Below are 57,369 nucleotides of genomic sequence, written 5' to 3' on the forward strand. Positions count from 1 at the left end.
GCGTGCGCGAATCTCGTCGTCCGGCAGGCGGACCAGTTGCACGAGCGGCGTGTTGCCGATCGTGTCTTCGATAGTTTTGTAAGCCATGGAGATACCGTGAGTGCGAGGCTGATCAATCGATTGATTGTAAACCAGCGCCGGGGCTCGCGCCGGCAACCCCCATTGCGACGGTGGAATAGGCGTGCCCGCGATTCACGATCGTGCGCGTGCGGCATGCACGCAAAAAACCCGCGGCATGCCGCGGGAAGCCGTCGCAACGACGGCGACTGAAGGAGCCCTTCGCCTCGCGTGCGTTACTTCTGCGCAGTGCGGGCGGGCGCCGCGGCAGGTTTCACTGCCGCAGGCTTGCCCGCGGCGGGTGCCTGCGCACCCGAGCCTGCTGCGCCGATCGTCAACCCCTCCTGCTGAAGGCGCTCGACCGTATGGCCGCCCATGCCTTTCACGCGCGATGCAAGGTCGTCTGCATTCCTGAACGGGCCGCGTGCGCCGCGCTCGTCGAGAATCGCCTTTGCCCGCGCGGGACCGATGCCCTTGATGCCGACGAGTGCATCCTCGTTCGCGGTGTTGACGTCGACGGCCGCCCAGGCCGACGCGATCGCGCCGAACATCGCGGCGGCGGCAAACCATTTCCTGATCATGTGCTGGATCTCCGATGAAAAACGGTCGGCGGCTGCCGACCGTGAGACCCAGTCTAGCGATGCGACGCGCGGACTTAAACCTGGCCGGACAGCCAACGCACGTAACGGTCGACACCTTCCTGCACCGTCAGGAACGGCGCATCGTAGCCGGCGGCACGCAGCTTCGTCTGGTCGGCCTGCGTGAAGCACTGGTACTTGCCGCGCAGCGCATCCGGGAACGGCACGTATTCGATCAGCCCCTGCTCGACCTGCTGCGCGAGCGTCAGCGGCGGCAGGCCGTCGAGCGCGCGCAGCGTGTTTACGACCGTCGACGCGATGTCGTTGAACGGTTGTGCGCGGCCGGTGCCGAGGTTGAAGATGCCCGACTTCTCCGGATGATCGAAGAAGAACAGGTTCACCTTCGCGACATCCTCGATCGAGACGAAGTCGCGCGTCTGCTCGCCCGGCGCATAACCGTTGTACTCGCCGAACAGCTTGACCTTGCCTTCCGCGCGGAACTGGTTGAAGTTGTGGAACGCGACCGACGCCATGCGGCCCTTGTGCGTCTCGCGCGGGCCGTACACGTTGAAGTAGCGGAACCCGGCGATCTGGCTCTTCGCGCTCGGCAGCACGCGCCGGATCACCTGGTCGAACAGGAACTTCGAATAGCCGTAGACGTTCAGCGGCGCCTCGACCTCGCGCTCCTCGACGAAGCGCGTCGAGCCGCCGTAGGTCGCCGCCGACGACGCGTACAGGAACTGCGCGCCCTGCGCGAGGCACGCATCGAGCACCGCGCGGCTGTAGCGGAAGTTGTTGTCCATCATGTAGCGGCCGTCGGTTTCCATCGTGTCCGAACAGGCGCCTTCGTGGAACACCGCGCGTACCTTGCCGAAATCGCCGCGTGCGAAGCGTTCGACGAATTCCGTCTTGTCGAGATAGTCGTCGATCTCGCAATCGACGAGATTGCGGAACTTTTCCGCGCGCGTCAGATTGTCGACCGCGATGATGCGCGACTCGCCACGCTCGTTGAGCGCCTTGACGAGGTTCGCGCCGATAAAACCGGCTGCGCCGGTGACGATGATGGTCATGGTCGTCCTGCCTGAAAAATGGGAGCCGTCCGGCCGGCGCGTGCGCCGCCCGATGCGCTCAGTGAAACAGTTCGTCGTAGCCGACGGTCGCCGTGCCGAGCTTGCCGACCACGATACCCGCGGCACGGTTCGCCAGCACGACGGCGTCGACGAGCGGCACGCCTGCGCCGAGCATCGTCGCGACGGTCGCGATCACGGTATCGCCGGCCCCCGACACGTCGTACACCTCGCGCGCGAGCGCCGGCGCGTGCAGTTCGCCCGCGGCCGAAAAGAGCGTCATCCCCTCTTCCGAACGCGTGAGCAGCAACGCATCGAGATCGAGTTCGGCGCGCAGCTTCGCGACGCGCGCGCGAAGGTCGTCTTCCGAATGCCACTGACCGACGACTTCGCGCAACTCCGCGCGGTTCGGCGTGATCAGCGAGGCGCCGCGATAGCGCGCCCAGTCGCCGCCCTTCGGATCGACGAGCACCGGCTTTCCGGCCGCGCGCGCCTTCTCGATCATCGTCGTCACGTGCGTCAGCCCGCCTTTCGCGTAATCCGACATCAGCACGATGTCGTGCTGCGGCAGCAGCGCGTCGAACCGCGCGAGCCCGGCGAGCAGCACCTCGTGCGTCGGCATCGCCTCGAAATCGACGCGCAGCAGCTGCTGCTGGCGCGCAAGCACGCGCAGCTTGATGGTCGTCGGCAGCGCCGCGTCGCGCTCGAGATGGGGCGTGACGCCACTGCTGCCGAGCAGCTCGACGATCCGCTCACCGGGTTCGTCGCAGCCGACCACGCACAGCAGCCCGGCCTGGGCGCCGAGCGTCACGGCGTTGCGCGCGACGTTGGCCGCGCCGCCGAGCCGCTCTTCCTGGCGCTGCACGTGCACGACGGGCACCGGCGCTTCCGGCGAAATACGGTCGACGTTGCCGAACCAGTAGCGGTCGAGCATCACGTCGCCGACCACGAGCACACGCGAACGCGCGAGCTGCGCGCGCGGGACCGGCACCACTTCGCGAAGGGTCGTCATCGTGCGCTCATCCACGGGAGGAGGACTGCGGATCGACATGCGGACGCCCGATCGCATGGTAGTCGAAGCCGAGTTCGGCCATCGCGTCCGGTTCGTACAGGTTGCGTCCGTCGAAGATCACCGGCGCCTTCAGTTCGGCCTTCAGGCGCGTGAAATCCGGGCTCCGGAATTCCTTCCACTCGGTGACGATCACGAGCGCATCCGCGGCGCTCACGGCCGCGTCCTGGGTATCGACGAAATGCAGACGCGCAAGCGCGTCGGAAGCCTCGCCGAGATCGAGCGCGAACACGCGGCGCGCCTCGTCGATCGCGACCGGATCGTACGCGCGCACAATCGCGCCGCGCCCGAGCAGCGCGCCGATCAGCCGACGGCTCGGCGCCTCGCGCATGTCGTCCGTATTCGGCTTGAACGCGAGGCCCCAGACCGCGAATTCGCGACCAGTCAGGTCCGCGCCGAAGCGCTGCTCGATCTTGCCGATCAGCACGTCCTTCTGCGCGGAGTTGGCCGCTTCGACGGCCTCCAGGATGCGCAGCGGCTGGCCGTTCTCGCCGGCGGTGCGGATCAGCGCCTGCACGTCCTTCGGGAAGCACGAGCCGCCGTAGCCGACGCCCGCGTACAGGAAGTGATAGCCGATGCGCGGATCGGAACCGATCCCGCGGCGCACGGCTTCGATGTCGGCACCGACCTTGTCGGCGAGATTCGACATCTCGTTCATGAACGAGATGCGGGTCGCGAGCATCGCATTCGCCGCATATTTCGCGAATTCCGCCGAACGCACGTCCATGTAGATCGTGCGCTCGTGATTGCGGTTGAACGGCGCGTACAGCTTCTTCATCCTCTCGCGCGCCACCGTGCCCGTCTCGTCGTCGTCGACGCCGATGACGATCCGGTCCGGGCGCATGAAGTCCTCGACTGCCGCGCCTTCCTTCAGGAACTCCGGATTCGATACGACCGAGAAACGGTGCGCAACGCTGCCCGCGAGCCCGCGGGCGCCGAGCGCCTCGTCGACCACCGCGCGCACGCGCTGCGCGGTGCCGACCGGCACCGTCGACTTGTCGACGATCACCTTGAAACCGGTCATGTAACGACCGATGTTGCGCGCGGCCTCGAGCACGTATTGCAGGTCGGCCGAACCGTCCTCGTCGGGCGGCGTGCCGACGGCGATGAACTGGATCTCGCCGTGCGCGACGCTCGCCTCGATGTCCGTCGAGAAGCGCAGACGCCCTGCCGCGCGATTGCGCGCGATGATGTCCAGCAGGCCCGGTTCGTGAATCGGCATCCCGCCGTTGTTCAGGATCTCGATCTTGCGCGGATCGACGTCCAGACAGAAGACGTCGTGGCCGATCTCGGCGAGGCAGGAGCCTGTGACAAGACCGACATAGCCGGTGCCGATGATGGTGATTTTCATAGATGTTCCGGTACGTCCCGGTAATTGACTAACTTGCCCGCCGGGCCGGACCCGGCGGGAACCGCAGTGCGTCGGCGCCGCGCGCCGGGATCAACCCGGCATCGCAGGTTCGACGCGGCGCGGCGCATAGGTTTCCCAGCCGCTGCATCCGGGGCACTGCCAGTAGAAGAGCCGTGCCCGGAAACCGCAATTCTGGCACGTATAGCGTGGCAGATTTTTGGTGCGCTGCTTGATCAGCGCGCGCATCATTTCAAGTTCATTACGGCGCGGCTCGTCGGCGGCCGCGATCTGCGCATCGAGCAGGTGCAGCATGCCCGACAGGTTCGGCGACTTCTCCATCTGCGTGCGCGCGAGCGTATGCGCCGCTTCCTGGCCGCGCAACCCGGCGATGTGCTGATACGCAGTATCGAGCAGGTCGTTCGACGGATAGCGATCGACGTAGCCCATCAGCAGCTCGGCGCCCTCGACCGGCTTGTCGAGCGCGACATAGGCCTTCATCAGCTTGTCGGCGACGAGCGGCAGATAAGCGGGATTTTGCGCCTCGACGCGCTTCCAGTGCTCGATCGCGGCCGCGTGATCTCCCGCCGCCTGCGCGGCATCACCCGACAAGATCGTCGCGCGGACGTTCTGCGGGTTCGCGGCAAGCGCGAGCTTCAACTGCTCGGCCGCGGCCGTGGCGTTCTTGCGTTGCAGCGCGTCCTGCGCGAGTTCGCAGTGGAACTGCGCGATTTCGGTGCGGAGCGGCTTGTCGCTCATCGATTCGATGCGCTTCGCGGTGTCGATCGACTTGTTCCAGTCCTTCTCGATCTCGTAGATCGTCAGCAGCGCCCGCTGCGCGCCCAGCGCGTAGTCGCCGTCGGCGAGCCGGTGGAAGGCCTCCTCGGCACGATCGAGCAGGCCGGCCTTCAGGAAATCCTGGCCGAGTTCGTACAGCGCATGGTCGCGCTCGTTGACCGGCAGGTCCGTACGGCTCAGCAGATTCTGGTGCACGCGGATCGCACGGTCCGTTTCGCCGCGACGGCGGAACAGGTTGCCGAGCGCGAAGTGCAGCTCGACCGTCTCGGGGTCGAGTTTCGCGACCTCGATGAACGCGTCGATCGCCTTGTCCGGTTGTTCGTTCAACAGAAAGTTCAGGCCGCGGAAATACGATCGCGGCAGGTTGGCGCTCTCCGACAGGAGGTTCTTCAGGTCATAGCGTGACGCCGCCCAGCCGAGCGCGAACGCCACCGGAATCGCGAGCAACCACCAGAAATCCAGATCCATGCGAAATATCGAAGCAGAGACGAAAACCGCGCGGGAGTCGCGCGGCGTCCGTGTTAAATGACGGGCGGCATCGGCGGCTGGTCGACGATGGCCGGGGTTTCGCGCGCCGCACGCAGATCGCGCTTCAGGCGCCCGTTCTCGAGGCGCAGGCGGAACATCGCCGGCAGTGCCGACAGCAGGCCGGCCAGCAGCCCGACGACGAAGAACGCGAGGCCGATCAGGATCAGCGGCGCTTGCCATGCGTAGCCGGCAACGAAATTCAGCGTCGCGGTTTGCGTATTGGCCAGTGCGAGCACCAGCAGCAGCACGAACACCAATACCCGGATCAGCCAGACGATAAACTTCATGTAGCCCTCTCTTTGTTGAGGTTTGCCGCGGCGCGCGACTCCCCTTCGCGGCGCCGAATCGACCCGTATTGTAAAGGAAGCGTTTCCGCGTCACCGCACATCCTGCGGATGCGCATTGCCGCACGGCGGCCGGAAATGAAAAAAGCGCCCGCAAGGGGCGCTTTTTTCTTCAGCCTTCGCCGGACGGATTCCGGGCAAGCCGAACGACGTTCAACGTTCGTCGTCCGGATCATCAGCTTTCAGCGGCTCGCCGGCGCGGCCGTCGACGCGTTCACGCAATTCCTTGCCGGGCTTGAAGTGAGGCACGAACTTCTCGGGCACCTGCACTTTCTCTCCCGACTTCGGGTTGCGTCCGACGCGTGCCGGGCGACGGTTGAGGCCGAAGCTGCCGAAACCCCGAATTTCGATACGGTGCCCTTTCGCCAGGGCGTCGGACATCGCATCGAGCATCGTTTTCACCGCGAAATCCGCATCCTTGAGGACAAGTTGCGGAAATCGCAGTGCCAGCTGCGCGACCAACTCGGATTTGGTCATACTTCAGCAGACCTCGTGAGGCTTACTGGTTCTGGCCGTCGAGCTTCGCCTTCAGCAGCGCGCCGAGGTTGGTCGTACCGGTCGCAGCAGCGCTGGTGTCCGACTGCAGGCCGCGGATCGCTTCCTGTTGTTCAGCCGAATCCTTCGCCTTGATCGACAGGTTGATGCCACGCGACTTGCGATCGATGTTGATCACCATCGCGTTGACCTTGTCGCCTTCCTTCAGCACGTTGCGTGCGTCTTCGACGCGATCCTGCGAGATTTCCGAAGCACGCAGGTAGCCTTCGATGTCGCCCGTCAGCGTGATGACAGCGCCCTTCGCATCGACCGACTTCACCACGCCGTCGACGATCGAACCCTTGTCGTTCATTGCAACGTAGTTGCTGAACGGGTCGCCTTCGAGCTGCTTGATGCCGAGCGAAATGCGCTCCTTCTCGACGTCGATACCGAGCACGATCGCTTCGACTTCGTCGCCCTTCTTGTACTTGCGAACGGCTTCTTCGCCGGCTTCGCTCCACGACAGGTCCGACAGGTGGACCAGGCCGTCGATGCCGCCCGGCAGACCGATGAACACGCCGAAGTCGGTGATCGACTTGATTGCGCCCGTGATCTTGTCGCCCTTCTTGAAGTTGCGGCTGAAGTCATCCCACGGATTCGGCTTGCACTGCTTCATGCCGAGGCTGATACGACGACGGTCTTCGTCGATCTCGAGGACCATGACTTCGACTTCGTCGCCCAGCTGGACAACCTTCGACGGTGCAACGTTCTTGTTGGTCCAGTCCATTTCCGACACGTGGACGAGGCCTTCGATGCCCGATTCCACTTCGACGAATGCGCCGTAGTCGGTGATGTTCGTGACCTTGCCGAACAGGCGCGTGCCCGACGGGTAACGGCGCGAGATGCCTTCCCACGGATCGTCGCCCAGTTGCTTGATGCCCAGCGAGACGCGGTTCTTCTCTTGGTCGAACTTGAGGATCTTCGCGGTGACTTCCTGGCCAACCGACAGGACTTCGCTCGGGTGACGCACACGACGCCATGCGATGTCGGTGATGTGCAGCAGGCCGTCGATGCCGCCGAGGTCGACGAACGCGCCGTAGTCGGTGATGTTCTTGACCACGCCGTTGACGATCGCGCCTTCCTTCAGCGTCTCGAGCAGCTTCGCGCGCTCTTCGCCTTGCGTTGCTTCGATCACTGCACGACGCGACAGCACGACGTTGTTACGCTTGCGATCGAGCTTGATCACGCGGAACTCGAGCGTCTTGCCTTCGTACGGGGTCGTGTCCTTGACCGGACGCGTGTCGACCAGCGAACCCGGCAGGAACGCGCGGATGCCGTTGACCATCACGGTCATGCCGCCCTTCACCTTGCCGGTGATCGTGCCGGTGACGAGTTCGTTGTTGTCGAGGGCCTTTTCCAGCGACAGCCACGATGCCAGGCGCTTCGCCTTGTCGCGCGACAGGATCGTGTCGCCGTAGCCGTTTTCGAGTGCGTCGATCGCGACGGACACGAAATCGCCCGACTGCACCTCAACCTCGCCCTGATCGTTCAGGAATTCCTCGATCGGAATGTAAGCCTCGGACTTCAGGCCTGCATTGACGACCACGAAGTTGTGGTCGACGCGCACGACTTCGGCGGAAATCACTTCGCCGGCGCGCATGTCTTGACGGGTCAGCGACTCTTCGAACAGAGCCGCAAAGGATTCGGTATTCGGGGTGGAGGTTTGCAGGTCGGACATAAAAATCTGATTGTGCATGGCTCGCTGTGCCACGCCGGCCGGAATGGCAGGCTGAAAGGGCCAGATCGAGGTCCATACGGGGTTAAGGGTTCGAAACACGCTCCGCGCTGCTCGCGCGAAGCACCTACTGCTGCCCGCCTTCTCAGGCGGGCTGGCCGAGCGCCCGGTACCACTGCAGCACCTGGTCGACCGCTTCATCGACCGAAAGCGCCGACGTATCGAGCAGCTTGGCATCTGCCGCGGGCTTCAGCGGCGCGGCGGCGCGATTGCTGTCGCGCGCGTCACGTTCACGAAGATCCCGGAGCAAGTCATCTATATTAGCAGAAAAACCTTTTTGCATCAATTGCTTATGCCGTCTGGCCGCGCGCGCCTCGGCGCTGGCCGTCAGAAACACCTTCAGCACGGCGTCCGGGAAGATTACGGTGCCCATGTCGCGCCCGTCGGCGACGAGGCCCGGCGTCTTGCGGAATGCGCGCTGGCGCGCGACCAGCGCGGTACGCACCGGCCCGTGCACGGCAATCGCCGACGCGCGGTTGCCGACCGCTTCGGCGCGGATGTCGTTCGACACGTCGACGCCGTCGAGCTGCGCGCAGCCTTCGCGAAACGTGATGTGAAGATCGTCGATCAGCTTCACGAGCGCGTCGATGTCCTCCGCCGCGATGCCGTAGCGTACGCTCGCGAGCGCGGCGAGACGATACAGCGCGCCGCTGTCGAGCAGGTGGAAGCCGAGATGCGCGGCGACGAGCGCGGCGACGGTCCCCTTGCCGGAAGCGGTCGGACCGTCGATCGTGATGACGGGGGTCGGGTGAAAGGGTCGGGTCGATTTCATCGGTACGGTGGGTCAGGCCTTGGCGAGCGCGGCGAAGCGGTCGAAATAGTCGGGGAACGTCTTGCCGACGCACTTCGGATCGTTGATTCGCACGGGCACGCCGCCCAGACTGACGAGCGAGAAGCACATCGCCATCCGGTGATCGTCGTACGTGTCGATCGCGGCGTTCGGCGTGAGTTGTTGCGGCGGCGTGACGACCAGATAGTCGGGGCCTTCCTCGACGATCGCGCCGACCTTGCGCAACTCGGTCGCCATCGCGGCGATGCGGTCGGTTTCCTTCACGCGCCAGCTCGCGATGTTGCGCAGCGTGCTCGTGCCGCTCGCGAACAGCGCCGCGACCGCGATGGTCATCGCCGCGTCGGGAATCAGGTTGAAGTCCATGTCGATCGGCTCGAGCTTGCCATGGTCGTGGCCGATGCCGCGCACCTCGATCCAGTCGTCGCCCATCGATACGTTCGCGCCCATCTGCATCAGCGCATTCGCAAAGCCGACGTCGCCCTGGATGCTCGCGCGCCCTACGCCCTCGACGCGCAGCGGGCCGCCGCCGAGCGCGCCGGCCGCGAGGAAATACGAGGCCGACGACGCATCGCCCTCGACCATGATGCGCCCCGGCGAACGGTAGCGGACGCCGGCCGGCACGACGAAGCGCTGCCAGCCGTCGCGCTCGATGGTCACGCCGAAGCGCTCCATCAGCCGGATCGTGATGTCGATGTACGGCTTCGAGATCAGTTCGCCGTCGACTTCGACGACGATCCTGCCGTCCTTCGCCTTCACGAGCGGCAGCGTCATCAGCAGCGCGGTGAGGAACTGGCTCGACACGTCGCCGCGCACGCGGATCGGCGCGTCGACCGTGATCGCCGCAGGCTTGATCCGCAGCGGCGGAAAACCGTCGTTCTGCTCGTAGTCGATCTGCGCGCCGATCTGCCGCAGGCCGTCGACGAGATCGCCGATCGGCCGCTCGTGCATGCGCGGCACGCCATGCACGCGATAGTCGCCGCCATTGACCGCGAGCGCCGCCGTCAACGGTCGCACCGCGGTGCCCGCGTTGCCGAGGAACAGGTCGGCGGTCTTCGCGGTGAACGCGCCGCGCGTGCCGGTGACGACACAGGTGTCGCCGTCGCGCGCGAGCTTCACGCCGAGCTTGCCGAGCGCATCGAGCATCACGCGCGTGTCGTCGGAATCCAGCAGGTTGGTGATCGTCGTATCACCTTCGGCAAGCGCCGCAAGCAGCAGCACGCGGTTCGAGATGCTCTTCGAGCCGGGCAGGCGCACGGTGCCCGACGCACTGGAATACGGGCCGAGATCGAGATAGTCCATGGGAATCGTCCTGTTTCCTGTTATTTCTTGACCGGTTCGGCAGCGGGCTGCGCGCCGCGTTCCTGCCATGCCTTGCGGGCCGCGCGCGAGCGCGTGAACACGGCTTCGAGCGCCGCGCCGTCGCCGGCGTCGATCGCCGCACGCAGCCGGGCGAGCACGCGCGTGTAGCCGTCGAGCTCGTCGAGCAGCGCCGCGCGATTCGCGACACACACGTCGCGCCACATCTCCGGGCTCGACGCCGCGATCCGCGTGAAGTCGCGGAAGCCGCCCGCCGCATACGAGAATTTCAGTTCGGCATCCGTCTCGCCGAGGATCTGCTCGACGAGCGCGAACGACAGCACGTGCGGCAGATGGCTGATCGACGCGAACACGCGATCGTGCTGCGCCGTGCTCATCGTGCGCACGTCGGCGCCGGTCGCCCGCCACATCGCGTCGATCCGCGCGACCGCGTCGGGTGCGTTCTCCGGCAGCGGGCACAGCACGACGTTGCGGCCGACGTACAGATCCGGCAGCGCGGCCTCGACACCGCTCGACTCGCGCCCGGCGATCGGGTGGCCGGGCACGAATTGCGCGATCCGCTCACCGAGCACGTCGCGCGCCGCCGCGACGACATCGGACTTGGTGCTGCCCGCGTCGGTGACGAGCGTCGCGGCGTCGAGCCACGGCGCGATGCGCGCGAGCAACGGGCCCGTTTGCGCGACGGGTGCGGCCAGCAGCACGAGATCGGCGCCGGCAAGCGCGTCGCGCAGTTGCGCATCGTCGTCGAGCGCCGCCGCGCGATCGATCACGCCGAGCGCGAGCGCGCGCTCGACCGACGCACGGGAACGGCCGACGCCGACGACTTCGCCCGCGCCGCCCGGCGCGCGCTCGCGCAGCGCGCGCGCCAGCGATCCGCCGATCAGGCCGACGCCGAAGATGACCAGTTTGTTGAATGCAAAGCCTGACACGACAAGAGCCAAGTGACGCGCGCGGAACGACGCCCCGCGCGCGGAAGTCCAGATTCCGGGCAACGGGCCCGCACCCGGCACGACCTGCACCGGATACCGCCCGAGCCCGCCTTGGGCAGCGCCGCCCGGCCTGCCCTGCCCGCTTCGCCGCGCCGCCTGCGCGGTGCAGGCGACGGGCCGCTGCGCGTCAGCGCGCGCGCGGATACGAACCGAGTACCTTCAGGAACGCGGCCTTCTGGCCGAGCTCCGCGAGCGCGGCGGCCACGGCCGGCTCGTCCCGGTGCCCTTCGATGTCGATGTAGAAGTAATACTCCCACGTGCCGACGCGCGCCGGCCGCGACTCGAAGCGGGTCATCGACACCCCGTGCCGCGCGAGCGGCTCGAGCAGCTTGAACACCGCGCCCGGCTCGTTCTTCACCGACACGATCAGCGAGGTCTGGTCGTGACCGCTCGGTCCGGCCGGCTGCTTGCCGATGATCACGAAGCGCGTGCGGTTGTGCGGATCGTCCTGAATCAGCGAGAACGCGATCTGCAGCCCGTAGTGCGCGGCCGCGCGGTCGCCCGCGATCGCCGCGACGCTCGGGTCGGCCGCCGCGAGACGCGCGGCCTCCGCGTTGCTCGACACCGCTTGCCGCTCGAGCTGCGGTGCGTTCGCGGCGAGCCACTGCTGGCATTGCGCGAGTGCCTGCGCATGCGCGCAGACGCGCTTCACGCCGTCGAGCGTGCCGCTCTGCGTGAGCAGGTTGTGATGGATCGGCAGCGCGAGTTCGCCGCTGATCAGCAACTGCGTCTGCAGCAGCAGGTCGAGCGTGCGCGACACCGCGCCTTCGGTCGAATTCTCGACCGGCGCGATGCCGAATGCGGACGCGCCCGCCTCGACCGAGCGGAACACCTCGTCGATCGACGGACACGGCAGCCCCTCGATCGACTGGCCGAAATACTCGAACATCGCCTGTTCGCTGTACGTGCCGACCGGCCCGAGGAACGCGACGTGGATCGTCTGCTCGAGCGCGCGGCTCGCGGCCATGATCTCGCGCCAGATGGCGCTGATGTGCTCGCTCGCGAGCGGCCCCGCGCTCATGTCCTGCAGGCGCGCGATCACTTGCAGCTCGCGTTCCGGCCGGAACACCGGCGCATTGAAGTGCTTCTTGACCTCGCCCACCTCGAGCGCCACCGCGGCGCGCTGGTTGAGGAGCGCGATCAGCTGCGCGTCGATCGCATCGATGCGGTCGCGCAGCGGTTTCAGGCGGGAATTCAGTTCGTCGTCCATGCGTTTTGCCGTGCTGTTTGAACAGCGCCGCCGTCAGGCGCCGCGCCGTTCGAAGTCCTTCATGTACTCGACGAGCGCTTGCACGCCCTCGAGCGGCACCGCGTTGTAGATCGACGCCCGCATGCCGCCGACGGACTTGTGGCCCTTCAGCTGCAGCAACCCGCGCGCCTTTGCGCCGGCAAGGAAGTCTTCATTGCGCGTTTCGTCGGCCAGGAAAAAGGGCACGTTCATTCGCGAACGCACCGCCGGCTCGACCTTGTTCAGATAGAAGCTGCTCGCATCGATCGTGTCGTAGAGCAGCTTCGCCTTCTCGATATTGCGGGCCTCGATCGCCTCGAGGCCGCCCTGCCGCTTCAGCCACTGGAACACGAGGCCCGCGACGTAGATCGCATAGGTGGGCGGCGTGTTGTACAGCGAGTTGTTCTCGGCGACGGTTTGCCATTCGAATGCGGACGGGCAGATCGACAGCGCGCGATCGAGCAGATCCTCGCGCACGATCACGACCGTCACGCCGGCCATCCCGATGTTCTTCTGCGCGCCGCCGAACAGCACGCCGTACTTCGCGACGTCCATCGGGCGCGACAGGATGTGCGACGAGACATCGGCGACGAGCGGCACGTCGCCGAGGTCGGGAATCTCGAACGTCTCGACGCCGTCGATCGTCTCGTTCGTGCACAGATGCACGTAGGCCGGATCGTCCGACAGCTGCCATTCGGCACGGGCAGGCGCGCGCGTGAAACCGTCGGCCGTCTTGCCGGAGGCGGCCAGATGCGGCGTGCCGTATTTCTTCGCTTCGTTGAACGACTTCTGCGACCACGAGCCCGTCACGACGAAGTCGGCGGTCTTGCGCGCGCCGAGCAGGTTCATCGGCACGATCGCGTTCTCGGCGATGCCGCCGCCCTGCAGGAACAGGATCCGGTGGCTGGCCGGCACATCGAGCAGGTCGCGCAGGTCGGTCAGCGCCGCCTCGTGGATCGACATGAATTCCTTGCCGCGATGGCTCATCTCCATCACGCTCATGCCGCTGCCGTGCCAGTCGAGCATTTCGTCGGCGGCCTGCCGCAGCACTTCCTCGGGGAGCGCCGCAGGACCGGCGGAGAAATTAAAGACGCGCATCGTGAAAACCTCGGGAGGGACGCGACCGGCTTGCGACCGGCTTGCCGCCGGCAGAAAGAACCGCGCCTGAAAAGAAATGGCCGCTTGCGCTCGCGCGCAAACGGCCATTATCGCACTGTCATCAGGCTCCCGCCAAACCCGGCCGAACGGCCGGGCGGCGTGCCCGGACGGCTTACTTGCCCGGCTTGACTGCCGCGACTTCCTTGTCAGCCTGCGCGCGCGTCGCCTGGATCGCTTGCGGCATGTACTTCTGCATCAGGCCGTTGACCACGTCGCGGCCGACCTGATCCTGAACCTGGATGAACTTGCGGCCCGTCGGGCTCTTGTAGAACGTCGTCAGATCCTTGATCTCCGACGTGCTGTAGTACTTCGCGTAAGCGTCGTACTGAGCCGACATCGCATCGTTCTGGAACTGCTGCGAGCCGAACACCTTGCCCGCGCCGTCAACCAGCTTCGGCACCGCGTTCTTCTGCAGCGTCGGCACGGCAGCTTGCTTCTGCTTGTCGTTCAGCGACTTGTTTTCCGACAGCGCGTCCGACAGGATCGCCGGCACGAGCTGCTTTGCCTGCATCTCGGCGCTGTTGCCGATAGCCGACACGAGCTTCGGCGCGTCGATCGCGTCGAGCAGATCCTTGATCGCTGCCTTCTTGTCGGCGTCGATCGGCGCAGCTGCCGCGGTCGCAGCCGGTGCGGAATTCGACAGCGCTTGCGCCATCGCGAACGTCGGCACCAGTGCAGCCAGCAGAACCAGTTGCTTGAATTGCTTTTGCATCATCACTCCCTTTTGGAAATATGAATGGTTGCTCGCCGACCGCGGCGCTTTTCGCCCGCGGCGGCTCGAGTCTCATCCGTTCTTCAGGCTTCGCCGTCCGACGCCTCGTCGGCCTCGCCATCGCCCTCTTCGGCTTCCGCGATCTGCTGCAGGCCGGAGAGCTTGGTACCCTCATCGAGACTGATGAGTGTAACACCTTGCGTGGCGCGCCCCATTTCGCGAATCTCGGACACACGCGTCCGGATCAACACGCCGGCGGTCGTGATCAGCATGATCTGATCCTCGGCGTCGACGAGCGTCGCGGCGACGACCTTGCCGTTGCGCTCGGACGTCTGGATCGCGATCATCCCCTTCGTGCCGCGGCCGTGACGCGTGTACTCGGTGATCGGCGTGCGCTTGCCGTAGCCGTTTTCGGTCGCGGTGAGCACGGTCTGCTCCTCGCTGCCGGCAACCAGCAGCGCGATGACCTGCTGCCCGTCCTCGAGCTGCATGCCGCGCACGCCGCGCGCTTCCCGGCCCATCGGGCGCACGTCGTTCTCGTCGAAGCGCACGGCCTTGCCGGCGTCGGAGAACAGCATCACGTCGTGCGCGCCGTCGGTGATCGACGCGCCGATCAGGTAATCGCCCTCGTCGAGGCCGACCGCGATGATGCCCTTCTTCATCGGGCGGCTGAATGCTTCGAGCGGCGTCTTCTTCACGGTGCCGAGCGACGTCGCCATGAACACGAACTTGTCGGCCGAGAACTCCTTGACCGGCAGCACGACGTTGATCTTCTCGCCTTCCTGCAGCGGGAACATGTTGACGATCGGACGGCCGCGCGAGTTGCGCGAGCCTTGCGGCACTTCATAGACCTTGACCCAGTACACGCGGCCGCGGTTCGAGAAGCACAGGATGTAGTCGTGCGTGTTCGCGATGAACAGCGTCTCGATCCAGTCGTCTTCCTTCATCTGCGTCGCCTGCTTGCCGCGACCGCCGCGCTTCTGCGCGCGATACTCGGACAGCGGCTGCGACTTCACGTAGCCCGCGTGCGACATCGTGACGACCATGTCCTGCGGCGTGATCAGGTCTTCGGTATTCAGCTCGGTCGCGTTCAGCTCGATCTTCGAGCGGCGCGCGTCGCCGAATTCGGCCTTCACCGACGTCAGCTCTTCGCCGATCATCGTCGTGATCCGCTCCGGGCGCGCGAGGATGTCCAGCAGGTCGGCGATCTGCGCCATCACTTCGCGGTACTCGCCGATGATCTTGTCCTGCTCGAGACCGGTCAGGCGCTGCAGACGCATCTGCAGGATTTCCTGCGCCTGCGTGTCGGACAGACGGTACAGCCCGTCGGTCTGCATCCCGAACGCCGGGTTCAGGCCTTCCGGACGGTACGCGGAGCGGCCGCCCGCGGATGCGTTCTCGGTCTCGGCGCGCGTCAGCATCTCGCGCACGAGCGACGAATCCCACGGCTTCGCCATCAGTTCCTGCTTCGCGATCGGCGGCGTCGGCGCGGCCTTGATGATCGCGATGAACTCGTCGATGTTCGCGAGCGCGACCGCGAGACCCTCGAGCACGTGGCCGCGTTCGCGGGCCTTGCGCAGTTCGTAGATCGTGCGGCGCGTCAGCACTTCGCGTCGATGCGACAGGAAGCACTGCAGGATTTCCTTCAGGTTCAGCAGCTTCGGCTGGCCGTCGACCAGCGCGACCATGTTCATGCCGAACGTGTCCTGCAGCTGCGTCGCCTTGTACAGGTTGTTCAGCACCACTTCGGGCACTTCGCCGCGCTTCAGCTCGATCACGACGCGCATGCCGCTCTTGTCGGACTCGTCGCGGATGTCGGAGATGCCCTCGAGCTTCTTCTCGTTGACGAGCTCGGCGATGCGCTCGAGCAGCGAGCGCTTGTTCACCTGGTACGGCAGCTCGTCGACGATGATCGCCATCCGCTGGCCGCGGTCGATCTCCTCGAAGTGCGTGGCCGCGCGCATCACGACGCGGCCGCGCCCGGTGCGGTAGCCGTCGCGCACGCCGGCGACGCCATAGATGATGCCGGCCGTCGGGAAGTCCGGCGCCGGGATGATCTCGATCAGCTCGTCGATCGTCGCTTCCGGGTTGCCCAGCAGGTGCTGGCACGCGTCGACGACTTCGTTCAGGTTGTGCGGCGGGATGTTGGTCGCCATGCCGACCGCGATGCCCGACGAGCCGTTGATCAGCAGGTTCGGGATGCGCGACGGCAGGACCGACGGCTGCATCTCGTTGCCGTCGTAGTTCGGCTCGAAGTCGACCGTTTCCTTGTCGATGTCGGCGAGCAGCTCGTGACCGATCTTCGCCATGCGAATTTCGGTGTAACGCATCGCCGCGGCGTTGTCGCCGTCGATCGAGCCGAAGTTGCCCTGCCCGTCGATCAGCATGTAGCGCAGCGAGAAGTCCTGCGCCATCCGCACGATCGTGTCGTACACCGCGGTATCGCCGTGAGGGTGATACTTACCGATCACGTCACCGACGATACGCGCCGATTTCTTGTACGCGCGGTTCCAGTCGTTGTTCAGTTCGTGCATCGCGAACAATACGCGCCGGTGCACGGGTTTCAGGCCATCGCGGACATCCGGAAGGGCACGTCCGACGATCACGCTCATCGCGTAATCGAGATACGAACGGCGCATTTCCTCCTCTAGGGAGGTGGGCAGGGTCTCTTTGGCGAATTGATCCATGTATCCGTATCGTTTCGGAGCGAAGACGGCGAACGCCTTTCGCGTGGGCGCTGCATGCGCAACGCAACGCGAGATTCTAACATGCGCCCATCAGCCGCCGATTCGCCACCCCCTCTATATGTAAACAGCAAAAATCGCGACCACCGCAGCGGCACCGCGAACCGGCCGCGATCGTGCCCCTTCAGGCGGCTCGAGGGCCGCGCGGATCCAAGTCGCGCACGCGGGTAAACATTTGCGGCCTTTCGCGCAATTTCGCGGACCCACTCTTGACAATCTCTAAAAGTTACGGCAGGCCGGTGTTGCGCATGCACCACAAAGTTGAAGCGATCTTAGGGTGGGGAGGATTTTTTTTCGTAGGAAGGGAACGATATGGCAAAATGCCAACGCACTGAAAGTTAGACGCTGCTCGAAGTCTACACAGAGCGGTGCCGCGTTTTTTGTGCCGCACCAATGTTATACTTCGAGCAATGTATGACTTGTCACCGTCAACAGGCTCGCAGTAAACCTGCGGTAATCTCAATTTCGAGAGGAGAAATATGAATAAACTTTCAAAGCTCGCGTTCATTGCAGCTACCGCAGTTATGGCTGCATCCGCTTCGGCACAGTCGGTGCCGGCGTCGCGTCAAGCCGTCAACGACAACTGGGTGAACGGCACGGGCGAATGGGTGTGGATGAACGGCACGAACGAGCTCTGCTGGCGTGACGCGTTCTGGACGCCGGCCACCGCCAACGCGAAGTGCGATGGCGCACTGGTCGCCCAGGCACCGGCACCGGCACCGGTCGCACCGGTCGCTCCGGCAATCACGAGCCAGAAGATCACGTATCAAGCCGACGCACTGTTCGACTTCGACAAGGCAACGCTCAAGCCGCTGGGCAAGCAAAAGCTGGACGAACTGGCTTCGAAGATCCAGGGCATGAACACGGAAGTGGTCGTCGCTACGGGCTACACGGACCGCATCGGTTCGGACAAGTACAACGACCGCCTGTCGCTGCGCCGTGCGCAAGCCGTCAAGTCGTACCTGGTCAGCAAGGGTGTCCCGGCCAACAAGATCTACACGGAAGGCAAGGGCAAGCGCAACCCGGTCACGACGGGCTGCAACCAGAAGAACCGCAAGCAACTGATCGCCTGCCTCGCACCGGACCGCCGCGTGGAAGTCGAAGTGGTCGGTACGCAAGAAGTCCAGAAGACGACCGTTCCGGCACAGTAAGCCGCGGTTTTCGACTGCTTCAAAGCCCCGCTCCGGCGGGGCTTTTTCTTTGACGCCCGCCCAGGCGCTCGCTGGCCTCGTTGTGCGCCCCCTTATATACTCGGGGCTGACGTACCGACGCATCGCCCTCCTTCCGTAGCCCGTTTGCCGACATGACCAACGCCGATCCGCACGAACTCCAGAAATTCAGCGACCTCGCCCATCGGTGGTGGGATCCGAATGCCGAATTCAAGCCCCTGCACGACCTGAACCCGGTCCGGCTCGGCTGGATCGATTCGCATGCGCACCTCGCCGGCAAGCGCGCGCTCGATATCGGCTGCGGCGGCGGCATCCTGTCCGAATCGATGGCCGGACTTGGCGCGCAGGTAAAAGGCATCGACCTGTCGACCGAAGCGCTCGGCGTGGCCGACCTGCACAGCCTCGAAAGCGGCATCACGGTCGATTACGAGGCGATCGCCGCCGAAGCGATTGCCGAACGCGAGCCGGGCACCTACGACGTCGTCACGTGCATGGAAATGCTCGAGCACGTCCCGTCGCCGGCCGGCATCGTCGCAGCGTGCGCGACGCTCGTGAAGCCGGGCGGCTGGGTGTTCTTCTCCACGCTGAACCGCAACCTGAAGTCCTACCTGTTCGCAGTGATCGGCGCGGAGTACATCGCGCAGATGCTGCCGAAGGGCACCCACGACTACGCGCGCTTCATCCGCCCGTCGGAACTGGCGAGCTTCGTGCGCGGGACCGATCTGCATATCGTGGAGATCAAGGGCATCACCTATCACCCGATCGGCAAGCGCTTCGCGCTGTCGAACGATACCGACATCAACTATCTCGTCGCGTGCCGCCGCGGCGCGTGACCTTCCGACCGGCATGACGACTCCCCTTTCGACCGGGCGGCCCGCACTCGACGAGCCGCGCCTGCTGCACTGCGATGCCGTGCTGTTCGACCTCGACGGCACGCTCGCCGACACGGCGCCCGATCTCGCCGCCGCCGTCAACAAGATGCAGCGCGTGCGCGGCCTGCCCGAAACATCGCTCGACGTGCTGCGGCCGCTGGCATCGGCCGGCGCGCGCGGCCTGCTCGGCGGCGCATTCGGCATCGACCCGCAATCGGCCGGCTACGAAGCGATGCGCGACGAGTTCCTGACCAATTACGCGACGGACATCTGCGTGCACACCGTGCTGTTCCCCGGCATCGGCGACGTGCTCGACGAACTCGATGCGCGCGGCGTGCGCTGGGGCATCGTCACGAACAAGGCGATGCGCCTCACCGCGCCGCTCGCCGACCTGCTCGGCCTTGCGCCGCGCGCGGCCTGCATCGTCGGGGGCGACACAACGCCGCACTCGAAACCGCATCCAGCCCCGCTGCTGCACGCGGCCGGACAGATGACGCTCGCGCCCGAGCGCATCGTCTATGTCGGCGACGACCTTCGCGACATCCAGGCCGGCAGCGCGGCAGGGATGGCAACCGTCGCGGCTGCCTATGGCTACTGCGGCGACGGTGCCGCGCCGGCCGACTGGCAGGCACAGCATCTCGTCGGCTCGACGCGGGAACTGCGCGAACTGCTGCGCGATGTTGGGCTATAATGTTTGATCTTATCCGCGGGGGCGACCTGGTTTCGACAGGGGTTGTGAAGCGGCTAGGGCATGTCGAGGACCCGTCACCTCGTTAATCAATGGGAAAATCGTAACTGCAAACGACGATACGTTCGCACTGGCAGCCTAACGGCCGCCGTCCTCTGCCTAGTTCACTGACGGGCTAGTGTCGCAAGACCGGTAGCAATACCGCCAGAGGTCATTTACGTCAGTTAAGCCCTGTCGGCGTCGCGACGCCAGGGTCGAAAACCTAGCGAATCGCCGTAGTGCAGCGTGTTCGTCCGCGTCGCTGCGGTTAAATCAAATGACTGAACTAAACATGTAGAACTAGTCGTGGAGCGCTTCTGGACGCGGGTTCGATTCCCGCCGCCTCCACCAAATTCCGCGCTTGACGCACGAACCCCGCACGACGCGAGTCTGCGGGGTTTTTTGTTGCCGGTGCGCCCCACCTCCCGCGCCCTCCGAAAAAGCGCCCGGCCCGGGCGGGCCAGGCGGAATGCCACCGATACGCCGGCGACAGGAGGTGACGGAGGTTCGGCGTCGTCCGCGTAGCGTTTGAGCGCAGTGGACGGCACCTGCCCGGCACCGCGACCGGACGCGATGCATCGTCGCACCGGCCGCGCGGCCCCGCCAGGCAATGCGCAGCTTAGCTGCCGCGATACAGCGACTTCATTTCTTCCGCGCTGGCCGGACGCACGCCGATCGCACGCGAGCCCGCTGCCGATGCGCCCTGCACCTGCGCGCCGTAGCCGCTGGCGTCGGCGCCTTGCGCCTGGGCCAACGCGCTGCGCTGCTGTTCTGCAACACGCGCGGTTGCGGCCTGGATCGCTTCCGGATAGTGCGGATCTTCGCCGCGGGCGGTGTTGTAACCGGCCTGCTGGAGCTGAACCAGTTCGGCGCGAACCTGTGCGCGGGTGAGTGCCGAACCGGACTGTGCAAACGAAACGACCGGAGCAACGAGAGCGGCAGCAACGACAACGGCTTGAACGAGCGACTTCATGATGACCTACCTCCAGATTTGTCTGATTTCGCGGTGAACACCCGTTCATCGCTGACAAACCGAAGTTTATGTAGGCGGATGCTTAAGAATAAGGCAGGTTTCAGGAAGACATCCTTCCTGGATTACGGGTTAACCCTAGAATCCCGACAGGCGCCCGATCCGGCATCGCACGATCGCACTGGACTGCGACCGGCCATAAAGCACGAGCCCCGCAAGGCAGCATGCCCTGCGGGGCTCGAAAAGAACCGCGCGGCATCGGCGCGGCCGGACAGACGCGTCGACGACAACCCGCGCGCCTGCGTTGGTTTATTGAGTGTCCAGCGGGCACTTCAGGTTGCAGCCGTTCGGATCCCCCATATCGCCCTTGCGGCGCAATGCCGACTTCTTGCCGCTCTGATATTTCTGCGACGGCGCAGACGCCGCGAACGGCATCTGCGGATGCTCGTTCAGGCGGAACTGTTCGCTCAGGATGCCGCCAGGCACGCCCGGGGAATTCTGCGCAAGCGCAAACGGCGAAACAGCGACGAGAAGCCCTGCGGTCAACGCTGCCGCGGCGAAGGGAACGGAAAGTTTCATGGCGGGATGACGCCTGAACGGCGTGCTTGTTGGAACGTTGATCAAGCGGCAAGCGTAGCGCAAATCCCTCGCTGCTGCAGCGCGGCTCGCGTGCATTCCCGTTACCGTGCGTTGCCGTCCGGCGTACCGGCCGCGACCGTACCGGCGAAGCCCTCCGCGACACCGGCCAGCGTCCCGCACGCCGCCGGATCGTAGCCGTCGAGATGCGCGACGCGCTCGACGAAACGTGCATCGCGCAGCAAGGCGAGCACGCCGGCGAGCGGCCGCGAGTCGAGCTGCGCGCGTTCGCACGCGAAGTAGTAGTCCTCGTCGACGACCGGGATGAAATCGAGCCCGAAATGACGGGCGGCCGGCTCGACGCCGAAGCCGAGATCGGCCATCCCGCTCGCGACGAACGCGGCGATCGCCGAGTGCGTGAGCTCGGCCGACGCATAACCGTCGATACGCTCGGGATCGATGCCGATCGCGCGCAACGCGAGATCGAGCAGCATGCGCGTGCCCGACCCCGGCTGCCGATTGACGAAGCGGATGTCGTTACGGGCGAGATCGGCGAGCCCGCCGACCTGCTTCGGGTTGCCGCGCGGCACGAACAGCCCCTGCTGGCGACGCGTCAGATGAATCAGCACGTGACGCGTGTCGTCGAGCCACGGCCGGTAGATCTGCGCGCACCGCTCACGGAACGCGCCGCGCGGCAGATGGAAGCCGGCCAGCTCGCATTCGCCACGCGCGAGCGCCTGCACGGCCTCGACGCTCTCGCGATACTTGATGTCGACGGCGGCCTGCGCATCGACGAGCGCGGAAACGAGCGCCGCAACCGCATAGCCGTGCGACGCATGGATGCGCACGGCGCCGTCGCGCTGTGCGAGCCGCCGGTTCAGGTCGCTCGCCACCTCGGCCGCCAGCGCGCGCAGGTTCCCGTCGAGACGGCTGCGCGCGAGCCGCTGCGCGTCGACGACCGCCTGCCCCAGTTCGGACAATGTCGATCCCTTGCCGCGCGCGGTCTCGATCAACTCGCCGCCGACGCATGCCTCCAGCGCCCGCAGCATGCCCCATGCGTGCCGATACGACAGCCCTTTCGCCTGCGCGGCCTGCGCAATGCTGCCCGTATCGGCCACGAGCTCCAGCAACGGGGCGACATCCGACAGGCTCGCCGTGCGGCCCTCCGTGTCGCGTACGGTCAGATACGCGTCGCATTCGATTCGAATCAATTATGTACTCCGATTTCCTATTGCGACTGCGAAATCTTCCGCTTATCGTTGCTCAAAATCAATCAGGACGAAGTCCCGGTGTGCACTATATGAATCAAGGGCACATATGAGACTTTGGAGGAGCACAACGATGTCCCCGAATTCCCCTGCGCCCGACGCGCTCGTCGAGCGTCATGCGCGCGCCGGCCGCTCGCTCGTCGCGATCCTGCATGCGATCCAGGACGAGGCCGGCTACGTACCGGCGGGCTGCGTCGCGCCGCTCGCGAAGGCGCTGAATCTGTCGCGTGCCGAAGTGCACGGCGTGCTCACCTACTATCACCACTTCCGCACCGCGCCGCCCGCGCGCGTGACGATCCAGATGTGCCGCGCCGAGGCGTGCCGCAGCATGGGCTGCGAAGCGCTGGCCGCGCACGCGGAAGCGCGCACGGGTTGCCGGTTCGACGCCGCGCACGGCGATGGCGCCGACGCGCACGCGCCGGGCGACGTCGCGCTCGAGTCGGTCTACTGCCTCGGGCTGTGCGCACAATCGCCGTCGATGACGGTCAACGGCGTGCTGCACGCAAAGGTCACGCCGGAGAAGTTCGACGCCCTGCTCGCCGACGCGGCCGCCCATACCCCGGAGGCCGCATGACGACCCGCATCTACGTTCCGCGCGATTCGTCCGCGCTGGCGCTCGGCGCCGACGCCCTCGCCGCCGCAATCGTCGCGGAAGCCGAGCGGCGCGGCGTCGCGATCGAACTGATCCGCAACGGTTCGCGCGGGCTGCTGTGGCTCGAGCCGCTCGTCGAGGTCGGCACGGCCGCCGGGCGCGTCGGCTACGCGAACCTGTCGGCGGCCGATGTGCCCGCCCTGTTCGACGCAAACTGGCTCGACGGCGGCACGCACCCGAGCGGCGTCGGCCTCGTCGACGCGCTGCCCTATCTCGCGCGCCAGCAGCGCCTCACGTTCGCGCGTATCGGCCTGACCGATCCGCTGTCGATCGACGACTACCTGAAGCATGACGGCCTCGCCGGCCTGAAGAGCGCGCTCGCACTCGACGGCGACGCCGCGTGCGAGCAGCTGATCGAATCGGGACTGCGCGGCCGCGGCGGCGCGGCCTTCCCGGCCGGCATCAAGTGGCGCACGGTCCGGCAGGCGCGCGCCGCGCAAAAGTACATCGTCTGCAACGCGGACGAAGGCGATTCGGGCACGTTCTCCGACCGCCTGCTCATGGAATGCGATCCGTACTGCCTGATCGAAGGGATGATCATCGCGGGCATCGCGACGGGCGCGACGCTCGGCTACATCTACGTGCGCAGCGAATACCCGCATGCGATCGCGGCACTCGAAACGGCAATCGAGCGGGCCCGCGAAGCCGGCTGGCTCGGCGAACGCGTGCTCGGCTCCGCGCATGCGTTCGACCTGCACGTCGCGAAGGGCGCCGGTTCGTACGTGTGCGGCGAGGAAACGGCGCTGCTCGAATCGCTCGAAGGCAAGCGCGGCGTCGTGCGCGCGAAGCCGCCGCTGCCGGCGCTCGCCGGCCTGTTCGGCCAGCCGACCGTGATCAACAACGTGATCACGCTCGCGACCGCGCCGGTGATCTTCGCGCGCGGCGCCGCGTTCTATCGCGACTACGGGATGGGCCGCTCGCGCGGCACGCTGCCGTTCCAGCTCGCGGGCAACATCCGTCACGGCGGCCTCGTCGAGCTCGCGTTCGGCGTCACGCTGCGCGAGCTGCTGTTCGACTACGGCGGCGGCACGGCCAGCGGCCGGCCCGCGCGCGCCGCACAGGTCGGCGGCCCGCTCGGCACCTACCTGCCCGAACACCAGTGGGACGTGCCGCTCGACTACGAGGCGTACGCGGCGATCGGCGCGGTGGTCGGCCACGGCGGCATCGTGCTGCACGACGACACGTCGAATCTCGCGGAGCTCGCCGAATACGCGATGAAGTTCTGCGCGATCGAATCGTGTGGCAAGTGCACGCCCTGCCGGATCGGCTCGACGCGCGGCGTCGAAACGATCGCGCGGATTCGCGAAGGCGACACGTCGGAGCGCCAGGTCACGCTGCTGCGCGACCTGTGCGACACGATGCTCGCCGGCTCGCTGTGCGCGATGGGCGGGATGACGCCGTATCCGGTGCTGTCCGCGCTCGACCATTTCCCCGAAGATTTCGGGCTCGCCGCCGGCAAGCAAGCCGCGTCGGGTCCGGTCAAGGCTGCGGCCTGACCCAGAAGGAGCCCTGCATGTCCCTCGACACGAACAACGTCCGCCAAGGCGGCTGCGGCTCGGGCCAATGCGCGTGCAAGAGCGCCGCTGAGGCGCGCGTGCGCGATCCGTTCGACGAAACCGACTACGGCACGCCGCAACGGCATGCCGATACCGACGTCACGCTCGAAATCGACGGCCAGCCGGTCACGGTGCCGGCCGGCACGTCGGTGATGCGCGCCGCGATCGAAGCCGGCGTCAACGTGCCCAAGCTCTGCGCGACCGATTCGCTCGAACCGTTCGGCTCGTGCCGTCTGTGCCTGGTCGAAATCGAAGGCCGGCGCGGCTATCCGGCATCGTGCACGACGCCCGCCGAAGCCGGGATGAAGGTGCGTACGCAGTCGGACCGGCTGCAGTCGCTGCGCCGCAACGTGATGGAGCTGTACATCTCCGACCATCCGCTCGACTGCCTCACCTGCCCCGCCAACGGCGACTGCGAACTGCAGGACATGGCGGGCGTGGTGGGCTTGCGCGAAGTGCGCTACGGCAACGACTGCGCCAATCACCTGCGCGACCAGAAGGACGAATCGAATCCGTACTTCACGTACGATCCGTCGAAGTGCATCGTCTGCAACCGCTGCGTGCGGGCATGCGAGGAAACGCAAGGCACGTTCGCGCTGACGATCGCCGCGCGCGGTTTCGAATCGCGCGTCGCCGCCGGCCAAAGCGAATCGTTCATGGCATCGGAATGCGTATCGTGCGGCGCGTGCGTCGCCGCGTGCCCGACGGCCACCTTGCAGGAAAAGACCGTCGTCCAGCTCGGCCAGGCCGAACACTCGGTCGTCACGACCTGCGCGTACTGCGGCGTCGGCTGCTCGTTCAAGGCCGAGATGAAGGGCACGCAGGTCGTGCGCATGACGCCGCACAAGAACGGCCTCGCGAACGAAGGCCACGCGTGCGTGAAGGGCCGCTTCGCGTGGGGCTACGCGACGCACAAGGACCGCATCACGAAGCCGATGATCCGCGAGAAGATCACCGACCCGTGGCGCGAAGTCAGCTGGGAAGAGGCGCTCACCTATGCGGCGACGCAGTTCCGCAAGCTGCAGCAGAAGTACGGCCGCGATTCGATCGGCGGCATCACGTCGTCGCGCTGCACGAACGAGGAAACCTACCTCGTGCAGAAGCTCGTGCGCGCCGCGTTCGGCAACAACAACGTCGACACCTGCGCACGCGTGTGCCACTCGCCGACCGGCTATGGCCTGAAGACGACGCTCGGCGAATCGGCCGGCACGCAGACCTTCGCGTCGGTCGGCCAGTCCGACGTGATCGTCGTGATGGGCGCGAACCCGACCGACGGTCACCCGGTGTTCGGCTCGCGCATGAAGCGGCGCATCCGCGAGGGCGCGAAGCTGATCGTGATCGACCCGCGCCGCATCGACGTGGTCGACGGCCCGCACGTGAAGGCCACGCATCACCTGCAGTTGCGCCCGGGCACCAACGTCGCGATCGTCAACGCGCTCGCGCACGTGATCGTCACCGAAGGGCTCGTCGCCGACGCATTCGTCGCCGAACGCTGCGACACGCGCGCGTTCGAGCAATGGCGCGACTTCGTATCGCGCGCCGAGAACTCGCCCGAAGCGACCGCCGACGTAACGGGCGTGCCGGCCGCGCTGGTGCGCGAAGCCGCGCGCCTCTATGCGACGGGCGGCAACGCCGCGATCTACTACGGCCTCGGCGTGACCGAACACGCGCAAGGCTCGACGACGGTGATGGGCATCGCGAACCTCGCGATGGCGACCGGCAACATCGGCCGCGAAGGCGTCGGCGTCAATCCGCTGCGCGGCCAGAACAACGTGCAGGGTTCGTGCGACATGGGCTCGTTCCCGCATGAACTGCCCGGCTACCGGCACATCAGCGACGAAGTCGTACGCACGCAGTTCGAACAGGCATGGTCGGCCACGCTGCAGCCGGAACCGGGGCTGCGCATCCCGAACATGTTCGACGCGGCGCTCGACGGCAGCTTCAAGGGCCTCTACTGCCAGGGCGAGGACATCGTCCAGTCGGACCCGAACACGCAGCACGTCGCGGCCGCGCTGTCGTCGATGGAATGCATCGTCGTGCAGGACATCTTCCTGAACGAAACCGCGAAATACGCGCACGTGCTGCTGCCGGGCTCGACGTTCCTCGAGAAGGACGGCACGTTCACGAACGCGGAGCGCCGCATCTCGCGCGTGCGCAAGGTGATGCCGCCGCTCGCGGGCTACGCGGACTGGGAAGTGACGCTGCTGCTGTCGCGGGCGCTCGGCTACGACATGCACTACACGCATCCGTCGGAAATCATGGACGAGATCGCGCGGCTCACGCCGACCTTCTCGGGTGTGTCGTACGAGAAGCTCGATGCGCTCGGCAGCATCCAGTGGCCGTGCAACGAGCAGGCGCCGGACGGCACGCCGACGATGCACATCGACGCATTCGTGCGCGGCAAGGGCCGGTTCGTGATCACGCAGTTCATTCCGACGCCGGAAAAGGTCACGCAGCGCTATCCGCTGATCCTGACCACGGGCCGCATCCTGTCGCAATACAACGTCGGCGCGCAGACGCGCCGGACCGAGAACGTGCAGTGGCACGAAGAGGACCGTCTCGAGATCCATCCGCACGACGCGGAGGATCGCGGAATCCGGACCGGCGACTGGGTCGGCATCGAATCGCGGGCGGGCCAGACCGTGTTGCGCGCGCTCGTGTCCGACCGCATGCAGCCGGGTGTCGTGTACACGACGTTCCACTTCCCCGAATCGGGCGCGAACGTGATCACGACGGACAGCTCCGACTGGGCGACGAACTGCCCGGAATACAAGGTGACGGCCGTGCAGGTGATGCCGGTCGCGCAGCCGTCGGACTGGCAGCGCGCGTATGCGCGCTTCAACTCGGAGCAGCTCGACCTGCTCGAGCGCCGCGCCGCCACGCCGGCCGCCGTGACGACGGGCAAGTGAGGACGCGATGGACAACGGACACCTGGTCGACATGGCCAACCAGATCGGCGCGTTCTTCGAATCGATGCCCGATCGCGAAGAAGCGCTGAGCGGGATCGCCGAGCATATCCGGCGCTTCTGGGAACCGCGGATGCGTCGTGCATTGCTCGCGGCGCTCGACGATCCGTCGAGTGAGGCCGGACAACGCGCGGCGCCGATCGTGCGCGACGCGATCGCCGCGCACCGCGCATCGCTCGTACCGGCCGCGGCCTCCGCCTGAGCGCCCCGCTACGCAGGCACCGACATGCCCGCGAACCAGCTTTCGCAGTGGCGCAGCAGCGCGTTCGCGTCGGTGGCGGTACGGCCGCGCACCGCGATGTAGCCGTCGGGCCGCAGCAGGTAGAACGACGGCCTCGAGCGGCCGTATACCTGCGCAAGCCCATCCGTGCCGTCGCTTTCGGCATCGGCGACGCGCCATGTTCGCACGGCGCCCGGCATGATCCGCTCCAGGCCCTGCACAAGCGCCTGCGCATCCGCGGGCATCGGCGGCACGTCGCCCGTCTCGCCGGCGTCGGCACCTGCCGGTTCCTCGAGCAGCAGCAGCGTAAAGCTCGCCGGGTCGTGCAGGTCGTATAGCCGCGCGGTTCCGGGCGCCCGGCCGAGCGGCCCGTCGACCACGTGCACGAGCGCGTCGGGCGCGCGCTCGCCTGCGCGCGGCCCGCCGTCGAGCACGCGTTCGAGCGTGAGCGGGCTTTTCCGGTATTGCACGCCGAGCTCGCTGACGGTGCGGCGCACCGCGTCGCGCACCGGCCCGAACGACGCCAGCAGCGGCACGACGTGATCGCGCAGCAGCTTCATCGCGCCGTGGTCGGCTTCGACGATCTGCGTGACGAGGCCGGTCTGCCGCAATACGTCACGCTCGATCGGGTGGCGCTCGGCGTGATACGTGTCGAGCAGGCGCTCCGGCGTGCCCGCGCCGAGCACGCGCGCGAGCTTCCAGCCAAGATTGAACGCTTCCTGGATGCCCGTGTTCATGCCCTGCGCGCCCGCCGGGCTGTGAACGTGCGCGGCGTCGCCCGCGAAGAATACCCGCCCGTGACGCAGTCGCTCGACCATCCGGCTATGCAGGCGGAAATACGTCGACCACGCGAGATCGCTCGGCGCAATCGACGCACCGACGCGCGCGCGCACGATCGCCTCGCATTCGTCGAGCGACGGAGTCGAGGGCGTGGGTCCGTCGGGCGATGCGTCGCTGCCGGGCGGCCGGTCGGCAACGAGCCGGTAGCGGCCGCCGCCCATCGGAAACAGCCCCGCGATGCCGTCGGGCGTCGTGAACAGATGGATCTCCTCGTCCGGCCAGTCGGGTATCGCCGCGAAATCGGCGAGCAGGAAAGTCTGCTCGAACGCATGCCCGGCGAAGCCCAGGCCAAGCAGGTGGCGCACCGTGCTGTGCGCGCCGTCGGCGGCGATCAGGTACGAGGGCGCGAACGCCTGTTCACGACCGTCGGCATCGCGGATCGTCACGTCGAGCGACGGTCCGCCCGCATCGCATGCGGTGAGCGTGACGCCGCGTTCGACGGTCACGCCGAACCCGGCCAGATGCTCGGCGAGCAGCCGCTCGGTGATGCTCTGGTCGAGAAACAGCAGATACGGATAACGCGTTTGCAGCGGATCGAAATCGAGCCGCGCGATCACGCGGCCGTCCGCATGCAGCGCGGCCGCATGGGCGCGATGCCCCAGCGCGAGAAACGGTTCGACCGCGCGATGCTGCTCCAGCAGTTCGAGCGTGCGTGCCTGGATGCCGATCGCGCGCGAATACGGCGCGGGCACGGCCAGCCGGTCGATGATGCGCACCGGCACGCGGGCGCGCGCGAGACTCATCGCTGCGGCAAGGCCGGTGGGGCCTGCGCCGACGATCAGCACGGGCGGGATATCGAGCAGTGTGTCAGCCATGAGAACCTCGATGACACGCGATTGTGCAAGTCTACGCCGCTCCGCGTGACGGGGCCATATGCCGACCGGCCGATCTGGGGTGCCCGCGCGCAGTGTGGGAAAATACGCGCTTTCCGTCAGTTTTCGCGTCATGGAATCCGCATTCGACCGAGCGTATGCCGCGCACCGCGCGGGCCGCCTCGCCGAGGCCGAGCACGGCTATCGCGCCGCACTCGCCACCCATCCCGCCGACGCCGACGCGCTGCATCTGTTCGGCGTGCTGCGGCATCAGCAGGGCCAGCATGCCGAGGCGGCCGATCTCGTCGGGCGTGCGGTCGAGTTGCGCCCGAACGACGCCGCGCTGCAGCTCAATCTCGGCAACGCGCTGAAGGCGCTCGGCCGGCTCGACGAAGCGATCGACCGCTTTCGCAACGCGCTGACGCTCGCGCCCGAATTTCCGCTCGCGCACTACAACCTCGGCAACGCCTATGCGGCACTGCAGCGCCACGAAGATGCCGTCGACGCATTTGCCCGCGCACTTCGGCTCACACCGGACGACGCATCGATCCACAACAACCTCGGCAACGCGCTGAATGCGCTCGGCCGTCACGACGATGCGCTCGCCGCGTTCCATCGAGCGCTCGAGCTGCGGCCCGGGCATGCCGGCGCGCACAACAATCTCGCGATGGCGCTGAACGCGATGGGCCGGGCCGACGACGCGATCGCCCATTTCCAGGCGGCGATCGCCGCACAGCCACGCTTCGTCGCCGCGCATTTCAATCTCGGCAACACGCTCGAGGCGCTCGGCCGTCATGGCGAAGCCGCCGCCGCATTCGAAGCCGCGCTCGCGCTGCACCCGCCGTTTCCGCTCGCCCTCTTCGGGCTCGCGAACGCGCTGTGCGCGCAGGCACGCCAGCGCGAAGCGCTGCCCTACTACGAACGCGCGGTCGGTCTCGATCCGTCGTTCAGTCTCGCGTGGTTGAACCTCGGCAACGCGCATCACGCACTCGGCGCGCACGAGATGGCGCTGCGCGCGTTCGACCAGGCGCTGCGCGTCGCCCCCGACCTGAAACTTGCGCAGCTGCACCGCGCCGTCACGCTGCTGACGCTGGGCGACTTCGCCCGCGGCCTGCCCGCGTACGAAACGCGCCACGACACGCCGGGCGCGACGCCGCTCGGCACGCTGCCGCGCTGGCAAGGCGAGCCGATTGCCGCGCGCACGCTGCTGATCCGCGCGGAACAGGGCTTCGGCGACACGCTGCAGTTCGTCCGCTTCGTGCCGCTCGCCCGCGCGCGCTGCGCGCGCGTCGTGCTCGAAGTGCAGCCGGAACTCGTCGCGCTGCTCGCACCGGCCGCGGCACGCTGGCGCGTGACGCTCGTCGCGCAGGGCGCCGCGAAGCCGCCGGCGGCGGACATCGCATGCACGCTGATGAGCCTGCCGTTCCTGCTCGGCCTGCAGCCGGCCGACATCGTCGCGGGCACACGCTACCTCGACGTGCCGGACAGCACGCAGCGGCGCTTTCGCGGCTCGCTGGGCGGCCAGTCGAAGCGCAAGTTCGGCCTTGCGTGGACGGGACGCCGGCAGGCACAGGAAAACCGCTCGATGCCGTTCGACGCGCTCGCGCCGCTGCTCGCGCTGCCGGACATCGACTGGATCGTGCTGCAGCCGGCGCTCGACGACGACGAACGGGCACGCGTCGACGCGCATCCCCGCATGCATCGCCTCGACGGGCGGCTGAACGACTTCGCCGACACGGCAGCGCTGATCGAACGGCTCGACGGCGTCGTCACGATCGATACGGCGGTCGCGCACCTCGCGGGCGCGCTCGGCAAGCCGCTGTGGATCATGCTGCCGTTCGCATCCGACTGGCGCTGGTTCACCGGCGACGACTGTCCGTGGTATCCGCGAGCGAGGCTCGCCCGCCAGTCCGCACCGGGACAATGGCTCGACGTGGCGGCGGCGGTCGCCGCCGCGCTGCGCGACGCCTGAATACCCGAGCGCAGACAAAAAAGGGAGCGCGGCGCGCTCCCTTTTTTCAGTCGACGTGATGCGATACAGGCGGCGTCAGGCCGACTTGTACTGGTTGCGCGCTTCGCGCGTGCGATACAACACGAGCGTCGCGATCAATCCGCAGAATGCGGCGACGCTCAGCCACAGCCCCGGTGCCGCCTTGTTGCCGGTCTGGTGGATCAGCAACGTCGAGATCGCCGGCGTGAACCCGCCGATCGTCGTCGCGAGGCTGTACGCGAGCGAGAAGCCGGCCGTGCGCACATCGGCCGGCATCACTTCGGTCAGCGCGACGACCATCGCGCCGTTGTACGAGCCGTACAGGAACGACAGCCACAGCTCGACCGCGAGCAGCCGCAGGAACGACGGATCCGCCACGAGCCACAGCACGGCCGGATAGGCCGACAGCAGCGTGAGCACCGTGAACGCAATCAGCACCGGGCGGCGGCCGATGCGATCCGACAGCGCGCCGGACAGCGGCAGCCAGACGAGATTGGACAGGCCGACGCAGACGGTCACGACGAGTGCGTCGAGCGACGACAGGTGCAGCACTTCCTTGCCGAACGTCGGCGTGTATGCGGTGATCATGTAGAACGACACCGTCGTCATGATCACCATCCCCATGCCGGCGATCACGACGCCCCAGTTTTCGAGCATCGAGCGCATGATCTCGCCCATCGTCGGACGGTGACGCTTCGCGAGGAATTCGTCGGTTTCCTTCAGCGAACGGCGGATCAGGAACAGGAACGGAACGATCAGGCAGCCGATCAGGAACGGAATGCGCCAGCCCCACGCGGTCATGTCCTCGGCCGGCAACGCGCGGTTCAGCAGCACGCCGACGAACGCGGCGAACACGACCGCCACCTGCTGGCTGCCCGATTGCCACGACGTATAGAACCCCTTGTGCCCCTTCGTCGCGATCTCCGACAGGTAGACGGACACGCCGCCGAGCTCGACGCCCGCGGAAAAGCCCTGCAGCAGCCGGCCGAGCAGCACGAGCACCGGCGCGAGCACGCCGATCGTCGCGTAACCCGGTATCGAGGCCACCGTGAGCGTGCCGAGCGCCATCAGCCCGAGGGTCAGGATCAGCCCCTTGCGGCGGCCGTGATGGTCGATGTACGCGCCGAGCACGATCGCGCCGACCGGGCGCATCAGGAAGCCCGCGCCGAACACCGACAGCGACAGCATCAGCGACGCGAACGCGTTGCCGCTCGGAAAGTACGTTTTCGCGATGGCCGACGCGTAATACCCGTAGACCATGAAGTCGTACATTTCCAGAAAGTTGCCGCTGACGACCCGGAACACGGTACGGAATTTCGATTCCTGCGCGACGGCGTGTGTGGCTGTGGACATGGCGTTCTCTCGGCTCGGAAGGCGCGACCTGCGCGCCGTGGGGATCCGACGATGCGTCGCGCCGGGCCGGCGCGCACGGGCATCGCTGCCAGCCGGCGGCGCCGCGCGCAACGATGCGCATGCCGGCATGGTTGGCGAATGATGACACGCGAAGCCGACAATTGCCTTGTACCGGGCCGGCGTTGCGGACGCCGCGTCCGGCTCGTACGAATCGCCGCGAAAGGCGCATCAAAATCAGATTGATCCGATCGACCGATCGCGATCGCCTGACCACAATGTCACGATTTGCGACGCACTCCGCGCTGCTGCCGGCCTCTCGGCCCGCGTCGCACCGCGTACCGCCCTCATGATTCCATCGCCCCTCGTTTCCGTCGAAGGCTCGATCGCCCGCCCTCGCGTCGCGCCGCTCGACGGCGTGCCGCCGTTCGGCCGCGAATGGCGGTTCGGCGCCGCGTCCGGCAGCCGCTCCGACATCCGCTGCGTGGCAACGTTGACGACTTCGTGCATCGACGTCGGCGCGCCGCATCGCACCTGCCGCTGGCAACCGCTGGCCGCCGTACAGCCGTCGTCAGCGGGCGTACCGGCCGTGGCGGCCGGCGCCGCCGGTCGGCATCGGCACATCGCACGTGCCGTCAATCCAGCACACGACCGGCGGGCACGGCATGCCGCCTGCTGGAGCATCGGCGCACTCGCGATCATCGGCGGGCTGATCGTCGCCCACGAACCGTTTCCGGATGTCGCGCGTTCGCCGGTAATGCATATCGCCAGCGCCGTGCCGGAGCACGCGACGGAATTCACGGGTCGAGTGCGGAACGCCGGGGCCGAGCCCGCCACGGCCATCACGCCGGCACGGCACCACTCGGCGCGGGCCGTTGCCAGTACACCTATCACATCGTCGCAGCCCGCACGCGACGCTGCGCTCGCGCCGTCGCCGCGACTCGCCGACGCCAACGCCGCGCCGGACGTACGACGCACCGCCACCGCGGCGGCACCGTCGCCGAATCGACCGAACGGCACGCACGCGACAGCCGCGCAAGTCCACCCGACTTCCGCGCCGCAACTCGCCGGCCGCCCGTGGATCACGCACGTCGCCTCGCGCATGCCAACGCCCGGTCGCGCCGGTTCACTGCCGGTTCCGGACACCCGGCACGACCAGCACGCTTCGCTCGACGATCCACTCACGCTGATCGCGATGGCGAACGCGCTGCGCGCCGATCGCCCGGCATGGGCGGCCGACGCGCCCGCCGCAGACTTCGACTGGACGACGCACCTGTCGCACCGCCGCCTGACCGACACACCCACCACGCTCACCCGCTGACGCGCGGGCAATAAAAAACCCGGCGAAGCACGCTGCGCCGGGTTTTCGTTCGTCGACCGGTCCGTCGGGCCGGCCGCTCGTCACTTGTGCGCGGGCAACCCCGTTTCGGCCTGCCGCTCGAGTTGCCGTACCTGCTCCTGCAGGTCGCGCAACTGCAGCTGCGCCGCCCGCTTCTCGACCTGCAGCGCCTGCGCCTGTTCATGCGCCGACTTCTGCCGCTGGGCGACCTCGGCCTGCTGGCTGCGCGCGACGCTCAGGTCGGCCTGCAGTTGCTGCGCACGATTCGCCTGCAGCGCGATCACGCGTTCGAGGAACGCCTTCTGCGCCTGCAGTTCGGTGCGGCGGATTTCGACGTCCGCGAGTTGCGTCGTCTGCTGGACGAAGTTCGCGTACACCATTTCCGCGCGGGTCTTCTCCTGCGACTTGACCACGCGCCACAGATGCTTGTCCTGGAACAGCGCGACGTAATACGTCATCTCGCGCGGATCGAACATCAGGCTCGCGCCGTAGCTGCCGTTGTAGGTGGTGCGCATCTCGACGATTCGCCCGTCGTGCAGCATCTGCGTGAGCTCGGCGACGTTGCCTTGCGCGGTCGCATCCGTCGCGGAGGCGGCGGACGCGTCGGAAGGAGAAGCTGCCTGCGCGGCATCGCCGCGCAGGCTCGTCACCGCGGGGCGCGAGCCCGCGACCGGCGCGGTCGCGTCGACGGACCACGCCGCGCCCGCGTGCACGCAGGCGGCCAGCGCAACGATCCACGTTGCGCACCGTGCAGGGGAAAAATCTCGGAAGGCCAACGTCAGACTCCGGCGAACGAATCGGGAGTCGCGATTATCGTTCAAAACGAAACGGCCGCATCTCGAATTTACCGGGATGCGGCCGGCCTTCCTGCTCGGTACTGCAAACGCCGGCTACAGGCGCGTTTCGCGTGCCGCGCGCAGGAATGCATCGAGCAGCGGCGTGCAGTCGAGCAGTTCGGCGCCGCCCGCGCGATGAAACTCCGGGTGCCATTGCACGCCGACGACGAACGGCGCGCGCCGGTAGCGAATGCCTTCGATGATCCCGTCGCCGGCCGACACGGCCTCGATGTTCAGATCGCGGCCGAGATCGCGGATCGCCTGATGGTGGATCGAGTTCACGATCGCTTCGCTGCGCCCGGGAAACATGCTCGCCAGCGTCGACGAGTCCGGGAAGCGGATCGCGTGGCGATGCTGGTCGTAATGCTCGCTCACGTGCGCGTTCGCGGTCGGTACGTCGGTCGCGATGTCCTGGTACAGCGACCCGCCGAACGCGACGTTGATCAACTGGCAGCCGCGGCACACGCCGAGCACCGGCTTGCCGGACTCGACGAACTCGTGAAACAGCTCGAGCTCGTACATGTCGCGCACGCGATCGCCCGGCCATTCGGGGCGCGCGTCCGACGCCGCGTAGGTTTGCGGCGACACGTCGGCGCCGCCTTGCAGCAGCAGGCCGTCGAGATGCTTCGCGTAGTCGCGCAGGCGGATGTTGCTCGGATGCAGCATGCCCTGGTGACCGACGGTCGGGATCATGAACACGAGCACGTCGCGCGACATCACCCAGTGCGCGATCGATTCCTCGAGATACTGCAGCGTCTTGCCGCGCAGCCCCTTCGCGCCGGGCTCCGGATGGAAGATCCGCGCCGACACGCCGATGCGCAGCGTGCGCTGCGTGATCCGCTGGCCGGCGCGATCGAACATCCGGCGTGCGCGCGCCGCGATGATCCGGCCGAATACCGACCACGGCGTGTCGCTTTGCTTCAGATAAGCCGGCGGCACGTTCTGCGCGCTCGCGGGCGGCGGGCGCGGCGTGTCGAAATCCGGCTGCGCGCCGAAACCGGGCGGCGCTGCACCGGGTTTCGGCGGCGCTGCACTGCCTTCGGCAGCGGCCGTCGTGCCCGCGGCGCCCGGCTCGGACGCCGCCGCGACCGGCGCTGCGCCATTCGCCGCGGCGACCTGCGCAGCGGCAGCCTGCGTGGCGGGCGCCTCCGGCGTGGGCGCCGGACCGGAACGGGGGGAATCGGTGGAAGCGGAAGAAGTGCCGGGCAGACCGGCCGGGGAAGGCGTGTTTTCGCTCATGACGATGGTCTGGTACGTCGCTCGCGCGTATTGGATTGACGAGGATTCATTATGCTTCAGTGCACGATCGCGCGGTAAACCTGCAACATCCTGTCGAAATTGTTGCAAGTCGTCGCATCCCCCGCCGGACGTGCCACCGGCCTCCATTCGATGGTATCGAAGGTCGTCCGGGCAAACTGGACATCAGTGATATATCACAATAATATTCACGGATCGTCCACGTTGCCCGATCGCCCGCGCCATGACCGCGCGCTGTCCGGCCACCGCGCCCCCGCCTGCATGAACGCCCTGACCGACGCCCTCCACGACCGGCCCGCCGCATCGGCGGTCAGCCTCGCCGACCGCGCGTACGCGCTGATCCAGCGCGACATCATCACGATGCGCCTGAAGCCGGGCGCCGCGCTCAACGAAGCCGACCTCGTGGCCCGCACCGGCATCGGCCGCACGCCCGTCCATCAGGCCGTCCACCGGCTGGTGCTCGAAGGGCTGCTGTCCGTGATGCCGCGCAAGGGGCTGATGGTGCAACCGCTGTCGCTCGACGACATCGCCGCGGTGATCGACGTGCGCCGCATCAACGAAGCGCATTGCGTCGAACTCGCCGCCCGCCACGCAACGCCCGACGATCTCGCGCGCATGGCCGCGCTGCTCGACGACGGCCAGGCCTGCGTCGACTCGCACGACGTCGAGGGCATGATGGAGCTCGACCGCGCGTTTCATCAGACGATCGCCGCGGCGGCACGCAACACGGTGCTCGCGGAAATCCTGCGCGCGCTGCACGAACGCTCGCTGCGCTTCTGGTTCGTCACGCTGTCCGAGCCGCATCACCTGTCCGACGTCCAGCACGAACACCGCGAACTGTTCGAGCGGCTGTCCGCGCGCGACGCCGCCGGCGCACGCACGGCCGTCGAACGCCACATCGATTCGTTTCGCGCCACCCTTGTCCAACACCTTCGCCCCTGAGCCGCCCATGACCACCTTCACGCCCTTCCCTCCGCTCGCCCAGCTCGCCGCCGACCTCGCCGCCGGCCGGACCACGAGCCGCGCGCTCGTCGACGTCGCGCTCGACCGGATCGCCGATCCGGCCGGCCAGGGTGCCGCCGTCTTCACCGAAGTCGACGCCGACAACGCGCGCGCGGCCGCCGACGCGCACGACCGCCTGCGTGCCGCGGGCACCGTGCTGTCGCCGCTCGCGGGCATCCCCGTATCGGTGAAGGATCTGTTCGACGTCGCGGGCCAGGTGACGCGCGCCGGTTCGCGCGTGCTCGACGGGGCGCCGCCCGCCAAGGCCGACGCGGTCGCCGTCGCACGGCTCAAGCGCGCGGGCGCGGTGCTGGTCGGCCGCACCAACATGAGCGAGTTCGCGTTCTCGGGGCTCGGGCTGAATCCGCACTTCGGCAATCCGCGCTCGCCGTACCACCGCGACGTGCCGGGCGATGCACGGATTTCCGGCGGCTCGTCGTCGGGCGCGGCCGCGTCCGTCGCCGACGGGATGGCCGCCGTTGCGCTCGGCACCGACACCGGCGGCTCGATCCGCATTCCGGCCGCCCTGTGCGGGCTGACCGGCTTCAAGCCGACCGCGAGCCGGATCCCGACGCAAGGCGGCGTGCCGCTGTCGACCACGCTCGACTCGTTCGGCCCGATCGGCCTGACGGTTGCCTGCTGCGCACTCGTCGACCGGATGCTCGCGGGCCTCGAACCGCACGTGCCGGCCGCGCGGCCGCTCGAAGGCGTGCGGCTCGGCGTGCTGACCAATTACGTGACCGACGGCGTCGACGCCGACGTCGCCGCCGCGCTCGACGCATCGCTGAAGCACCTCGAAGCCGCGGGCGCGATCGTCACTGAAGTGCGCTTTTCCGCGCTCGACCGGCTGCCGGACATCAACCGCTTCGGCTTCTCGCCGATCGAGGCGTACGCGTGGCATCGCCCGCTGCTCGCGCAGCACCGCGACCAATACGACCCGCGCGTGCTGTCGCGCATCCTGAAGGGCGAGCCGGCGAGCGCGGCCGACTATCTCGACCTGCTCGCCGCCCGCCACGCGATGCTGGAAGAAGCGGCACACACCGTCTGGTCGCGCTTCGACGCACTCGTCGCGCCGACGGTGCCGGTCGTGCCGCCGCGCATCGCCGAACTCGAAGCGGACGACGCCGCGTTCACGCGCACCAATGCGCTGATCCTGCGCAATCCGAGCGCCTTCAACTTCCTCGACGCATGCGCGCTGTCGCTGCCGTGCCATCCGCGCGACGCGGCGCCGGTCGGCCTGATGCTCGCGGCCGCGCCGCATCGCGACGACGCGCTGCTCGCGATCGGCCAGGCGGTCGAGGCCGTGCTGAACACGATCCGGTGACCGCCCGCGCGGCATGACGGCGGGCTATGGACCGGACGAAGCGACGGCGGCCGGGTGCCGCACGCGCGCTGTCAGTTTCGTGCCAGATCGTTCGCGCTAAAATCGCGCGATTGTTTATCGGACCGACCAACGACAGGAATCCCGCCGACATGAACGACTCCACGCTCGCACTCCGCCGTGAACGCCGCCTGCTGATGCTGCTCGGCTGGGTGTGCATCGCCCTGCTGGCCGGCGCGCTGTATCTGCAGTACGTGAAGAACGAAGATCCGTGCCCGCTGTGCATCATCCAGCGCTACTTCTTCGCGGCGATCGGGATCTTCGCGTTCCTGGCCGCGGGGATGCGCAACTGGCGCGGCATCTGGGTGCTCGAGCTGCTGATCGCGATCGCCGCGGCCGGCGGCGTCGGCACCGCCGCGCGGCATCTGTCGATCCAGATGAATCCGGGCTTCAGCTGCGGCTTCGATACGCTGCAGCCGATCGTCGACAGCCTGCCGCCCGCCCAGTGGTTCCCCGGCATGTTCAAGGTTGCCGGCCTGTGCGAGACGGTCTACCCGCCGATCTTCGGGATCCTGCTGCCCGGCTGGGCGCTGATCGGCTTCGCCGTGATCCTGATTGCCGTCGCCTCGAGCCTCTGGCGCCGTCGCCGCAAGCTGGCGGGCTGACCGGCCGCGCCGCGCGAACCGGCCGACCGGTCGAGGCCGCGTGGCCGCTTCGTCCGGCTCGGCCGACGACACCGGCGCGACCCCGATGCGGCCGCACCCTGCCGGCCGCGCGTAAACACCTATCCCCGCCGCCGTCCCGATTCCCGGGCCAACGCGCGTCGCGCGACATCCGCGCGCACGCCCCGCCACGCATGCGTTTCGGCCCGACACCCGCGCGTCGGCGCCCGGATCCCGCGCGGCGGGCCTATGATCGACATGATCGCCGTCTGATAGCCCGGATCACCGCCCGGCAATGTTCCCGCCGCCTTGCGGTGCTATCTTCGCGACTGGATGGCGATCTACGTGCGCGAGGCCAGGCGGTCTCACCTCCTGCGTAACGCGCGCCCGATCCGCAATGTCGACTGGATTCATCATGACAACGCAAACCATCCGCATCCGTCACCCTCATGGCGTCCGCACGTTGCGCGGCGTCGTTCGCGCGCGCCTTCGGCGCACGGCCACCGCACTGAACCCGTCGTGCGGCCGGCCCGCCTCGCTCCCGTCCGTCCTCGTTGCCGCCGCGCCCGCCAGCCCGCGCCGCGCGTCGCGCCGAATCGTCCGGAACGGAGCGTGCTGATGGAAGCCTGGCTCGGCGATCTGCAGCAACTGCTCGCACACGGCGAAGCGGCCGTGCTCGTGACGGTCGCGCATACCGACGGCTCCGCGCCGCGCGAGGCCGGCACCAAGATGCTCGTCACGCGCGACACGGCCCGCCATACGATCGGCGGCGGTCATCTGGAATGGAAGGCGATCGAGATCGCGCGGCACCTGCTGAAGGACGGCGCGCACGTGCCCCACGCGCGCCGGCTCGAACGGCTCGCGCTCGGCCCGAGCCTCGGCCAGTGCTGCGGCGGCGCGGTCGTGCTCGCGTTCGAGCGGCTCGACGTCGGCGACCTCGGCTGGATCATGTCGCTCGCGAAGCGCGTCGCGGCCGGCGCCGCGACCGTGCGTAGCGTATCATTCGGCCCCTCGCCGGGCGCGCCGCTGCTGAGCGAGCCCGAATCGCCGGCCGCGCGTGCCGATTGCCTGCTGTGGGAAACCGGCGGTGCAGCGTTGATGACCGAAACGATCGCGCCATATGCGTTCCCCGTCGTGCTGTTCGGCGCCGGGCACATCGGCACCGCGCTCGTGAAGGTGCTGGCGACGCTGCCGTGCCACGTGCGCTGGATCGACGGCCCCGATGCGGTGTTCCCGCAGGCCGAGGCACTCGCCGGGATCGGCAACCTCGCGATCGACGCGCTTGCCAGCCCGGCCGATGCCGTCGACACGGCGCCGCCGCACGCGTACTTCGTCGTGATGACGCACGACCACGCACTCGATTTCATGCTGGCCGAGCGCATCCTGCGGCGCGGCGACTATGCATACTTCGGGATGACCGGCTCGCACACCAAGCGCGCGCAGTTCGATCATCGGCTGGCGGCGATCGGCATCGACCCGGCCCAGGTCGCGCGGATGCGCTGCCCGATCGGCGTCGAAGGCATCATCGACAAGGCACCCGAAGTGATCGCGATCTCGGTGGCCGCGCAGTTGCTGCAGGCCGTCGAGGCGAACGCACCCGTGCAGGCTTCCCCAACATTCTGACCGACCAAGAACAACGCCATGACCCCGACATTCAAGGACAAGATCGCCCGCGCTCCGAAAGCGGAGCTGCACATCCATATCGAAGGCTCGCTCGAGCCCGAACTGATTTTCGCGCTCGCGCAGCGCAACGGCGTGAAGCTCGCGTACGAATCGATCGACGCACTGCGTGCCGCATACGCGTTCACCGACCTGCAGTCGTTCCTCGACATCTATTACGCCGGCGCGAGCGTGCTGCTGACCGAGCAGGATTTCTACGACATGACGGCCGCGTACTGCGAACGCGCGCTCGCCGACAACGTCGTCCACACCGAGCTGTTCTTCGACCCGCAGACGCACACCGAACGCGGCGTGCCGATCGAGACGGTGGTGGCCGGCATCGACCGCGCGCTCGCCGATGCCGAGCAGCGCGGGCTGTCGAGCAAGCTGATCCTGTGTTTCCTGCGCCACCTGTCGGAAGAAGATGCGCTCGCGACGTTCGACGCCGCGCTGCCGCTGTTCGAACGCTATCGCCATCGGCTGATCGGCGTCGGGCTCGACTCGTCCGAACTCGGCCATCCGCCGACGAAGTTCGCGCGCGTGTTCGAGAAGGCGCGCGCGCTCGGGCTGAAGCTCGTCGCGCATGCGGGCGAGGAAGGCCCGCCCGCCTATATCTACGAAGCGCTCGACGTGCTGAAGGTCGACCGGATCGACCACGGCGTGCGCAGCATCGAGGATGCGGCGCTCGTCGAACGCCTCGCGCGCACGCGTACGGCGCTGACCGTGTGCCCGCTGTCGAACCTGAAGCTGTGCGTGTTCGACGACATGGCGAAGCACACGCTGAAGGCGCTGCTCGATCGCGGCGTCGCGGTGACGATCAACTCCGACGATCCGGCCTATTTCGGCGGCTACGTCAACGACAACTACTTCGCGACGGTCGACGGGCTGCAACTGACGGACGCCGAAGTGCACGCGGTGATTCGCAACGGCTTCGAGGCGTCGTTCGTCGACGCCGCGCAGCGCGATGCGCTGATCGCGCGTCTCGATTCGTACTGGCAGGCCGCGTGACGGCCGGCATCGAGGTTCGCTAGACAGATGAAACACCGCAACGACATCCGCTTCGCGACGACCGGCCCGGCGTCGTGCCGCACCGGCCGCCTGCGTGCGCCGGGCACGCAGGCCGGCATCGCGTCCGTCGTACGCGTGGCGACGGTGTTGTGCATCGTCGCGCGCCGCAGCCTGCCGCTGCGCGTCGTGCAACGACTGTTGCGGCTCGCGATGCCGGTCGCCGGCGAGCCGGTCGCCGTGATCGCGATCGCCATCGCGATGGCGGCGCTGTCCGCCGGTACGTCGGCCATCGCGGCGACGGCCGCCGCGCTTGCGTACGCGATCGCAGTCCGCGCCGCCGCCTGCGCGGCTCGCCGCATCGCGCACGCCCGGGCCGCCCCCGCCGCGTCGTCGCCCGCGCGGCACCGACCGTTTTCTTCTGTTCGCCTTACCTTGATGCAGGACCCTTCGTCATGACGCAAACCGCTTTCCGTTCCCAACTGCTGACCTTCAACGGCGACCCGGCGCAGTCGAGCCAGGCCGCGAACCACGAGACCGACGGCCTCCTGATCGTCGACGACGGCAAGGTCGTCGCGGCCGGCCCGCATGCACGGCTGGCCGCGACGCTCGCGCGCGACGCGGTCGTCCACGACCTGCGCGACAAGCTGATCGTGCCCGGCTTCATCGATACGCACATCCACTATCCGCAGACGGACATGATCGCGTCGCCGGCCCCCGGCCTGCTGCCGTGGCTCGACAAGTACACGTTCCCGACCGAGCGCCAGTTCGGCGATCCGGAACACGCGCGCGAAGTCGCCGACTTCTTCGTCGACGAATTGCTCGCGTGCGGCACGACGAGCGCGCTCGTCTACTGCACCGTGCACAAGCAGTCGGCCGACGCGCTGTTCGCGGCGAGCGACGCGCGCGACCTGCGGATGATCGCGGGCAAGGTGCTGATGGATCGCAACTGCCCCGAGTTCCTGCGCGACACCGCGCAATCGGGCTATGACGACAGCGCCGAGCTGATCGGCCGCTGGCACGGCAAGGGCCGTCAGATGTACGCGCTCACGCCGCGCTTCGCGCCGACATCCACCGAGGCGCAGCTCGAGGCGTGCAGCGAACTCGCACGCCGCCATCCGGACGTGTTCGTGCAGAGCCACGTCGCGGAAAACGTCGACGAAGTGAAATGGGCGGCCGAGCTGTTCCCGGGCCACCGCAGCTATCTCGACATCTACGATCGTTACGGGCTGCTGCGCCCGCGCGCGGTGTACGGCCACTGCATCCATCTCGACGACGAGGACCGTCGCCGGATGGCCGAGACGCGCACCGTCGTCGCGCACTGCCCGACGTCGAACTTCTTCCTCGGCAGCGGGCTGTTCGACTTCGACAAGGCCGGCGAATACGACGTGCCCGTCACGCTCGCCACCGACGTCGGCGGCGGCACGTCGTTCTCGATGCTGCAGACGATGAACGAGGCGCACAAGGTGGCGCGGCTGTCGGGCCACCACCTGAGCGCGACGCGGATGTTCTGGCTCGCGACGGCCGGCGCCGCGCAGGCGCTCGATCTCGCCGACACGGTCGGCACGCTCGCGCCGCGCACCGAAGCCGACTTCGTCGTGCTCGACCCGCAGGCCACGCCGCTGCTCGCACGCCGCACGAAGCGCGCGGAGTCGCTCGAGGAACTGCTGTTCGCATTCGCGCTGCTCGGCGACGACCGCGCCGTGTACCGCACGTACGCGGCCGGCCGGCTCGTGCACGAGCGCGGTGCCGCACGCCGCGCCGCCGCGTAACCGGCGCACCTGGGCCCCACCCTGCTCCGGCATGCGCTGCGGCGCATGCCGGAGCCGTCGAATTCGCCGCGGGCAGCACGCGCCGTGCTAGAATTCGCCGCTCATTGGGGAGTAGCCGCTCCGCTCGATGTCCCGCGCCCCCGGCGCGCATCGTGACGGAGGCGTTCGTCAACAGACTTGGCCGTTCGGCCATGGCGGGCGCAGCCACCAAGGCCTGGCGAGACCGATGGTTCACTGCGCGCCGCATCAGGGCCCGGCGCGCGGCGGATCGTCGCTCGCACGCACAACATCGGCCCGTGGAACCCCATACGTGTCCCAAGCATTCCTGATCTCCACCGGCGCCGTCGCCCTCGCTGAAATCGGCGACAAGACCCAACTGCTGTCCCTCGTGCTGGCCGCGCGCTATCGCAAGCCCGTGCCGATCATTCTCGGCGTGCTGGTTGCGACGGTCGTGAACCACGGCTTCGCCGGTGCGCTCGGCGAATGGCTCGGCATTCTCGTCACGCCGTCGATCATGCGCTGGGCGCTCGCGTTCTCGTTCATCGCGATGGGCTTGTGGATCCTCGTGCCGGACAAGCTCGATGCGGACGAAGCCAATGCGAACCGCTCGCGGCTCGGCGTGTTCGGCGCGACGCTCGTCGCGTTCTTCCTCGCGGAAATGGGCGACAAGACGCAGATCGCGACCGTCGCGCTCGCCGCGCGCTTCCAGGATTACATCGGCGTGGTGGCCGGCACGACCTTCGGGATGATGCTGGCGAACGTACCCGCGATCCTGCTGGGCGACCGTTTCGCGCACCGCCTGCCGACCAAGCTGGTGCACGGCATCGCGGCCGTGCTGTTCGTCGTGCTGGGGGCGCTGGCGCTGCTGGGCGTCGGCGTCTGACGCACGCAGGCAAGTGGCGCGGCCGGGCGGCCGCGCCGGTGTCGATACCGCGTTACTTCGCGACCGCCGCACCCGATGCCGGCGCCGCCGGCACCACGCGCTCGTTGGTGGCCGGCGCGGCCGGCCCGCCGCGCTTGTCGACCGGCAGCCGCACCGTGCGGATCGCCCCGTTCGACAACGGGAAATCGGCGAGCGCGCTGCGCGCGAGAAACGGCATCGCATACAGCAGCGCGCCGTTGTCCCCCGTGGTGCGCGCGGTCACGTTATAGACCTCCTTGCCGGTCGCGCGCTCGGTGATCCGGATGCCGAGCGTGTAGTCGAACACCTGGTAGGTCTGCGCGACGTAGCCGGCCGGCATCGGCCCCCAGGGCCCCCACGGGCCCCACGGGCCGCCCCGCCAGTACGGCCCCGGCCCCATGAACCACGAGTCGTAGTAGACCGGCTGCGGCACCGTCACCAGATCGCTGCCGACCCCGTAGGCCAGCCCGACCAGATAGCGTGCCTGCGCGGCCGGCACCTGGCGGAACGCATACGCGGACAGTTCGTTCGCGACGATCGGCTCGTAGGTCGACTGCTCGATGCTGTGCTTCTGCGCGTCGGTGCGCGTGAAGGCGTAAGTGCGCGTCGCGTCGCTGCCGCTCCAGTCGGAGAAGGCCGTGACCTGTGTCGTCACGTAGCTGGTGCAGCCCGTCAGCAGCGCCACGCACAGCGCCGCCGCCCAGCCCGCACCGCGTTGAATCCATTCGTGTTTCATGTCGATCCTCGTCGATCCGTCACCCGTTCGTCGCACCGCGCGAACCGCACGGGATGCCGATAATACGCGGACTGCCGGAACCGGTAAAAAGTTCGCGCGGCACGCGGCCGCAAGCCTTTGTACAATGGCCCGGTTCAGCCGGCCCGCGCTGCGGGCCCGATCCCCACTCCACCGATCTCGACGACCATGTCCGACAACGCCTCCTCCACCGTGATCCGCCGCGCCGACTACACGCCGCCGGCCTTCCTCATCGATTCCGTCGCACTCGAATTCGATCTCGCGCCGGCCCGCACGATCGTCAGGAACACGATGCGCGTGCGCCGCAATCCGGACGCGGCGCCCACCCCGCATCTGGAGCTGATGGGCGAGGCGCTCGAATTCCTCGGCGCACGGCTCGACGGCGCGCCGTATGGTCCGGTGCGCGCGCACGACCACGGGCTGACCGTCGAAAACGTGCCCGATGCGTTCGAGCTTACGCTCGACAGCGCGTGCGCGCCGGACCAGAACACGACGCTGTCCGGCCTGTACGTATCGAGCGGCAACTTCTTCACGCAGTGCGAGGCCGAAGGCTTTCGCCGCATCACCTACTTCCTCGACCGCCCCGACGTGATGGCGTCGTACACCGTCACGCTGCGCGCCGACAAGACCGCGTACCCGGTGCTGCTGTCGAACGGCAATCTCGTCGACTCGGGCGAGCTGGCCGACGGCCGCCACTTCGCGAAATGGGAGGATCCGTTCCGCAAGCCGAGCTACCTGTTCGCGCTGGTCGCGGGCAAGCTCGTCGCGATCGAGGAGAAGATCACGTCCGGCTCCGGCAAGGAGAAGCTGCTGCAGGTGTGGGTCGAACCGGCCGATCTCGACAAGACCCGTCACGCGATGGATTCGCTGATCCATTCGATCCGCTGGGATGAAAAGCGCTTCGGCCTCGAGCTCGATCTCGACCGCTTCATGATCGTCGCGGTCGGCGACTTCAACATGGGCGCGATGGAAAACAAGGGGCTCAACATCTTCAATACGAAGTACGTGCTGGCGAACCCCGAGACCGCGACCGACACCGACTTCGCGAACATCGAATCGGTGGTCGGCCACGAGTACTTCCACAACTGGACCGGCAACCGCGTGACCTGCCGCGACTGGTTCCAGCTGAGCCTGAAGGAAGGGCTGACCGTGTTCCGCGACCAGGAGTTCTCGGCCGACATGGCCGCGGGCGACGACGTCGAGTCAGCGGCCCGCGCGGTCAAGCGCATCGAGGACGTGCGCGTGCTGCGCCAGCTGCAGTTCGCCGAGGATGCGGGCCCGATGGCGCATCCGGTGCGTCCGGAAAGCTACGTCGAGATCAACAACTTCTACACGATGACCGTCTACGAGAAAGGCTCGGAAGTCGTGCGGATGTACCAGACGCTGTTCGGCCGCGACGGCTTCCGCAAGGGGATGGACCTGTACTTCCAGCGCCACGACGGTCAAGCGGTGACGTGCGACGACTTCCGTCACGCGATGGCCGACGCGAACGGGCGCGACCTCGCGCAATTCGAGCGCTGGTACAGCCAGGCCGGCACGCCGCGCGTGTCGGTGCGCACCGCGTACGACGCGGCTGCACGCCGCTACACGGTCACGCTCGCGCAGGGCTACGGCGACGCGTCGCCGGCCGCGCGCGAGACGCAGCAGGGGCCGCTGCTGATTCCGTTCGCGATCGGCCTGATCGGCCGCGACGGCCGCGACCTGCCGTTGCGCCTCGACGGCGAAGCCGCCGCATCGGGCACGACGCGCGTGCTCGACTTCACCGACACCGAGCAGACCTTCACGTTCGTCGACGTTCCGGCGGAGCCGCTGCCGTCGCTGCTGCGCAATTTCTCCGCGCCGGTGATCGTCGAATACGACTACGGCGACGACGACCTCGCGTTCCTGCTCGCGCACGACAGCGACCCGTTCAACCGCTGGGAAGCCGGCCAGCGCCTCGCGACACGCGCGCTGCTGACGCTCGCCGCGCGTGCCGCCGCGAACGAGCCGCTCACGCTCGGCGCGAATTTCGTCGCCGCGTTCCGCCGCGTGCTGACCGATGAAAACCTGTCGCCCGCGTTCCGCGAGCTCGCACTGACGCTGCCGTCGGAAACCTATCTGGCCGACCAGATGGCGGAAGCCGATCCCGCTGCCGTGCATCGCGCGCGCCAGTTCGTGCGCCGCCAGCTCGCGACCGCGCTGCACGCCGAGTGGCTCGCCGCGTACGAGCAGCACCAGACGCCGGGCGCGTACGAGCCGACGCCTGAAGCCTCCGGCCGCCGCGCGCTGAAGAACCTCGCGCTCGCGTATCTCGCCGAACTCGAGGATCCGGCCGACGCCGTGCGCATCGCGACCGCGCAGTACGACGCGGCGAACAACATGACCGATCGCGCCGCCGCGCTCGGCGCGCTGCTGTCCGCCGCGGCGGCCGGTGCGAACGACGCGGCCGCGCGCGCGCTCGACGACTTCTACCGCCGCTTCGAAAAGGAAGCGCTCGTGATCGACAAATGGTTCGCGATGCAGGCCGCGCAGCGCGGCACGCCGGCCCAGCCGACGCTCGCGAAGGTCCGCACGCTGATGGCCCACCCCGCGTTCAACCTGAAGAACCCGAACCGCGCGCGCTCGCTGATCTTCAGCTTCTGCGCGGCGAACCCGGCGCAATTCCACGCGGCGGACGGCTCGGGCTACGCGTTCTGGGCCGAACAGGTGCTCGCGCTCGACGCGATCAACCCGCAGGTCGCCGCGCGCCTCGCCCGCTCGCTCGAACTGTGGCGCCGCTTTACGCCGGCGCTGCGCGACCGGATGCGCGAAGCGCTCGAGCAGGTCGCGGCCGGTGCCAAATCGCGCGACGTGCGCGAGATCGTCGAGAAGGCGCTCGCGTAACGTCACGCACGCGACTCGCCGCGCGCGCGAGCGCGACGAAGCCGGCGCCGCCCCGTTGCGGCGCCGGCTTTTTTGTCGTCTGAAGGTTGGCGGGATCCGAGCCGGACCGCGCGTTCGGCCCCCCGGTTTTACCGCCGCTGCCCGGCCGATCCGCCGCGCCGTGCACGCCGGAGCCCGGCCGAACCGCGCGACCGACCATGTAACCGGACGAAAAAAGGCGGCGGCTCGGGAGGCGCGCCGGGTAAAATTGCGGCAATTCAAGGATTCTTTGGCCTCTCGGAGTCTGTCATGTCCATTGCCCGCCGCACCACGCTGTCCAAGTTCCTGATCGAGCAGCAGCGTGAGACCAACAACCTCCCCGCCGACCTCCGCCTGCTGATCGAAGTCGTCGCCCGCGCGTGCAAGGCGATCAGCTACAACGTGTCGAAGGGCGCGCTCGGCGATGCACTCGGCACCGCCGGCAGCGAGAACGTCCAGGGCGAAGTGCAGAAGAAGCTCGACATCCTGTCGAACGAGATCCTGCTCGACGCGAACGAATGGGGCGGCAACCTCGCCGCGATGGCATCGGAGGAAATGGAAACGTTCTTCCCGATCCCCGCGAACTACCCGCGCGGCGAATACCTGCTCGTGTTCGACCCGCTCGACGGCTCGTCGAACATCGACGTGAACGTGTCGATCGGCACGATCTTCTCGGTACTGCGCTGCCCGGACGGCAAGCTGGCCACCGAGGAATCGTTCCTGCAGCCGGGCACGGAGCAGGTCGCGGCCGGCTACGCGGTGTACGGCCCGCAAACCGTGTTCGTGCTGACGACCGGCAACGGCGTGAACTGCTTCACGCTCGACCGCGAAGTCGGCTCGTGGGTGCTCACGCAAAGCAACATGCAGATCCCGGCCGATACGCGCGAATACGCGATCAACGCATCGAACGCACGCCACTGGTACGAACCGGTCCAGCGCTACGTCAACGAACTGAACGCCGGCAAGGAAGGCCCGCGCGGCGACAACTTCAACATGCGCTGGATCGCGTCGATGGTGGCCGACGTGCACCGGATCCTGAACCGCGGCGGCATCTTCATGTACCCGGCCGACAAGCGCACGCCCGATCGTCCGGGCAAGCTGCGCCTGATGTACGAAGCGAACCCGATGTCGTTCATCGTCGAACAGGCGGGCGGCGCCGCGACGACGGGCACGCAGCGCATCATGGAAGTGCAGCCGACCGGCCTGCACCAGCGCGTGCCGGTGTTCCTCGGTTCGAAGAACGAAGTCGAGCGCGTGACCGGCTATCACAACGAAGGCAAATAAATTTGCAGTGCAGCACTAGACGGAGGTGCGAGACGTCAGTACAATCGCGCCTTCGCGATGTGGCCCTGACAGGCTGCATCGCAGTGAAGTGAAAGCGGGAAGTCCGCCGGATCGAGGGTTTCGCGAAGCAGCAGCAGCAAGCTGAAAAAAATTTCGCAAAACCTATTGCCAAGATCTCGGATTTGACCATATAATTTCATTTCTCTGCTGCCGGTGTAGCTCAGTTGGTAGAGCAGCGCATTCGTAATGCGAAGGTCGTAGGTTCGACTCCTATCTCCGGCACCAAGATATAAAGGCCTGACAAGCATCGCTTGTCAGGCCTTTTCTCTTTTCCGGCCGCAATTCCGATTCCAGCCACGATTTCCGAGGCGCGAAGTCGTGCGCCACCCTCACCGTCATTTCCGCTTGCGGGCATCCCCCGACTCCCGCACCGCGCGCCGCCGATTACAATCGCCGGACCACCGGCCCCTCCCCAGCATCATGCGCACCTGGCGTCTCGAGCGACCGAACCTCAGCGGACAACTGGACGTGTCCCGTGCGACCGGTCTCGTCGCCGCGATCGGCGGCAGCGAGCCGAACGCGTTCGCCGCGGAAATCCTGAAGCTGTTCGACGATGCGCTGGCCATCACGCAGTGCACGATCTTCGCGTACGAGTTCGGCAACCGGCCGCGCACCGTCTCGGTCGCCGATCATCGCGGCGGCCGCTACCTGCGCGACGTTGCCGACACCTACGCGCGCCATTTCTATGCGCTCGACGGCAACCAGCGAATCGTCTCGGCCGCCGGTCGCCGCACGCAGCGCCGCGACGTGCTGCTGCATCAGCAGGCCGGCGACGAGATCGGCCACGACGCGTATCGCACGGCCTGCTACCGCGGCCCCGACGTCTCCGATCGCCTCGCGTTGCTGATGCAGCCGAACGACTCGACCTGGCTGTCGATCAATCTGTATCGCGCGCACCGCAGCGGCACGTTCCAGCCGCGCGAGATCACGGCCATCGAAACGCTCGCACCGCTGATCGCGCAGGCCGCGCAGCATCACTATGCGCTCGCGGGCTCGGCGCAGATCGGCATCCCGCAACAGATGCTCGCGCGGCTGCGCGGCGCATGCCCGACACTGTCCAAGCGCGAGCTCGACGTGCTGCGCGGCGTGCTCGAAGGCCAGACCGCGCAGGAGATCGGCGAGACGATCGGCGTGAAGGCTTCGAGTGTCGTCACCTATCAGAAGCGCGCGTACCGGCGCCTCGGCATCTCGAGCCAGCGCCAGCTGTTCGCGCTGTGCCTGCAACCCTGAAGCCGATCCTGAACGCGTCGGGGTAAATCCCGGCCTGCCGCCAGCCGTTCGCCGTACCCGGAATGGGGACAGCGGTGTCCGGCGCGGCTTCCATACTGCATCCAACCTGCCGCACGCATCGCGTCGCCGAGCGTGCGCGTTCGATCAGCGCAACCTGGAAGCCAACGATGGGCATCGAATTCAAACCCTACCCGTTCGTCGCCGTGCATCATCCCCCGCACCTGCCGACCTGCAGCGCCGGCGTCGATACGCAGCGGCACCGCGTCGCGATCGTCGGCGGCGGCCCGGTGGGCCTCGCTGTCGCACTCGGCCTCGCCAATCACGGCATCCGCAGCGTGCTGCTCGAAGCCGATGATTCGGTCTGTCACGGCAGCCGCGCGATCTGCATCTCGCGACGCAGCCTCGAGATCATCGAGCGGCTCGGCGCGCTCGACAGCTTCATGCGCGTCGGATTGCCGTGGAGCGGCGGACGCAGCTTCCATCGTCACGACGAAGTGCTGCATTTCACGATGCCGCAGGACGAGAACCAGAAGTTGCCGCCGATGGTGAACCTCGCGCAGTATCACATCGAGCAGTTCCTGCTCGATGCCGCGCTGCGCCGCCCTGAGCTCATCGAGATCCGCTGGCAGACGAAAGTCGCGGGCGTCACGCAGCACCCGGACGGCGCGCGCCTCGACGTCGATACGCCGCTCGGCCGCTATGCACTCGATGCCGACTGGGTCGTCGCGAGCGACGGCGGGCGCAGCACGATACGCGATGCGCTCGGGCTGTCGCTGCAGGGCACAAGCTATGAAGGCCGCTACGTGATCGTCGACATCGCGCTCGACAGCGACCGGCCGACCGAGCGGCTCGCGTACTTCGACCCGGCGTCGAACCCCGGCTCGACGGTACTCGTCCACAAGCAGCCGGACAACGTATGGCGGATCGACTATCAATTGCGCGACGATGAGGATCCCGAAGCGGCCGTGAAACCCGAGAACGTGATCCCGCGCGTGCAGAGCCTGCTCGACATGATGGGCGAGCGCGGCGACTGGTCGCCGATCTGGATCACGATCTACAAGGCGAACGCGCTGACGCTCGAACGCTATCGGCACGGCCGCGTGCTGTTCTGCGGCGACGCCGCCCACCTCGTGCCGATCTTCGGCGTGCGTGGCGCGAACTCGGGCATCGACGACGCCGACAACGTCGCGTGGAAACTCGCGTACGTAATTCGCGGCCTCGCGTCGGAGGCGCTGCTCGACAGCTATTCGGACGAGCGCGTGTTCGCGACGCACGAGAACCTGCGCTACGGCACCAAGAGCACCGAGTTCATGGCGCCGCCGTCGTTCGCGTTCGACCTGATGCGCAAGGCCGTGCTGACGCTCGCGGTCAGGCATCCGGCGTTGCGTTCGCTGATCAATCCGCGCCAGACGTCGGCCATCGCCTACACGCCGTCACCGCTCAATGCGGACGAGCGCGATGCGTTTTCGGCCGGGCCGTCGCCCGGCATGGTACTCGCGGAATGTCCGCTGATGCTGCACGCGTCGGGCGACATCGGCACCGACGAAGGCATGCGTCGCGGCCACCTGACGGATCTCGTCGGTCCGCGTTTCACCGCGTTCCGCTTCATGCGCGACGGTACGCCCGATCCGTCGTTCGCCGAGCTCGAACGAAACCTGCACGACGCCGGCATACCGTTCGCGCTGGTCACGCTCGCACGGCACGCGGCACCGCAACAGCCGGGATGCGGCGGCTACGATGCCGACGGCCGGCTGTTCGACCTGTACGGCGCGCGCGACGGCACCCTCTATCTCGTACGTCCGGACGGACACGTGCTCGGCCGCTGGCACGATGCACGCTCCGCCGACGTGACCGCCGCACTCGAACGCGCGCTGCACCCGCGCACGCCGGCCAACATTCAGGAGAACGCATGATCACCGACACCGAACGCGACATCCTCTACACCGACCTGTGCCGCACGATGACCGGCATCGGCGAAGCCGATGCGGCGCTCTTTCTTGCCCGCTTCGCGTTGCTGGCGATCGAGGCGATCGGCGATGCGGCAACTGTCACCCGCCTGATTGCCGACGCCGGCGACGGCCTGCCCGACACGGGCACACCGGCGCCGACGCACGGACGATGACGCATGACGCACCATCGTGCGGCCCTCCTTACAGATTCATTTCGAATGACAGACGAATCCTCTGGAAAAGCCCGTTAAGGGTGCATAACATTACTTAACGATTCCGACCCGTCTATCGCGTTACATTGCGTGGGCGGCGCGGCGAGTCGCATGCCGCCTTCATGCAGGTTGCGGCGAAACAGCCGACGTCCGGTCATTTCGACTCAACACAAGGAGAGGATCACCATGACTCATGGCTTGATTATGTGGCTCATCATCGGCGCGATCGCCGGCTGGCTGGCGGGCGTGCTCGTCAAGGGCGGCGGGTTCGGCCTGATCGTCGACATCATCGTCGGTATCGTCGGCGCGGTGATCGGCGGCTGGCTGGCCGGGCTGCTCGGCATCACCCTCGGCAGCGGCTTCATCGGCTCGGTGATCGTCGCGGTCATCGGCGCCGTGATCCTGCTGTTCGTGATCCGGCTGTTCAGGCGCGCGGCCTGACGATCTTCTCGCGCGCCTTCGGGCGCGCTTTCGTTCGTTGCATCGAAGCGGCGCGCGGGGCATCCCCCGCGCCGCCGTCCGTTTCAGCGGCGCTTGCCGCGCTGCAACCAGCCGTCGAGCACGTCGGTCGTCAGCAAGCCGCTGCGCGCATCGCGTGCGCCGTCGCGGCCAACCCACACGGTACGCGGCATTTCTCCCCGCCATCCCGCATCGAGCGCCGCCCGCAGACGCTCGGGCATCGGCTCGGCGTTCGCATACTGCGCGACCTGCGGCGGCAGGTTCATTTGCGCGAGCGCCTGTGCGATTGCCGCACCGTTGTCGTCGTACGCGTCCATCGAGACCATCGCGAGTTGCACGTCCGGATGGCGGCGCTGCCACGCGACCAGATGCGCGGCGTTCTCGCGGCAGTAGCCACAATCGAGCGACCAGATCTCGACTGCGAGCGGCCGTTCGTGCGCCGTCGCGTAGACCTTCGCGACCTCGACCGCGCGCAGCGGCTGCAGTTCGCCAGCCCATCCCGGCAGGCTTGCGAACACGGCGCCCATCAACACGATCAGCCGTTTCATAGCGCCCCCTCCACGGCAATCAGCCGGTAGCCGTCGTTACGCGTACGCCACGACAGGTAGATGCGGCCCGCGTCGTCGAGCAGTTGCGGGTTGTCGCTCGCGCCCGACGTCGACGCGATCACGCGCGGCGCCGACCAGTGCTCGCCGCGATCGTCCGAGCGGCGCAGCTTGATCTGCATCGTGTCGCCGTCGAACGCCTTCCATGCGAGCCAGACGACCTCGCCGCGCACGACGAGCGCCGCATGCGATGCCTGCTCGGCCGGCACCGCCGGATTCGCGCCGAACGCCCACGGCGTGCCGCTCGGCCGGCCATCGGCGCCGATGCGCGAATAGAACACGTCGGCGCGGCCGTCGACGACGCCGAACCACGCAAGATGGCGCGTGCCGTCCGGCGTGATCGCGAGCGCCGGCCCGTGCTCGGGGCAAGCCTCGACATGCCAGTTCGAGAACGTCGCACGCACTGGCACGACGGACTCCGATGCCGAAACAGGCAACACCGCGAGCGCATGGTCGCGGATCTGCCCCGGGAACACGTTGCGCCACACGGCTTCGATGTGCCCGGCCGGATCGATCGCCATCGCGATGCGGCAGCATTCGCACGTGTGATCCGTCACCTTGCGCTCGGGCTCGAACGACGCGCCGCCGTCGCGCGACACCGCGTAGTAGACGGCCGCCCCTTCGTACGCCTGCCCCGCCGCCTTCGCCGCGACGAGATCGCGCTTGTCGATCCACGCGATCGCGATGTTGCCGGCCGGATCGACCGCCATCATGTCGAAGCGGTGCGTGATCGCCTGCCGGTCGCGATGCACGGTGACCGGCACGCTCCAGGTCGCGCCGCCGTCGAGCGAACGCGCGAAGCGCACCATGCCGGTGTACGGCGCATCCAGCGGCATCGACCACGATACGTACACCGCGCGCCCGTCCGGGCTCGTCGCAATCTTCGGGCGATTCTCCGCGCTCGTGTAGATCGGCTCGGGCATCGCGTTGACGGTCACGGGCGCGGACAGCGTGCGGCCCGCATCGTCCGAGTGCGCGACGACGACGTGCGCGCCTTCGACCCATGCGACCCACAGCCGGTGCCGCGCGTCGAACGCGGCGCCGGTCGCGAGCGGCTGCTTCTGTTGCGCCGGTGCGGCCTGCATGCTCATGTGCGCCGCATGCGGATCGGCGGCTTTCGGCGCGTCGTGCGCGCCGGCAGGCGACAGCGCCGCGAGCCACAGCGCGCAGCCTGCCGCGAGCGATTTCACAGCGACCATTTCAGTTCTCCAAAGAAAGTGCGGCCCGGATACGGATGGAACACGTAGTAGCGGCGGTCCGTCAGGTTGTCGATGCCGACCGACGCAGTCCAGTGACGATCGAACCGGTAACGCGCCTTCAGGTCGACGACCGTGAAGATGCTCGTGCCGCCGTACACGTCCGGATTCACGTCGCTGTTGTCGAGCGTGTTGAACTGGCGGCCCGAGTAGCGGACGCCGACGCTCGCAAGCCAGTGCTCGTCGAAGCGGTACGACGCGAGCAGGTTCGCGCGCATGCGCGGGATGCGCGGAAAGCGCGAGCCGACGTACGCGGGATTCGCGGTGTCGGCCAGGATCTGCGCGTTGCTCGCCGACACGTTCGCGTCGATGTCGAGCCCGCGCAGCCCGACGTTCTGGCCGCTGAATGCGAGTTCGACGCCGCGCACGCGCACGCGATCGACGTTCGAGATGTTGGTGACGGTCGACGCGCCCGACACCGTCGTCTGGCTGTAGATCGAATCGCGCAGGTCGCTCTGGAACACGCTCGCGCGCAAGACGCCGACGCCCACGTCGCGCTCGGCCGTGAAGTCCCAGTCGATCGCCTTTTCCGGCCGCAGGTTCGGGTTGTTGTTGACGATCGCGTTGTTCGAGATCGTGCCCTGGAACAGCTCGCCGACCGTCGGGAAGCGGGTGCCGGTCGCGAACGACAGCCGGAAACGCCAGACGTCCGTCGCGTCCCATTGCAGCGCGACTTTCGGCGACAGCGCATTCGCGCCGCGGTCCGCGTAGCCGAGCGTGCCGTTCGCGTTGCCGAGCGCGCCGCCGTACGCATCCCAGCGCTCGTAGCGCAGGCCGAGGGTCGCGAGCCAGCCGGGCGCGAAACGCCACGCGTCCTGCGCAAACAGCGCCTGCGTGCGCGTGTCGCCCCGGTAGACGCTCGCGAGCGACGTGGTCGGCCCGGCCAGCCAGTCGGCCGTGTTGTACGTGACGTTGCGCAGGAAATAGTTGTCGTAGTGATAGCCGAACGCGAGCGTGTGTCCCTTCACCTCCGGCGCCTCGGCCTTCAGGTCGAGCGTGCGCCAGCCCGTGCCGTCGCCCTGGAACAGCGTACCCGCCCCGCCCTGCACGGTCGATGCCGCGCGCAGCACGTCGCGCGACACGTCGTAGGCGGAAACCACGCCCGACAGCCGCCAGCCCGAATCGAGCCGGCCGTTCAGCCCGAGCGCGTACAGCCAGTTCTCCTGGTCGCCGCGCTGCGGCGCGAACGCGCTCGGCGCGACGGTCACGTTCCGGCCGCCGAGCGACACGTTGCCGCCGTACACGGGATTGCCGGCCGCGTCGCGCAGGAAGGTTTCGCCGTGCTGCCGGAAATGGTTCTCCCAGTGCCCGAGCGTCAGCGTCGCGTCGACGCGGTCCGTGAACGCATAGCCCATCCGGACCGTCTCGTTGAGCTGCTCGGTCCGCTCGATGTTCTGCGCACCGACGATCGTGCGCGGCTTGCCGTTGGGGCCGATGTCGGTGGCCGCGCCCGTCACGGGCACCGCGGCACCCAGCCGCGGGTTGTAGGTGGCGTTGGGGCTCGCATATTGCATCGGCTGGCCGTCGTTCTCCAGCCGGTCGAGCGACAGCGAGAACCAGAACTTGCCGACGCGGTTCGCGATCCGAGCGGTCTGGTGATTGCCGCCGAAGCTGTCCGCGAACCCGTAGCCGTCGTGATAGCGCTGCGTGAAGAACTGCGTCGACAGGGACGCCTCGAGCTTGTCGGGACGCCGCGTCGTCAGCAGCACGGTCGAGCCGATCGCATTGCCGGGATACAGCGCGGAAAAGGGGCCATACAGCACGTCGACGCGCGCGATATCGTCGGGCGCGATCAGCGACCAGCGCGGCGGGTACGCATAGCTCGAGCCGAGCAGGTTCGACAGCAGCAGGCCGTCGGCGTACACGAGCCCGCGCGCACTCTGCAGTTCGTTGAAGTCGCGGCCGGCGAACACGCTGTTGCGGTCGCCGATGTAGCGCCTGCGAACCATCAGGTTGGGCGCG

General features: G+C 67.5%; 50 protein-coding genes, 1 tRNA gene, 1 other RNA gene and 1 riboswitch (2 of these 53 running past the window's edge). Of the genes, 25 read left to right on the top strand and 27 right to left on the bottom strand.

Annotation, left to right across the window (positions count from 1 at the left end; all coding sequences use genetic code 11):
* The 16 genes from cysM to gyrA all read right to left on the bottom strand — a co-directional run.
* Nucleotides 1–87, bottom strand: the 5' end (the start) of a protein-coding gene (cysM, locus tag U4Z31_RS12705) for a cysteine synthase CysM (RefSeq protein ID WP_321798341.1). Its footprint begins 816 nt before the window's first position; 87 of the gene's 903 nt are visible here — the first part of the coding sequence; its start codon is at nt 85–87; its stop codon lies off the left edge, out of view.
* 206 nt (nt 88–293) lie between these two features.
* On the bottom strand, nt 294–638 hold the full coding sequence (locus U4Z31_RS12710; RefSeq protein WP_044844831.1) for a ComEA family DNA-binding protein: 345 nt from the start codon (nt 636–638) through the stop codon (nt 294–296).
* Between the two features lie 74 nt (nt 639–712).
* On the bottom strand, nt 713–1,705 hold the full coding sequence (gene rfaD / locus U4Z31_RS12715) for an ADP-glyceromanno-heptose 6-epimerase (protein WP_321810510.1): 993 nt from the start codon (nt 1,703–1,705) through the stop codon (nt 713–715).
* Between the two features lie 58 nt (nt 1,706–1,763).
* Nucleotides 1,764–2,714, bottom strand: a complete 951-nt coding sequence (gene rfaE1 / locus U4Z31_RS12720) for a D-glycero-beta-D-manno-heptose-7-phosphate kinase (RefSeq protein ID WP_124487829.1) — start codon at nt 2,712–2,714, stop codon at nt 1,764–1,766.
* A 7-nt stretch (nt 2,715–2,721) separates the two neighbouring features.
* On the bottom strand, nt 2,722–4,122 hold the full coding sequence (locus U4Z31_RS12725) for a UDP-glucose/GDP-mannose dehydrogenase family protein (protein ID WP_321798336.1): 1,401 nt from the start codon (nt 4,120–4,122) through the stop codon (nt 2,722–2,724).
* A gap of 90 nt (nt 4,123–4,212) precedes the next feature.
* Nucleotides 4,213–5,385: a lipopolysaccharide assembly protein LapB gene (gene lapB / locus U4Z31_RS12730; RefSeq protein WP_321810511.1), complete on the bottom strand. Its 1,173-nt coding sequence runs from the start codon at nt 5,383–5,385 to the stop codon at nt 4,213–4,215.
* 53 nt (nt 5,386–5,438) lie between these two features.
* Nucleotides 5,439–5,732: a lipopolysaccharide assembly protein LapA domain-containing protein gene (locus tag U4Z31_RS12735; protein ID WP_044844835.1), complete on the bottom strand. Its 294-nt coding sequence runs from the start codon at nt 5,730–5,732 to the stop codon at nt 5,439–5,441.
* Between the two features lie 210 nt (nt 5,733–5,942).
* A complete protein-coding gene (locus U4Z31_RS12740) occupies nt 5,943–6,266 on the bottom strand; it encodes an integration host factor subunit beta (RefSeq protein ID WP_034187427.1) in 324 nt (107 codons plus the stop codon).
* 22 nt (nt 6,267–6,288) lie between these two features.
* Nucleotides 6,289–8,001: a 30S ribosomal protein S1 gene (gene rpsA, locus U4Z31_RS12745; protein ID WP_044844859.1), complete on the bottom strand. Its 1,713-nt coding sequence runs from the start codon at nt 7,999–8,001 to the stop codon at nt 6,289–6,291.
* A 142-nt stretch (nt 8,002–8,143) separates the two neighbouring features.
* Nucleotides 8,144–8,830, bottom strand: a complete 687-nt coding sequence (gene cmk, locus U4Z31_RS12750; RefSeq protein ID WP_044844836.1) for a (d)CMP kinase — start codon at nt 8,828–8,830, stop codon at nt 8,144–8,146.
* Nucleotides 8,831–8,842: 12 nt separating this feature from the next.
* Complete coding sequence (gene aroA / locus U4Z31_RS12755) at nt 8,843–10,147, bottom strand: 3-phosphoshikimate 1-carboxyvinyltransferase (protein WP_044844837.1); 1,305 nt, start codon at nt 10,145–10,147, stop codon at nt 8,843–8,845.
* Between the two features lie 20 nt (nt 10,148–10,167).
* Nucleotides 10,168–11,094, bottom strand: coding sequence for a prephenate dehydrogenase/arogenate dehydrogenase family protein (locus U4Z31_RS12760; RefSeq protein ID WP_321810512.1), 927 nt, complete (start codon nt 11,092–11,094; stop codon nt 10,168–10,170).
* A gap of 187 nt (nt 11,095–11,281) precedes the next feature.
* Nucleotides 11,282–12,364, bottom strand: coding sequence for a prephenate dehydratase (pheA, locus tag U4Z31_RS12765; protein WP_044844839.1), 1,083 nt, complete (start codon nt 12,362–12,364; stop codon nt 11,282–11,284).
* Nucleotides 12,365–12,397: 33 nt separating this feature from the next.
* A complete protein-coding gene (serC, locus tag U4Z31_RS12770; protein WP_044844840.1) occupies nt 12,398–13,480 on the bottom strand; it encodes a 3-phosphoserine/phosphohydroxythreonine transaminase in 1,083 nt (360 codons plus the stop codon).
* A 172-nt stretch (nt 13,481–13,652) separates the two neighbouring features.
* The gene (locus U4Z31_RS12775; RefSeq protein ID WP_044844860.1) at nt 13,653–14,252 is read right to left on the bottom strand and encodes a DUF2059 domain-containing protein; all 600 of its coding nucleotides are present in this window, start codon (nt 14,250–14,252) and stop codon (nt 13,653–13,655) included.
* Between the two features lie 83 nt (nt 14,253–14,335).
* On the bottom strand, nt 14,336–16,939 hold the full coding sequence (gene gyrA, locus U4Z31_RS12780) for a DNA gyrase subunit A (protein WP_044844841.1): 2,604 nt from the start codon (nt 16,937–16,939) through the stop codon (nt 14,336–14,338).
* Nucleotides 16,940–17,475: 536 nt separating this feature from the next.
* Between gyrA and ompA the strand changes: the two genes are divergently transcribed.
* The 4 genes from ompA to ssrA all read left to right on the top strand — a co-directional run bounded on the left by ompA (nt 17,476) and on the right by ssrA (nt 20,115).
* Nucleotides 17,476–18,147 (top strand): outer membrane protein OmpA, encoded by a 672-nt coding sequence (gene ompA, locus U4Z31_RS12785; protein ID WP_044844842.1) that lies wholly within the window; start codon nt 17,476–17,478, stop codon nt 18,145–18,147.
* A 152-nt stretch (nt 18,148–18,299) separates the two neighbouring features.
* Nucleotides 18,300–18,998 carry a bifunctional 2-polyprenyl-6-hydroxyphenol methylase/3-demethylubiquinol 3-O-methyltransferase UbiG gene (gene ubiG / locus U4Z31_RS12790; RefSeq protein ID WP_321810513.1) on the top strand — a complete coding sequence of 233 codons (699 nt, stop codon included), beginning with the start codon at nt 18,300–18,302 and terminating at the stop codon, nt 18,996–18,998.
* A gap of 13 nt (nt 18,999–19,011) precedes the next feature.
* Complete coding sequence (gene gph, locus U4Z31_RS12795) at nt 19,012–19,728, top strand: phosphoglycolate phosphatase (RefSeq protein ID WP_321810514.1); 717 nt, start codon at nt 19,012–19,014, stop codon at nt 19,726–19,728.
* 17 nt (nt 19,729–19,745) lie between these two features.
* Nucleotides 19,746–20,115, top strand: a transfer-messenger RNA (tmRNA) gene (ssrA, locus tag U4Z31_RS12800).
* Between the two features lie 268 nt (nt 20,116–20,383).
* On the opposite strand, the gene U4Z31_RS12805 is transcribed toward ssrA, so the two are convergent.
* The 3 genes from U4Z31_RS12805 to U4Z31_RS12815 all read right to left on the bottom strand — a co-directional run bounded on the left by U4Z31_RS12805 (nt 20,384) and on the right by U4Z31_RS12815 (nt 22,521).
* Nucleotides 20,384–20,737, bottom strand: coding sequence for a DUF4148 domain-containing protein (locus U4Z31_RS12805; RefSeq protein ID WP_059599002.1), 354 nt, complete (start codon nt 20,735–20,737; stop codon nt 20,384–20,386).
* 306 nt (nt 20,738–21,043) lie between these two features.
* A complete protein-coding gene (locus U4Z31_RS12810; protein WP_044844846.1) occupies nt 21,044–21,313 on the bottom strand; it encodes a hypothetical protein in 270 nt (89 codons plus the stop codon).
* A gap of 101 nt (nt 21,314–21,414) precedes the next feature.
* Nucleotides 21,415–22,521 carry a substrate-binding domain-containing protein gene (locus U4Z31_RS12815; RefSeq protein ID WP_044844847.1) on the bottom strand — a complete coding sequence of 369 codons (1,107 nt, stop codon included), beginning with the start codon at nt 22,519–22,521 and terminating at the stop codon, nt 21,415–21,417.
* A 130-nt stretch (nt 22,522–22,651) separates the two neighbouring features.
* Here U4Z31_RS12815 and U4Z31_RS12820 point away from each other — a divergent pair, with 130 nt between their 5' ends.
* From U4Z31_RS12820 to U4Z31_RS12835, 4 genes are read left to right on the top strand one after another with little or no spacing between them, the layout of a single operon-like run.
* Nucleotides 22,652–23,152 (top strand): NAD(P)H-dependent oxidoreductase subunit E, encoded by a 501-nt coding sequence (locus U4Z31_RS12820; RefSeq protein ID WP_044844848.1) that lies wholly within the window; start codon nt 22,652–22,654, stop codon nt 23,150–23,152.
* Nucleotides 23,149–24,726: a formate dehydrogenase beta subunit gene (locus U4Z31_RS12825; RefSeq protein ID WP_321810515.1), complete on the top strand. Its 1,578-nt coding sequence runs from the start codon at nt 23,149–23,151 to the stop codon at nt 24,724–24,726. The genes U4Z31_RS12820 and U4Z31_RS12825 overlap by 4 nt, the downstream gene beginning before the upstream one ends.
* A gap of 17 nt (nt 24,727–24,743) precedes the next feature.
* On the top strand, nt 24,744–27,695 hold the full coding sequence (fdhF, locus tag U4Z31_RS12830; RefSeq protein WP_321810516.1) for a formate dehydrogenase subunit alpha: 2,952 nt from the start codon (nt 24,744–24,746) through the stop codon (nt 27,693–27,695).
* Nucleotides 27,696–27,702: 7 nt separating this feature from the next.
* Entirely contained in the window at nt 27,703–27,954 is a 252-nt protein-coding gene (locus U4Z31_RS12835; protein ID WP_124487818.1) for a formate dehydrogenase subunit delta, read from the top strand.
* A gap of 8 nt (nt 27,955–27,962) precedes the next feature.
* Here the strand turns inward: U4Z31_RS12835 and U4Z31_RS12840 are convergent, their stop codons facing one another.
* Nucleotides 27,963–29,627: an FAD-dependent monooxygenase gene (locus U4Z31_RS12840; RefSeq protein WP_321810543.1), complete on the bottom strand. Its 1,665-nt coding sequence runs from the start codon at nt 29,625–29,627 to the stop codon at nt 27,963–27,965.
* A gap of 130 nt (nt 29,628–29,757) precedes the next feature.
* On the opposite strand from U4Z31_RS12840, the gene U4Z31_RS12845 reads away from it, so the two are divergent.
* On the top strand, nt 29,758–31,596 hold the full coding sequence (locus U4Z31_RS12845; protein ID WP_409364200.1) for a tetratricopeptide repeat protein: 1,839 nt from the start codon (nt 29,758–29,760) through the stop codon (nt 31,594–31,596).
* A 75-nt stretch (nt 31,597–31,671) separates the two neighbouring features.
* On the opposite strand, the gene U4Z31_RS12850 is transcribed toward U4Z31_RS12845, so the two are convergent.
* Complete coding sequence (locus tag U4Z31_RS12850; RefSeq protein ID WP_124487816.1) at nt 31,672–32,967, bottom strand: MFS transporter; 1,296 nt, start codon at nt 32,965–32,967, stop codon at nt 31,672–31,674.
* A gap of 166 nt (nt 32,968–33,133) precedes the next feature.
* Between U4Z31_RS12850 and U4Z31_RS12855 the strand changes: the two genes are divergently transcribed.
* Nucleotides 33,134–34,285 (top strand): hypothetical protein, encoded by a 1,152-nt coding sequence (locus U4Z31_RS12855; RefSeq protein ID WP_321810517.1) that lies wholly within the window; start codon nt 33,134–33,136, stop codon nt 34,283–34,285.
* Between the two features lie 80 nt (nt 34,286–34,365).
* Here the strand turns inward: U4Z31_RS12855 and U4Z31_RS12860 are convergent, their stop codons facing one another.
* Nucleotides 34,366–35,079 (bottom strand): DUF2968 domain-containing protein, encoded by a 714-nt coding sequence (locus tag U4Z31_RS12860; RefSeq protein WP_044849225.1) that lies wholly within the window; start codon nt 35,077–35,079, stop codon nt 34,366–34,368.
* A gap of 114 nt (nt 35,080–35,193) precedes the next feature.
* Complete coding sequence (locus U4Z31_RS12865; RefSeq protein ID WP_044849226.1) at nt 35,194–36,378, bottom strand: gamma-glutamyl-gamma-aminobutyrate hydrolase family protein; 1,185 nt, start codon at nt 36,376–36,378, stop codon at nt 35,194–35,196.
* 279 nt (nt 36,379–36,657) lie between these two features.
* On the opposite strand from U4Z31_RS12865, the gene U4Z31_RS12870 reads away from it, so the two are divergent.
* The 8 genes from U4Z31_RS12870 to U4Z31_RS12905 all read left to right on the top strand — a co-directional run bounded on the left by U4Z31_RS12870 (nt 36,658) and on the right by U4Z31_RS12905 (nt 44,700).
* Nucleotides 36,658–37,338, top strand: coding sequence for a GntR family transcriptional regulator (locus U4Z31_RS12870; RefSeq protein WP_044849232.1), 681 nt, complete (start codon nt 36,658–36,660; stop codon nt 37,336–37,338).
* Between the two features lie 7 nt (nt 37,339–37,345).
* Complete coding sequence (locus tag U4Z31_RS12875; RefSeq protein ID WP_321810518.1) at nt 37,346–38,722, top strand: amidase; 1,377 nt, start codon at nt 37,346–37,348, stop codon at nt 38,720–38,722.
* Nucleotides 38,723–38,871: 149 nt separating this feature from the next.
* Entirely contained in the window at nt 38,872–39,384 is a 513-nt protein-coding gene (locus tag U4Z31_RS12880; protein WP_321810519.1) for a disulfide bond formation protein B, read from the top strand.
* A gap of 615 nt (nt 39,385–39,999) precedes the next feature.
* Nucleotides 40,000–41,004 carry a xanthine dehydrogenase accessory protein XdhC gene (gene xdhC, locus U4Z31_RS12885; protein ID WP_321810520.1) on the top strand — a complete coding sequence of 335 codons (1,005 nt, stop codon included), beginning with the start codon at nt 40,000–40,002 and terminating at the stop codon, nt 41,002–41,004.
* Between the two features lie 18 nt (nt 41,005–41,022).
* Nucleotides 41,023–42,048: an adenosine deaminase gene (locus U4Z31_RS12890; RefSeq protein WP_257768027.1), complete on the top strand. Its 1,026-nt coding sequence runs from the start codon at nt 41,023–41,025 to the stop codon at nt 42,046–42,048.
* 27 nt (nt 42,049–42,075) lie between these two features.
* Nucleotides 42,076–42,504: a hypothetical protein gene (locus U4Z31_RS12895; RefSeq protein ID WP_321810521.1), complete on the top strand. Its 429-nt coding sequence runs from the start codon at nt 42,076–42,078 to the stop codon at nt 42,502–42,504.
* Nucleotides 42,501–43,817 carry a guanine deaminase gene (guaD, locus tag U4Z31_RS12900; RefSeq protein WP_044848552.1) on the top strand — a complete coding sequence of 439 codons (1,317 nt, stop codon included), beginning with the start codon at nt 42,501–42,503 and terminating at the stop codon, nt 43,815–43,817. Before U4Z31_RS12895 ends, guaD begins: the two co-directional genes overlap by 4 nt.
* 94 nt (nt 43,818–43,911) lie before the next feature.
* A riboswitch (yybP-ykoY riboswitch) is annotated at nt 43,912–44,049 on the top strand.
* 78 nt (nt 44,050–44,127) lie between these two features.
* Nucleotides 44,128–44,700, top strand: a complete 573-nt coding sequence (locus tag U4Z31_RS12905; protein WP_044848551.1) for a TMEM165/GDT1 family protein — start codon at nt 44,128–44,130, stop codon at nt 44,698–44,700.
* A gap of 52 nt (nt 44,701–44,752) precedes the next feature.
* Here U4Z31_RS12905 and U4Z31_RS12910 read toward each other — a convergent pair whose 3' ends face one another.
* Nucleotides 44,753–45,454 (bottom strand): DUF4136 domain-containing protein, encoded by a 702-nt coding sequence (locus tag U4Z31_RS12910; RefSeq protein WP_321810522.1) that lies wholly within the window; start codon nt 45,452–45,454, stop codon nt 44,753–44,755.
* 186 nt (nt 45,455–45,640) lie between these two features.
* On the opposite strand from U4Z31_RS12910, the gene pepN reads away from it, so the two are divergent.
* The 7 genes from pepN to U4Z31_RS12945 all read left to right on the top strand — a co-directional run bounded on the left by pepN (nt 45,641) and on the right by U4Z31_RS12945 (nt 53,528).
* Entirely contained in the window at nt 45,641–48,334 is a 2,694-nt protein-coding gene (pepN, locus tag U4Z31_RS12915; protein WP_321798288.1) for an aminopeptidase N, read from the top strand.
* 288 nt (nt 48,335–48,622) lie between these two features.
* Nucleotides 48,623–49,636 carry a class 1 fructose-bisphosphatase gene (locus U4Z31_RS12920; protein WP_124892481.1) on the top strand — a complete coding sequence of 338 codons (1,014 nt, stop codon included), beginning with the start codon at nt 48,623–48,625 and terminating at the stop codon, nt 49,634–49,636.
* Nucleotides 49,637–49,845: 209 nt separating this feature from the next.
* Nucleotides 49,846–49,921: transfer RNA gene (locus U4Z31_RS12925), tRNA-Thr, on the top strand.
* A 195-nt stretch (nt 49,922–50,116) separates the two neighbouring features.
* Complete coding sequence (locus U4Z31_RS12930; protein WP_321810523.1) at nt 50,117–50,926, top strand: helix-turn-helix transcriptional regulator; 810 nt, start codon at nt 50,117–50,119, stop codon at nt 50,924–50,926.
* Between the two features lie 167 nt (nt 50,927–51,093).
* A complete protein-coding gene (locus tag U4Z31_RS12935; protein ID WP_321810524.1) occupies nt 51,094–52,839 on the top strand; it encodes an FAD-dependent oxidoreductase in 1,746 nt (581 codons plus the stop codon).
* On the top strand, nt 52,836–53,048 hold the full coding sequence (locus tag U4Z31_RS12940) for a hypothetical protein (protein ID WP_321810525.1): 213 nt from the start codon (nt 52,836–52,838) through the stop codon (nt 53,046–53,048). The genes U4Z31_RS12935 and U4Z31_RS12940 overlap by 4 nt, the downstream gene beginning before the upstream one ends.
* A gap of 225 nt (nt 53,049–53,273) precedes the next feature.
* Nucleotides 53,274–53,528 carry a GlsB/YeaQ/YmgE family stress response membrane protein gene (locus tag U4Z31_RS12945; protein WP_044848544.1) on the top strand — a complete coding sequence of 85 codons (255 nt, stop codon included), beginning with the start codon at nt 53,274–53,276 and terminating at the stop codon, nt 53,526–53,528.
* A gap of 83 nt (nt 53,529–53,611) precedes the next feature.
* On the opposite strand, the gene U4Z31_RS12950 is transcribed toward U4Z31_RS12945, so the two are convergent.
* The 3 genes in view from U4Z31_RS12950 to U4Z31_RS12960 are tightly spaced (each overlapping or abutting the next) and all read right to left on the bottom strand, a layout consistent with a single transcriptional unit that may run on beyond the window.
* Nucleotides 53,612–54,094 (bottom strand): TlpA family protein disulfide reductase, encoded by a 483-nt coding sequence (locus tag U4Z31_RS12950; protein ID WP_321810526.1) that lies wholly within the window; start codon nt 54,092–54,094, stop codon nt 53,612–53,614.
* The gene (locus U4Z31_RS12955; protein ID WP_044848542.1) at nt 54,091–55,350 is read right to left on the bottom strand and encodes a sialidase family protein; all 1,260 of its coding nucleotides are present in this window, start codon (nt 55,348–55,350) and stop codon (nt 54,091–54,093) included. Before U4Z31_RS12955 ends, U4Z31_RS12950 begins: the two co-directional genes overlap by 4 nt.
* Nucleotides 55,338–57,369, bottom strand: partial view of a TonB-dependent receptor gene (locus U4Z31_RS12960; protein ID WP_321810527.1) — the 3' portion only. 317 nt of this gene lie beyond the right edge of the window; the window shows 2,032 of its 2,349 coding nt (coding positions 318–2,349); the start codon falls outside the window, past its right edge; it ends in the stop codon at nt 55,338–55,340. Before U4Z31_RS12960 ends, U4Z31_RS12955 begins: the two co-directional genes overlap by 13 nt.

The sequence above is a fragment of the Burkholderia sp. BCC1985 genome (assembly GCF_905339915.1).
In the GTDB taxonomy this organism is placed as follows: domain Bacteria; phylum Pseudomonadota; class Gammaproteobacteria; order Burkholderiales; family Burkholderiaceae; genus Burkholderia.

Coding starts and splice junctions, on each gene's coding strand:
- U4Z31_RS12710 (WP_044844831.1), bottom strand. CDS start 638: ATGATCAGGAAATGGTTTGCCGCCGCCGCGATGTTCGGCGCGATCGCG.
- rfaD (WP_321810510.1), bottom strand. CDS start 1,705: ATGACCATCATCGTCACCGGCGCAGCCGGTTTTATCGGCGCGAACCTC.
- rfaE1 (WP_124487829.1), bottom strand. CDS start 2,714: ATGACGACCCTTCGCGAAGTGGTGCCGGTCCCGCGCGCGCAGCTCGCG.
- U4Z31_RS12725 (WP_321798336.1), bottom strand. CDS start 4,122: ATGAAAATCACCATCATCGGCACCGGCTATGTCGGTCTTGTCACAGGC.
- lapB (WP_321810511.1), bottom strand. CDS start 5,385: ATGGATCTGGATTTCTGGTGGTTGCTCGCGATTCCGGTGGCGTTCGCG.
- U4Z31_RS12735 (WP_044844835.1), bottom strand. CDS start 5,732: ATGAAGTTTATCGTCTGGCTGATCCGGGTATTGGTGTTCGTGCTGCTG.
- U4Z31_RS12740 (WP_034187427.1), bottom strand. CDS start 6,266: ATGACCAAATCCGAGTTGGTCGCGCAGCTGGCACTGCGATTTCCGCAA.
- rpsA (WP_044844859.1), bottom strand. CDS start 8,001: ATGTCCGACCTGCAAACCTCCACCCCGAATACCGAATCCTTTGCGGCT.
- cmk (WP_044844836.1), bottom strand. CDS start 8,830: ATGAAATCGACCCGACCCTTTCACCCGACCCCCGTCATCACGATCGAC.
- aroA (WP_044844837.1), bottom strand. CDS start 10,147: ATGGACTATCTCGATCTCGGCCCGTATTCCAGTGCGTCGGGCACCGTG.
- pheA (WP_044844839.1), bottom strand. CDS start 12,364: ATGGACGACGAACTGAATTCCCGCCTGAAACCGCTGCGCGACCGCATC.
- serC (WP_044844840.1), bottom strand. CDS start 13,480: ATGCGCGTCTTTAATTTCTCCGCCGGTCCTGCGGCGCTCCCCGAGGAA.
- U4Z31_RS12775 (WP_044844860.1), bottom strand. CDS start 14,252: ATGCAAAAGCAATTCAAGCAACTGGTTCTGCTGGCTGCACTGGTGCCG.
- gyrA (WP_044844841.1), bottom strand. CDS start 16,939: ATGGATCAATTCGCCAAAGAGACCCTGCCCACCTCCCTAGAGGAGGAA.
- ompA (WP_044844842.1), top strand. CDS start 17,476: ATGAATAAACTTTCAAAGCTCGCGTTCATTGCAGCTACCGCAGTTATG.
- ubiG (WP_321810513.1), top strand. CDS start 18,300: ATGACCAACGCCGATCCGCACGAACTCCAGAAATTCAGCGACCTCGCC.
- gph (WP_321810514.1), top strand. CDS start 19,012: ATGACGACTCCCCTTTCGACCGGGCGGCCCGCACTCGACGAGCCGCGC.
- U4Z31_RS12805 (WP_059599002.1), bottom strand. CDS start 20,737: ATGAAGTCGCTCGTTCAAGCCGTTGTCGTTGCTGCCGCTCTCGTTGCT.
- U4Z31_RS12810 (WP_044844846.1), bottom strand. CDS start 21,313: ATGAAACTTTCCGTTCCCTTCGCCGCGGCAGCGTTGACCGCAGGGCTT.
- U4Z31_RS12820 (WP_044844848.1), top strand. CDS start 22,652: ATGTCCCCGAATTCCCCTGCGCCCGACGCGCTCGTCGAGCGTCATGCG.
- U4Z31_RS12825 (WP_321810515.1), top strand. CDS start 23,149: ATGACGACCCGCATCTACGTTCCGCGCGATTCGTCCGCGCTGGCGCTC.
- fdhF (WP_321810516.1), top strand. CDS start 24,744: ATGTCCCTCGACACGAACAACGTCCGCCAAGGCGGCTGCGGCTCGGGC.
- U4Z31_RS12835 (WP_124487818.1), top strand. CDS start 27,703: ATGGACAACGGACACCTGGTCGACATGGCCAACCAGATCGGCGCGTTC.
- U4Z31_RS12840 (WP_321810543.1), bottom strand. CDS start 29,627: ATGGCTGACACACTGCTCGATATCCCGCCCGTGCTGATCGTCGGCGCA.
- U4Z31_RS12845 (WP_409364200.1), top strand. CDS start 29,758: ATGGAATCCGCATTCGACCGAGCGTATGCCGCGCACCGCGCGGGCCGC.
- U4Z31_RS12850 (WP_124487816.1), bottom strand. CDS start 32,967: ATGTCCACAGCCACACACGCCGTCGCGCAGGAATCGAAATTCCGTACC.
- U4Z31_RS12865 (WP_044849226.1), bottom strand. CDS start 36,378: ATGAGCGAAAACACGCCTTCCCCGGCCGGTCTGCCCGGCACTTCTTCC.
- U4Z31_RS12870 (WP_044849232.1), top strand. CDS start 36,658: ATGAACGCCCTGACCGACGCCCTCCACGACCGGCCCGCCGCATCGGCG.
- U4Z31_RS12875 (WP_321810518.1), top strand. CDS start 37,346: ATGACCACCTTCACGCCCTTCCCTCCGCTCGCCCAGCTCGCCGCCGAC.
- U4Z31_RS12880 (WP_321810519.1), top strand. CDS start 38,872: ATGAACGACTCCACGCTCGCACTCCGCCGTGAACGCCGCCTGCTGATG.
- xdhC (WP_321810520.1), top strand. CDS start 40,000: ATGGAAGCCTGGCTCGGCGATCTGCAGCAACTGCTCGCACACGGCGAA.
- U4Z31_RS12890 (WP_257768027.1), top strand. CDS start 41,023: ATGACCCCGACATTCAAGGACAAGATCGCCCGCGCTCCGAAAGCGGAG.
- U4Z31_RS12895 (WP_321810521.1), top strand. CDS start 42,076: ATGAAACACCGCAACGACATCCGCTTCGCGACGACCGGCCCGGCGTCG.
- guaD (WP_044848552.1), top strand. CDS start 42,501: ATGACGCAAACCGCTTTCCGTTCCCAACTGCTGACCTTCAACGGCGAC.
- U4Z31_RS12910 (WP_321810522.1), bottom strand. CDS start 45,454: ATGAAACACGAATGGATTCAACGCGGTGCGGGCTGGGCGGCGGCGCTG.
- pepN (WP_321798288.1), top strand. CDS start 45,641: ATGTCCGACAACGCCTCCTCCACCGTGATCCGCCGCGCCGACTACACG.
- U4Z31_RS12920 (WP_124892481.1), top strand. CDS start 48,623: ATGTCCATTGCCCGCCGCACCACGCTGTCCAAGTTCCTGATCGAGCAG.
- U4Z31_RS12930 (WP_321810523.1), top strand. CDS start 50,117: ATGCGCACCTGGCGTCTCGAGCGACCGAACCTCAGCGGACAACTGGAC.
- U4Z31_RS12935 (WP_321810524.1), top strand. CDS start 51,094: ATGGGCATCGAATTCAAACCCTACCCGTTCGTCGCCGTGCATCATCCC.
- U4Z31_RS12940 (WP_321810525.1), top strand. CDS start 52,836: ATGATCACCGACACCGAACGCGACATCCTCTACACCGACCTGTGCCGC.
- U4Z31_RS12945 (WP_044848544.1), top strand. CDS start 53,274: ATGACTCATGGCTTGATTATGTGGCTCATCATCGGCGCGATCGCCGGC.
- U4Z31_RS12950 (WP_321810526.1), bottom strand. CDS start 54,094: ATGAAACGGCTGATCGTGTTGATGGGCGCCGTGTTCGCAAGCCTGCCG.
- U4Z31_RS12955 (WP_044848542.1), bottom strand. CDS start 55,350: ATGGTCGCTGTGAAATCGCTCGCGGCAGGCTGCGCGCTGTGGCTCGCG.